The organism is Parabacteroides sp. ASF519 (assembly GCF_000364265.2).
In the GTDB taxonomy this organism is placed as follows: Bacteria; Bacteroidota; Bacteroidia; order Bacteroidales; family Tannerellaceae; genus Parabacteroides; species Parabacteroides goldsteinii.
Map to the genome: position 1 here is coordinate 1 of NZ_AQFV02000006.1, position 57,671 is coordinate 57,671.

Genomic DNA, 57,671 nt, shown 5'->3' on the forward strand with positions numbered 1-57,671 from the left:
TTCCCTGGATAACAGCGACGTTACTTTTCAATTCGCCGCGACGGGTATGTGTTCTATGAAATCCAGCACACGATGCTGTGCATATAAATGCTCTTTGCCTGATTGGGAATAACGGTCGTTGGCATATTCGTCCAACCACAAGGCTTCTTCCGTATTCATATGGGAAGAACCATGCATATAGGCTACGGCAAGCGACATATACAAACGTAAAGAATGTTTCGGGTCGGTAAAAGGTCCTGAACCCCATTGCATAGCATGCAACGTTCCGTAATCCCGCTTGCTATAAGCACGTGAAGCACCGCGCAATGAAGACAGGATAATTTCTTCAGGGCCGTACATCTGCTCGGCTCCCAACCAGTTATAGCCAGCCTGATACAAATAACGGAACACGTGGAAGGACTGTATGGCGCTGCTCTCTCCTTTTGAATAACGGAAATTCTCAACCAGCTTGCGGGCACCGTCGCCATATCCTTGACACCATACGGGTCATAATGGATAAAGGTTCCGTGGTCAGTTATAAATCGGGCGATGTTTAGCAAAAATACCGCCGTAAGGACGGTTCGGGCAGCCATATCCGAGAAGACTCCTTGATACAGGAAATGTTGCAGTAATAATAACCGCCGTCATTTTCGTGCGCCTGCTTTCCGCGGAACATCGGGAAGCCAATGTTTCCAAATCCGGATTGATACGTTTACCGGCAATGTACGGCCTTCTACCTGCCAGGCATAAGGAACCCGGAGCTTATTCAGCAAACCGGTATAATGACGGATAACTTCGGGACGGGCAACGCGGAAACCGCTCCACTGATAGGAAGGACGGAACTGATACCAGTTTCCGACCGCTGGGAGATATACCATTTAAAGAAATAATCATAGGCGCATATTCCTTATCTATATAAATTCTCATCCCCGAAGAAATGTAAACCTCATCCGGTTCCTTTTCTATTATCTGACGAATTGTTACTTCCGCTTTACGGCTTCCGTCATCAAAAATCATCGGAACGGCGGAAGCATAATTGCCGCACGAAACTCAATCACGTGCAAACCTGTTTCTTTTAATACCACTTCCTGAGACGCCGGGATAACAGAAGACGGAGCCTGTACCTTCAAACGGACATCCGGCTTATTCGTTTCTACCAGTACACCGAAAGCCGCTCCGGCAGAAACATATTCAGGCACGGAAACAATTTCAAAATCACGGGCACTCTCTTCGATAATCTCCAGCGAACGGAGTTCATAAGAATACGCTGCACGGTTATCCTCTTTGAGCAAAGTCAGTTTCAAATCGCCGTTACCCTGCACGGATGCAGGCAGAAGGATATAAAAGTCCGCTATATCAGAAGCTCTGTCGAAAATATTTCCTTCGTAAACAGTCGTACCGTTGAAATCCAGTTTCCAACGCGGCCAGCTGCGGGTAGAAAGGTTACAACCGGTCCAGTAGTTATAATCGTCTGTCTTATCGGCAAACTTAGCAAAAGGTATGGAGCAGACCTGTTTCTTGTTCTGCACCAATCTGGGTGCCTCCACCCAGCACTCGCCACTGAAATGAGTTCCCCCGATACGTAAAAAGGCACATGCGACGTTATCAGGAAGCACGAATGTTTGCGTTACTTGTTGATATTGCCGGAGCCTGCGGGTACCGGGAAATAAAGCAACGAATCCGGGCAGTCGTAAATATCGTCTTTATAGCGTCCGGGCTTTTTATAAAACAATTCTATCTGTACGCCAAAGTCACCACCCGCAGAAACGGACATGTCCTGACGTTTCACAACCGGCAAGGTCACCGTCAGTTCACCGGGTTTCAGCAAGTCACCCGAAATACGGTAATAGGCATGCCGCTCGAAGTTATTATCTTCTCCTTTAAAATACAAGGAATACTTATCTTTCTTCACATGGACGGAATCCAGATTGTCGTCGATATAAAATTCCGACCGCCTGAACATTTCCTCTCCCCTTTTTTCAAAAGGAGCCGGCATTTTTACTCCGCCGACAACACGAAGGAGTCTACGTACAGGATAGGCTTCCTGTTTAAACGAAACTGTTTCGGAAACACTGCTTCCGGGAGTTAACAAATGAACCTTTTCACCACCGGAAGGTGTGAAAATCACCGTTCTGTTCTCAGTCTGCACACCATCGGCAAAGAGATAGGAGACGGATAAAAGCTGGCAAATCAGAAGATAAAAGACTTTTTTCATAACTAATACTCAGAGATGTCTGTTAATAAATCAGGTCAAATGTACGACTAATTTCCATTGGTTTTATGTACTTTTGCCTTTTCATTGAATGAATAGAAAGAAAATGATCATTATCAGAGATACGGATTTATTAAAAGGGAAAAGACTGGTTGCTACCATCGGTTTCTTCGACGGAGTTCATCTGGGACATCGGTTCCTGATCAATGAACTGAAGGAAGTCGCGAAGACGAAAGGCCTGCCTTCGGCCGTTATTACCTTTCCGGAGCATCCGCGTGCCGTATTGCATTCGGATTATCAGCCCAAATTACTTAATTCATTTGAGGAAAAACTGGAACAACTGGCTACTACCGGCATAGATTACTGCATCGTTCTCGACTTCACGGTGGAGCTATCCCGCCTGACAGCACAGGAATTTATCAGTTCCATACTGGCGGAAAAATTACATGTAGCCGCTTTACTGATCGGTTACGACCATCGTTTCGGCCATGACCGGAAAGACGGTTTTGAGCAATATGTTGTTTATGGCGGAGCCTGCGGGATGGAAGTTATCAAAGCATCGCCTTACGACGAAGGACGTACGGCAGTAAGTTCTTCCGAGATCAGGAAATTATTGACAGACGGTGATGTGGAAGATGCCGCCCGGTTACTCACCTACCCTTATCAGCTACGGGGAACGATTGTAAACGGTTATAAAGTCGGCCGCAAACTGGGATTTCCAACAGCCAATATACAGGTGGACGAACCTTTTAAAATTGTACCGGGGATCGGGGTTTATGCAGTCTGGGTCTATCTGAAAGAAGAGAAATATAAAGGAATGCTCTACATCGGCGACCGTCCTACACTTCAGAATGGCGACAATATTACACTGGAAGTGAATATACTGGACTTCTCCGGAGATATCTATAATAATGAAATAACTGTTGCGTTTATATATTATGTACGGGGGGATGTCAAATTTAATTCCCTGGAAGAACTGATAGAACAACTCGGACATGACAGGGAGACGGTGGACAGGCTATTGACGGAATGTAACACACCCCCTGCCCCCTCTCAAGAGGGGAATTGAGATACAACCGGTAACAAAATTCAATAATCTGAATAGATGGAACTTTACTACGAAGCAATAGATACTTTGAAAGGGATGATCAGCCGTCCCTCTTTCAGCCGGGATGAAGCGGCTGTAGCCGACTTTTTACAACAGACATGGCAAGCTGCAGGACATACGGTACACCGTAAAGGGAATAATCTATGGATCGTTTCTCCCGGTTTCGACCTGAATAAACCAACACTGTTGCTGAACTCACATATCGACACCGTAAAACCGGCCTCCGGCTGGACGAAAGACCCTTTCAATCCCGAAGAGAGCGAAGATGAAAAGTTATACGGCCTGGGCAGCAATGACGCCGGAGCAAGCGTTGTTTCCCTGTATTCGGCTTTCACACTACTGACCGGTAAAGAACAGGCTTATAATCTGATTTTCCTGGCATCCTGCGAGGAAGAAGTATCAGGAAAGAACGGATTGGAAAGTACACTGGCAGACCTCCCGCCCATCGCTTTTGCCATCGTCGGCGAACCGACCGGCATGCAGCCAGCCGTTACCGAAAAAGGATTGATGGTTCTTGATTGCGTAGCAACCGGAAAAGCCGGTCATGCTGCCCGTAATGAAGGAATCAATGCTATCACATTGGCTATAAAAGATATTGAATGGTTCAACACCTACCAGTTTCCGGAGAAGAGTGATTTCCTCGGACCGGTAAAAATGAGCGTTACAATTATCCATGCCGGCACACAACACAACGTTGTTCCCGACCGCTGCGAATTCACGGTCGATATACGTACAAATGAATTTTACCCCAATGAAAAACTGTTCGAGCTGATCAAAGAGCAAGTGAATTGTGAAGTAAAAGCACGCAGTTTCCGTTTGAACTCGACGCGGACAGCACCGGATCACCCGTTTGTACAAAGAGCCATCATGCTGGGAAAAGAACCGTTCGGTTCGCCTACGCTCAGCGACCAGGCACTCATGCCGTTCCCTTCCGTCAAGATAGGCCCGGGAAACTCCGCCCGTTCGCATGCGGCAGACGAGTATATCGGCCTGATGGAGATCAGGGAGGCGATCGATACGTATGTCCGTTTACTGGATGGATTGAAATTATAATCGTATGTTGAAAAAAATACTGGGGACAATTGGAACACGCTATCTGATTGCCTTTCTTAATCTGATGCTCATTTTCATTAATGCCAAAGCATTGGGTGTGGAAGGGGTTGGCCTGGTGGGTATCATCCTGGCTTCAATAAATATAGCCGTTGTATTCAATGGGGTACTTTCAGGCAATACGATCGTATATTTTATGAACCGTTATTCCATACATACTATTTTGTTCCCGGCTTATGCATGGCCTCTGATAGGATCCGGATTAGCGTGCGCCGCCATGTTGCTGTTCGGACTATTTCCCAAAGAGTACCTGACAGACATATATGTGCTGTCATTGATCTCCTCTTTTATTACAACCAACGCCCGCTTTCTGCTGGGCAAAGACAGGATTACAGGATTTAATCTGACTTATATGCTGCAAGGCGGATTATTGTTCTTCATCCTTTTATACTTTTATTATATAGCAGGAAAACAAGAAGTTTCATCCTATATTTACGGATTATACATCACTTACGGCATTGCTTTCATCGGCAGTCTGATATTACTTTTTCCCTTTCTGACCAAAAGAGAAAATAAGCCTACAAACAAACCGTTTATCGCAATCCTAAAAGAAATGTTTACCTATGGACTTTGGGGTAGTGCCGACAATATAGCCGAAGTACTGACCACCCGGCTAAACTATTTCCTGATCCAGCGGTTTGCCGGACTGGGTAGTGTCGGATTACTCGATGCCGGGACAAAAATATCGGAAAGCGTCTGGCACATCAGTCGGAGTGTCAGCTTCATCGAATACAGCAGCGTAGCACAAACGACCAATGCAGGAGAACAAAAAAGGACTACATTAAAACTATTCAAACTTACCTTCTGTGCAATTACATCTACAACCATCTGTATTCTGTTTATACCGGAATGGGTTTACACCAATTACCTGTTCAGTCCCGAATTTATCGGCATGCGAAAAATTATATTCGGCTTGTCCATCGGAATTATTGCATTAGGGTGCAACAGCATACTCAGCCATTATTTCATTGGAAGCGGGAAAATACGTTATAGTGCAGTCAGTTCATGCGTCGGCCTTACAACTTTATTCATAGCAGGTCACATACTGATACCTGTTTACGGTGTCGTCGGCTCAGCCATCAGTACCAGTATTGCGTTCTGTGCCATGTTGATATTCTCAGTTACAGTATTCTGCCGCCAAAACCAAACCAGGCTAAGCGAATTCATTCCCGATAAAGAAGATTTTCGGGAACTGATAAAACGGATACGGGAAAAACTCGAAACAAAATAAAAAGGGCGGCATACAGATACTCTCTGCATACCACCCGCATTTCTATTATAATTCAATCTGTTTTCTTAATACCGGAAACTTCCTCCCCCCAGGAACTCGCGTAAAAGCGAAGTGCCGGGCAGGCCGACGTCCGGAATATAATTAAAGTAACGGAGGAAACGCAACAGACGGTAGGCTTCTGCGTTTTCTTCATCGCTCTCACGTACTTCGGCCAGGATCGGTTCGGCAAATTTGCGTAAAGCCGCCAACTCATACAGCATGGCGCTGTTGAACATAGCGTCCGCATTTTCCTGGTAAGGGAAAATCCATTTGTCCTCTCCCCGGCGCACACTCGGCCAGCGGGCAATCGTGTCTTTGGCCGAATAACCGCGGAAACGGTAATCACGGATGATACGACGCAACAGACGGTTATCGGTAGTCGGTATCCAGTTATGGTTATCCAAAGAGATGGATGTCAGAACGGAAACATACACCCGGTATTTATATTTATCCTCGATCATGGATGTCAGTTCCGGATTCAACGCATGGATACCTTCAATCACCAGGACTGAATTTTCACGCATCTTCAGTTTCTTACCTTTATAGATACGTTTACCCGAACCAAAATCAAAAGTAGGCACTTCTATTTCTTTCCCCGCCAACAAATCCTTCATCTCGCTGTTAAAATAAGGCAGATCGAGGGCATAAAGCGACTCGAAATCATAATCGCCCGTCTCGTCTTTCGGCGTATCTTCCCGGTTGAGGAAATAATCATCGAGCGAAATAGCCACAGGATGGATTAGATTCGTTATCAACTGGACTTCCAAACGCTTGCAGAAAGTTGTCTTTCCGGAAGACGAAGGTCCCGAGATCAGAACAATACGGACACCTTCTTCATATCTCTTCGCAATCTCTTCCGCAATCTTAGCAACCTGTTTTTCCTGCATTGCTTCCGAAACCATTATAATTTCGGAAGTATGCCCCTTCTCGATAGCCCGGTTCAGGTCGCCCACATTATTCAAATCCAATGTGCGCTGCAAAGTCAGATGCTCTTTATAAGCCTCGAACATCTTATCCTGCGTGATAGCCGGCTCCAGTTCCAGCGGATTACTTCTCTTCGGTATCTGAAGCAACACCCCGTCGAAATACGGAACGATATCGAACAACTGGATATAACCGGTGGAAGGCGTCAGACAGCCATAAAAGAAATTGATATAGCCATCCAGTTCATAATACGAAGTGTAAGGCATCCCGGCAGTCTCGATCAGACGCGCCTTGTCATTCATTCCCCGTTCACGGAAAAGGACAGCCGCATCCACCGTCCGGACTGTTTTATGCAGGAAAGGCATATCGGCATCAATAATTTCACGCATACGCTTCTTGATCTTGTCGATTGTTTCAAGATCGATCTTTTTGCCGTTATGGATTACACAGTAGTAACCTTTCGATATCGGATGTTCCAAATTTAATGTTGCGGAAGGCAACACATCATTGACCGCCTTTGAGAAAATATGACAAAGGGAACGGACATACGTACGCAACCCGGAAAGCTGAGTATAATCCACAAACTCAACATCTTTCGGATGCCAGCAATGGAAATTCAGGCCTTCCACCTTGTTATTCACTTTTGCATTCATCGGGCGGTAACGCAGAGGCGCCCCCATCATCGTATAAATATCCAATAAAGAGGAGCCGATTGGTACCTCTTTATAAGTATTGTTATTTTTGCAATAAATTGTGATTGTTTCAGACATATTATATCAGTTATTATTTGTAGTTTTGCTGCCTAAAGTTAGGAATATTAATCGGATATACTTCCAGGTATAACTATTTTTTGATGGATAATACAATTTTTACCGTACTTAAACTGCTCGGTTCGCTGGCTCTTTTGATGTATGGAATGAAAGTTATGAGTGAAGGTCTCCAGAAGTTAACAGGAGACCGTCTACGTAATATCCTGGGCGCCATGACTACAAACCGGTTTACCGGATTGCTCACGGGAGCATTCGTTACAGCCGCTGTCCAGTCATCCACCGCTACCACCGTTATGACCGTTAGTTTCGTAAACGCCGGTCTTCTTACCTTGACACAAGCTATATCCGTTATTATGGGAGCCAACATAGGGACGACAGTCACTGCGTGGATTATGTCTGTCTTCGGTTTCCAGTTTAATATGTCCAATGTCATTTATCCCCTGTTTGCATTATCCCTCCCCTTAATATTCTCTAAAAAAAGCGGACGCAAGTCATTCGGTGAATTCGTTTTCGGGTTCGCTTTTATGTTTTTAGGACTAACGACTTTGCGGGAGAATGCGATGCACATGGACCTGGAACACAACCAGGTACTCCTGTCTTTTATCGCATCCTGCAAGGAATGGGGAATGTTTTCCGTACTGTTGTTCCTGCTGATCGGAGGCATTATAACAATGGCGGTACAGTCATCAGCGGCCGTTATGGCTATTACATTAATATTATGTTCAAGCGGCGTATTAGACCTGTATCTGGGTATTGCGCTGGTGATGGGAGAGAACATCGGAACGACGGTAACCTCCAATATCGCGGCTCTCACCGGTAATGCACAAGCACGAAGGGCGGCATTTGCCCATTTCATATTCAACTTTTTCGGGATTATCTGGGTGCTCTGCATCTTCCACCCGTTTATCGACGCCGTAACGAATCTTGTCAATTACCTTGCCCCCAATACGCCCAAAGACATTGCAATCACCTATATGTTGTCGGCATTCCATACCGCATTTAACATTTGCAACGTACTGATATTAATATGGTTCATTAAACCGATTGAACGATTGGTTTGTTTAGTGATCAAATCAAAGCCGGAAGACGAAGAGTACCGCCTGCGTTACATCACAGGAGGTTTGCTTTCTACCGCTGAACTGTCTATTCTGCAAGCGAATAAGGAGATATCCCTTTTTGCCGAACGGACAACACGCATGTTCAGCATGGTAAAAGATGTGTTTTACGAGAAGGACGAGGACACCTTCATGAAAACGTATAACCGGATTGAAAAATACGAGAACATCAGCGACCATATGGAGATAGAGATAGCCAACTATCTTACCCTCGTTGCAGAAGGCCGCCTGAGTTCGGAAAGTAAAGAAGAAATCCGTATCATGCTACGTGCCGTATCGGAAATAGAAAGTATTGCCGACTCCTGTAACAATCTGGCTCGTACCATCAAACACAGGAATGAAGGGAAGTCTGTCTTTACCGACAAACAGAACCACAACATAGACAAGATTTTCGAACTGGTGACGAAATCGTTGTATCAGATGAACTCGATACTGAAAAAGCCGGAATTGTCGCACGACGACATCAACCCGTCTTACAATATCGAAAACGAAATAAACAATTATCGCAACCTGTTGAAACAACATAATGTAGAAGATATCAATAATAAGGAATACCAGTATCAGGACGGGGTATATTATATGGATATCGTCAGCGAAGCTGAAAAGCTGGGAGATTATGTCCTGAATGTTGTACAGGCTGTTATTGAGAAGAAAATATAAGTATGCATACATTCATTTTAATCGGATATTTATCCACTTAAATTTACATAAATGGACTATTCTTTTTTTGATTTTCTTACGCTTGTAGGAGCATTAGGTATGTTCCTATACGGAATGAAAGTAATGAGTGAAGGTCTGCAAAAAGTCGCAGGAGACAAGTTACGCAGCATTCTCTCGGTAATGACGACTAACCGATTTACAGGTGTTCTGACCGGGATTCTGATCACAGCACTCATTCAGTCATCAAGTGCCACTACCGTGATGGTTGTCAGTTTCGTTAATGCGGGACTTCTGACGCTAACCCAGTCAATCAGTGTCATCATGGGAGCCAACGTCGGTACGACGGTTACGGCATGGATCATCTCCCTCTTCGGATTTAAAGTCGACATCAGTGTCTTCTCCCTGCCGCTCATCGGATTATGTATTCCGCTGATATTTTCCGGCAAGAGTAAACGAAAATCATGGGGTGAATTTTTAATGGGTTTTGCTTTCCTTTTCATGGGGCTATCCTATCTGAAATCTTCAGTGCCCGACCTGCAAAGCAATCCTCAAATCCTTTCTTTCTTACAAGATTATACCTCTTTGGGATATCCTTCCCTCCTTATATTCCTCCTTTTAGGAACCATTCTTACAGTTATCGTTCAATCATCCAGTGCTACCGTTGCCATCACATTAATTATGTGTACGCAGGGATGGATTCCTTTCGAGATGGCGGCAGCCATGGTACTGGGAGAAAATATCGGAACAACCATTACAGCGAATATTGCGGCTATTTCGGCGAACGTTTCGGCCCGGCGTGCTGCAATCGCCCACCTGATGTTTAACGTATTCGGGGTATGTTGGGTGATGGCACTGTTCTATCCGTTCACCAGCATGATCACCTGGATCGTTACAAACTATGGCCCGGGCGACCCGAACGAGATGACACAGTTCCTGAGCACACTCGATCCGAAGACGATCTCCCTGATCACTTCCAGCGCGCAGATCACAGACCCGCACCTGCTCGCTTTGCAAAAGCAATTACTCACATTACAGGTATCCGTTTCCTACGGCCTTTCCCTGTTCCATACCGTATTCAATATAACAAACGTTTGTATCATGATCTGGTTCGTGAAGTTCTACGTATATGTTTGTTCAGCACTGATCAAACCGAAGAACGTAAGCGACGAAGAAGAGTTCCAGTTGAAATATATTCCTTCCGGCATGCTCTCCACTTCCGAGTTATCATTGATGCAGGCAAAGAAAGAGATTGCCGTATTCGGAGAACGTACACAACGTATGTTCGGCATGGTTAAAGACCTGTTCTATGAGAAGAACGAAGACAACTTCCTGAAGATATACAGTCGCATCGAAAAGTACGAGAACATCAGCGACCGTATGGAAATCGAGATTGCCAACTATCTGACATTCGTTGCTGAAGGACGCCTGAGTTCTGAAGGTAAGGAAGAAATCCGTATCATGTTGCGTACCGTTACGGAAATAGAAAGTATCGCCGACTCCTGCAACAACCTGGCACGTGGTATCAGACGCCGCAACGAAGGCAAATCCGAGTTTACCGACGAGCAGAACCACAACATCGACCAGATGTTCGCCCTGCTTGAAAAGGCCCTGACCCGGATGAATGAAATCCTCCACATGCAGGAAGTCGTTCACGACGATATCAACCAGTCTTACAACATTGAAAACGAGATCAACAATTATCGCAATCAGTTGAAGATACACAATATGGAAGATGTCAACAATAAGAAATACCAGTATCAGGACGGTGTTTATTATATGGACCTTGTCGGTGAATCCGAAAAGCTGGGCGACTATGTATTAAATGTAGTACAGGCCGTTATCGAAAAGAAAATATAACCATAAACTTTTATGGTTACCAAGTAAAAGCTCTTTCCGTTTATCCGGAAAGGGCTTTTTCATTATCCGATAGTCCCGGAGAGAAAACTACCTTATTCTTCATAGTATCATATATTATGATACAACATTCTCATAATATATGCGATTATAATATCATAATATATGATACTTCAAATTCCTTATAGAGTAATCCCATACAGGTCAGGAGAGAAGTAAACAGGGAGAGTGGCAAAGAGAAGGAAAGGTCTATAAACAATTAAAGCCTGTCTCACGACAAGCCCTAACCAACTTTGTTAACCTTAAATCTAATACTATTATGAAAAAACCACAATGCAAAGATAAGGCTGTAGCAAGCCTTTGTCAAGCCTTTTACAGACAATATATGTTAAGCTATCCGGGCATTGTAGCTAAAAATTGTTTTAGAACACAAAACTTTATACAATACAGACAAAAACTGCTAATTTTAACAGTTAAAAGGAGCGTTTTCCACCCTTTTAGCACCCTGCAAAACTTATAGCATATCTACTATCCGCCGCTGCTCTTCAAAAAAGACGATACGGTCTTTCTCTCCGCTACGGGAGATCAGGGTAGAAGTACGGATCAGGGATTGCATCCACTGCTTCATCCGTTGGAATATAGCTTCGTCAGGAGATGTCGCGTCGTTCAGTGTGAAAGATTTAAGCATCGTCAGATGGCAATGTTGCGTTTCCACATAACTGTAACTGGTTTCAAAGTTAACACTGCTGACAAAAAAGTGGATATTCTTGCCTTCCTTCCAGAAACCTCTGGCAGCCAAAGTCTCCAGATCATCAATAAAGATCATCAGTTCCTTCTTCAGGACATTTATTTCCTCCCGGGTAATCAGATAGATGCTGGCAAAATATTTAATATCATTCACCAGGTACAGGAATGTCATGCTATCCATTATATGGTACGCATTGGCAGCCTGGCAAACCTCCGTTACAATCTCGCTGTTAATCAGTTGCAGCCGGTCCGGTGGTTCAATCTGGCTGTACCGGGCAGGCATAACATTCCCACATTGATAAATCCATTTGAACAGGTAAAACCGATAAATATGTCTGTAGCCTAACACCAACGACTGAGGAAGAATATTCAACGCCCCGCCCACTTCTGAATTCGGATCATCCTTGAGATACCTCAACTCATTCACAAAGTTTTCGAGCATCTCATAATCCTCTTCGCTCGGATTCAGGAAATTTACCATTTTCATCTGGAACGGCCTGCTTTTACCCGAAGAACAGCCAATGATATGATCCAACGAAATATCCAGCTTGGCAGCAATGGTAGCAATTTCGAAGATGGTAAAAGGGACATCGCCTCTCAACCGACGATAAACGGCTTCCTTTTCCAGCATCAGAAGGTCGGCCAACTTATTTGTCAGCACGCCTCGTCCCGGAAACTTGTCTTTAATAGCCGTTACAAGATTTTCATATAACAGGTCATTTTTCATACATAATCGTTTTTCAAATTTGGTCTTAGTTCCCGGCGTCTGTCCTAAAAACACGTTCTGTTTCCGACAAATATATGCAAAAACTTTTGATTATGTAGCTCTTATACCTGTTTCCTTTCTCTGTTTTTTATTCACAAGGCAGTGTAAACCAGAACCTTGATCCCACACCAGGCGTTGAATCCACACCGATCTCACCGCGTAAGGCATTGACGATCGTTTTACAAATAGACAAGCCTAAACCAGTACCTTGCTTGAAAGAATCGACTTTGGTAAACCGTTCGAAAATCGTTTCGATATGCCTGGCTGAAATACCGATACCGGTGTCGCTGACTTCAAACAAGACATGATCCTCTTCCACACGATAGGAAAGGGTGATAGATCCTTGTTCGGTAAACTTGATGGCATTCGACAGTAAGTTGGAGACCACTTGTGTAACTCGCTTGGGGTCGGTATGGAGTATTTTGTCCGGCAAAGCATTCAGGTCGCACCGCATAGAGACGCCTTCCTGAACTTTCAGGGAATGTACTTTATATTGTTCTGCACATATTTCCTTTATATTGACATCTGCCAGCGAATAATCCATCATTCCCGATTCGATCTTTGAGAAATCGAGGATATCGGTGACCAGACGAAGAAGCAGGTCGCAATTTGTATTGATAATCTTCACATATTCATCCTTTCCCTCTTCATCATCCATTTCAGCAATGATACCGGAGAAACCGACAATGGCATTCAAAGGCGTACGGATCTCATGGCTCATATTGGCCAGAAACGTAGATTTCAGCATATCTGCCTCACGGGCCTTTTGCATTTCCAGTTCATTCTTACGCGATTCGTCACGGGCCTGCTGCAAATTCTCTTCCAGCAGTTTCTCTCCCGTTATGTCCGTTATATAACAAACGACTTTGCTGGGATGCCCGTCTTTATTGATTTTGTGTGCCTGGGCATTTATACGAATCCAGGTGGGAACCGTCCGGACAAACATTTTACATACAAAACTACAATTATCAGTCTCTCCGCGGATAACCTGCAAAAGAGGTCCCATATCATTCCCGGGGATAGAACTGAATTGCCCCAAATCCCACAACTCCTGAATAGACAGATAATTATGTGTCTTCAGATAATTGAACAAAGGATTTGAACTGGAATGGTCATTCAACACAGGGTCTATATACAGTTCATCCTCCTCCACGCTATACTCACCGACTATTGAACGGCCGGACAACAGAACGGCTTTCAAAATAGCCAGGTTGTTACGGGTCTGTTCCGCTTTAAGTTGCATATCCGTGTTATCTGAAATGATTAGCAGGTATCCGACCAGCCCGAACTCCGGATCATTCAGTCCTATTCCCTTTATCTGAAGATATTTGACCTGGTCTACGAAAGCCGATGGATAATAGCTGGTATTCTGTATGATACTAAAATCATAGACGAATGGAAAACTAAACGCCCGTCCGCTCTTTATCCCCTTCAGTATTTTCTCCGGAATAGCCGGGTTCCTGAAAAGATTAATGCCTAAAAGATCTTTGCGGGCAGAGCCGAAAATACGGGCATCAGCCTCATTGAGATCGATCAGGTAACCTTCGGAGTCATATAGTTCCACCCCGATAGGCAAATTATTGAAGAACTGTTTAAATTTGATGCTGAGTTCCGCCAAATGTTTCCTCGATTCTTCCAGGCTGGCTTGTGTCTCCCGACGTTCGATGATCAGGGAAAAGATACTTGCTATAATATGTAAGTCTTCGATTTCCGTAGCAGTCCAGAAACGTTGTACACGAACAGAGTCAAAACCAATAAACCCTTGTATTTTATTATGGAAAGAAAGCGGAATAATAAGCATGGATTTCAGGTGCTGCAACTCAAACAGTTTTTTATCCGTTTCCGCTTCCGGAGGCAGGTCGCTCATGCTGCACATGACGATATCACGTCCGTCCTTCACTGTTTCCATGATCCAGGGGATAGTCTCGTCCGTCAGTTCCGAATGGTTCTCTTTGGGGACTTCCACCCATTCGCTCATCACTTCGTAAGGGAAATAGGCTGTCCGCCCGTCTTTTTCAAAAATAGCTACATATCCCCAGTCTGCATTGAAAAAGTTCAGGAGCAAACTCATGGCCTTCTCTATCGGCTGGCGTTCTTCATTAAACAGCAATACAAGTACCTCGGAAATAATACGCTTGATATTGGAAGCTTCAGCAAAAGAACTGCCGGTATCGGCCTTCCGTTCATTGTCACGTGCTTCTAATAATAGTATCAGTTCCTCTTTGGATAATCGGTTATATTTGTTCTTTGTTAGTGTTGACATCATATGGTAATTCTTTATAAACGCAAAAATATTGAATAGTTTTGATTTTTAAGGCATTTCAAGGAACTAATTCACGTCGAGACATGTTAATATTCACCGGAAATCGCCCGGAAGGCCGTTTCTTTAGAACAATTATGCTTTTAATCATAAGCGTGTTCAGCGTAAAAAGTTATATTTGCATGTTCTAATGTAGACGATTTTAAATATGTTGAAGCAACAGTTACAACAAAAGTTACAGCAAAAGCTATCTCCGCAGCAGATCCAGTTAATACGGCTTCTGGAACTTCCCGCTATCGAGCTGGAAGAACGAATCAAGCACGAACTGGAGGATAATCCTGCCCTGGAGGAAGGAAAGGATATTGCGGACGACTTTGAACGGACTGACGACGAGGGTGTTGATGATATAACTACAAACGAAACAGATACAGACCTCTCACTCGGAGACTATATGAGTGAAGACGATATCCCGGACTACAAGCTCCGCGAGATAAGCGAGAAAACCGACCGCAAGGAAGATATTCCTTTTTCCGTAAGCCAGTCATTGAACGAATATCTGCTGCAACAGCTCGGATTGCGTGACCTGCCGGAAAAGGAAATGAAGATTGCCGAATATATTATCGGAAATATAGACGACGACGGTTACTTGCGCCGCGAACTCTCCGCCATTGCCGACGACCTGGTTTTCCAGGCCGGACAAGACGTTAACGAGAAAGAAATAGAAGAGGTGCTCACCATCATACAGGATTTCGACCCCGCCGGAGTCGGAGCCCGCAACCTACAGGAATGTTTATTGCTCCAACTCGACCGTAAAGAGTCGACGCCCGGAGTAAAGATGGCTATCCATATCCTCACGGAATATTTCGAGGAATTTACCCGCAAGCACTACGACAAGATCATGCGCGGCCTCAACATCAGCGAAGGCACGCTGAAAAAGGCTATTCACGAAATAATCGCCCTCGATCCTAAACCTTGCAGCAGCTGGGGTGGTTCTATGGAAGCAGCCATGAGCCAGGTCATTCCGGATTTCCTGGTCGAGGCGGTGAACGGCGAATTGATCCTGAGTATGAACAACCGGGATATTCCGGATCTGAAGATCAGCCGTGAATATGCGGAAATGTTTCAGGACTACACCGACAATAAGGCCAACCAGACTTCCAAAATGCGTGAAGCAGTGCAGTTCGTAAAACAAAAGCTGGATTCCGCACAATGGTTTATCGACGCTATCAAACAGCGCCAGGAAACATTACAGCGTACGATGGAAGCCATCATCCTCCTGCAACGGGACTTTTTCCTGACGGGAGACGATGCGACCCTGCGCCCGATGATACTGAAAGACGTGGCCGAACGTGCGGGATACGACATATCGACCATTTCGAGGGTTAGCAACAGTAAATACGTGCAAACCAATTTCGGCATCTACCCTCTGAAGTTCTTCTTCTCCGAATCGATGCAAACCGACAGCGGCGAGGAAATATCCACCCGTGAGGTGAAGAAGATAATGAAAGAACACATAGACAGCGAGGATAAACGCAAACCGCTCACAGATGAGGAACTCACCACGATCCTCAAAGAGAAAGGTTATGTGATCGCCCGCCGCACAGTGGCCAAATACCGGGAACAACTAGACATTCCGGTTGCAAGGCTCAGAAAAGAAATATAAATTTGAAGCGTTATGAGATTGTTTTCAAATATAATATCCGGCATGTTCCACCCGTTACTAATGATAACGTATGGAGTCATTCTGGCATTGTCATTCACATACCTGGCGATCTACCCGCCCACCATGAAGTTGTTTCTGGTTGGCGGAGCCTTCCTGTCGACAGCCGTCGTTCCGGGAATTTTCATCTTTCTGATGGTCAAGAACGGGGCCGCCGGCGACCTGGAACTGACAGACCGCAAAGAACGGGTAGTTCCCTACCTGATCATCATCACCTCCATCATGGTCTGTATATTTTATATGTACAAGATGATGATCCCGTTCTGGTTCCTCTCGTTGCTGATGGGGGCCTGCGTAGCATTGCTCTTTTCCCTGTGCATTAACTTCTTCTGGAAGATCAGTGCCCATGCGCTGGGCATCGGAGGACTTCTCGGAGGAATCATGGGTGTTGCGCGCATCCACCTGATAAATCCTTACTGGGGATTCATTATCATACTGCTGGCAGCCGGGCTGGTCGGTACTTCACGTATCTTTTTAAAACGGCATACTCCTATGCAGGTATATGCCGGCTTTTGTCTCGGTTTTATATGTACCTTTGTAGCCTCATTATTGAGTTATATCTATTTATTCATCTAATAAAAACACTAAAGTTATGAACTTTCCTGCTGATTTAAAGTACACAAAAGATCACGAATGGATTCGTGTAGACGGCGAAGTTGCCTATATCGGTATCACTGACTATGCTCAGAGCGAATTAGGCGAAATCGTTTTTGTAGACATCACCACTGAAGGCGAAGTCGTTGCCAAAGAAGAAGTTTTCGGTACAATCGAAGCTGTAAAAACTGTTTCCGACCTGTTCATGCCGGTTAGCGGAGAAGTGATCCAGGCAAACTCCGAACTGGAAGACAAACCTGAACTGGTAAACGAAGATGTTTACGGAAACGGATGGTTGATCAAGATTTCCATGTCTGACCCTTCTGAACTGGACGACCTGCTGTCGGCTGCCGAATACGAACAACTGATCGCAAAATAAATGACACCGGTAGTAAGTATTATCATGGGCAGCACTTCCGACCTGCCCGTAATGGAAAAAGCAGCCAAGTTGCTGGACGAAATGGAGATTCCTTTCGAAATGCACGCCTTGTCTGCCCACCGTACTCCGGCTGAAGTGGAAGCCTTTGCCAAAGGAGCCAAAGACCGTGGTATTAAAGTTATTATCGCCGCAGCCGGTATGGCTGCACACCTGTGTGGCGTGATTGCATCCATGACTACCGTTCCGGTAATCGGTGTGCCTATCAACTCTACACTCGACGGTATGGACGCCCTGCTGGCTATCGTACAGATGCCTCCGGGAATTCCTGTTGCCACTGTCGGTATCAACGGAGCATTAAACGCCGGAATCCTGGCAGTCCAGATGCTTGCCGTAGGAGACGAACAACTCCAGGGCAAGCTGGCCGATTACAAGGAAAATCTGAAGAAAAAGATCGTAAAAGCCAACGAAGAGTTAGCTCAGGTATCTTTTAAATACAAAACTAATTAATCAGATTGTTGGAACATAGCCTGTTTTTAGCGACTGAAAGGTAACTTTTCCCCTCTTGAGAGCGGGCAGGGGGTGTGTTAAAGCCAGTAAATAAGGCGAAAAGATAACACACCCCTTATCTCCTCTCAAGAGGGGAAACAGATACCACCGGACGCTCCGGCCATGTTCCCCAAAACAAACTAGTAAATGGATTATTTTAATTACAGTCGCCGTAAATCATCTGTTGTCAATATAGGAAACACCCCGTTGGGGGGCGAGAACCCGATACGTATCCAATCCATGGCCAATGTATCCACCATGGACACCGAAGCCTCTGTCCGCCAGGCCATCCGCATGATCGAAGCCGGAGCCGAATATGTGCGTTTCACCGCACAGGGAGAACGCGAAGCCCGCAACCTGGGAGAGATCCGGAAAGAACTGAATGCCCAGGGATATACCACCCCGCTCGTTGCCGACATACATTTCAACCCCAGAGCGGCCGATGCCGCCGCCGAAGTGGTAGAGAAAGTACGTATCAACCCCGGTAACTACGTTGACAAAGTAAAAACATTTGACCTTCTGGAATACACCGACGAAGAATATGCCGCCGAATTGCAGAAGATACGCGACCGTTTTGTCCCTTTCCTCGACATTTGTAAAAAACACGGAACCGCCATCCGCATTGGCGTAAATCATGGTTCACTGTCCGACCGTATCATGAGCCGGTATGGTGATACCCCTGAAGGAATGGTTGCCTCCTGCATGGAATTTCTGCGTATCTGCCGGGACGAGAATTTCCCGGACGTGGTAATCTCCATCAAAGCATCCAACACGGTTGTCATGGTCCGCACCGTACGTCTGCTCGTCCGTACCATGGAGGCAGAAGACATGCACTACCCGCTCCACCTGGGAGTGACCGAAGCCGGTGACGGTGAAGACGGCCGCATTAAAAGTGCTGTCGGTATCGGCGCCCTGCTGACCGACGGAATAGGCGATACCATCCGCGTATCCCTCAGCGAAGACCCGGAAGCAGAAATACCGGTTGCCCGCAAACTGGTAAACTACATACTGGAACTCCGGGAGCACAGGCCGATTACCGCCCAGGCAGTTCCCGGATACGACCCGGTAACAGCCACACGCCGCATCAGCCGGGTAACGGAAGGCATCGGAGGCAATTTCCCTCCCGTTGTCATCTCCGACCGTAGCAACGGCTACTTTGAATTCGACTATTCTTCCCTACCCGATTACATATACATCGGCAAAGAAGACCCGGACAATCTTCCCGACAACTTCCGCATGCTGGTAGATGCCCATTTCTGGAAAGAACGTCCGAATGCCTACCCTTACTTCATCGCTTCCGAAATAGAGGAGATGAAAGAATACAACTCTCCGCTGAAATTCATCCGCCTGACATACAATGACCTGACGGACAAGACGCTGGAGATACTGAAACAGGATAAAACAGCCGTGGCAGTCCTGAGCACCCACCACCGCAACGGTGTCGGATCGCAACGTGCAGCCATGCACAAATTACTGGCAGCGGGCTGCGATATCCCCGTCATCCTTCACCGCGACTATCACGAACCGGACAAGGAAGCCCTGCAACTCAAAGCGGCAGCCGACTTCGGGACCTTGCTGCTCGATGGTTTCGGCGACGGTATCATGCTACATAATAACGATGAATGCGAAGCCCTGGTCACCGACAGTTACATGTTCGGCATCCTCCAGGCAACCCGTTCGCGCATCAGCAAAACAGAATATATCTCCTGCCCGAGTTGCGGACGTACGCTCTATGACCTGCAAACGACGATTGCCCGCATCAAAGAAGCCACTTCCCACCTGAAAGGATTGAAGATCGGCATCATGGGCTGTATCGTAAACGGTCCCGGCGAAATGGCTGATGCCGACTACGGTTATGTAGGTGCGGGACGCGGGCAGATCAGCCTCTACAAAGGCAAAGAATGCGTACTGAAAAACATCCCCGAAGAAGATGCAGTAGAACGTTTAGTTCAGTTAATAAAAGAGAACGGTGACTGGCAGAACTGATATTTGTACTATCTTCGTCCCTCAAAATCAAGATATAATATGGAAGTAAAGATAATTAATAAATCACATCACCCGCTGCCTGCCTATGCAACAGAATTGTCGGCAGGTATGGATATCCGTGCAAACCTGACAGAACCCGTAGTGCTGAAACCATTGGAACGTAAGCTGATCCCGACCGGATTATATATTGCCCTGCCCGAAGGTTACGAAGCACAGATGCGCCCCCGCAGCGGCCTGGCACTGAAACACGGTATCACTCTATTGAATACGCCGGGAACGATCGATGCGGATTACCGGGGTGAGATCGGAATCATTCTAGTCAACCTTTCTTCCGAACCGTTCACCGTGAACGACGGGGAGCGTATCTGCCAGATGGTAATCGCCACCTACAGCCAGATCGACTGGAAGCCGGTAGAGGTACTGGACGATACGGAACGGGGAGCCGGAGGTTTCGGACATACGGGCAAGAAATAGCCCCTCCTTTTGACGGTGATCGTCAAAGGGCGTTGACGGAGGTCGTCACCCCTCGTTGACGGAAGCCGTCAGTTACCGTTGACGACTACCGTAACAAATCAGATTAAATAAGAACATAGAATAAGATATATGTTGAAACAACTAATATACGGGATACTTTTTTCACTCCTCCTGCTGACGGGAATCAACCCCTTGCATGCAGAAGAGACCCGGAAAGACACTCCCACCAAGGCAAAAGAATTAAGTGAAGCCGAACAACGGAAATTCGACTATTTCTTCTTCGAAGGGCTGAACCTGAAAACAGCCGGAAAGTTCGATGCCGCTTTCGACGCTTTCAACCATTGCATGGCCATCGACTCGACGGCATCTCCTGTACTGTATGAACTTTCATCGTTCTATGTGCAGATGAACCGGCCGGAAAAGGCGGTCGAGATGTTGCAGCGCGCCGTAGCCAACAGCACGAACAACTTCACCTACCGGATGGCACTGGCTACTATCAGCCGCAACCTGGGTATGTACGGAGAAGCAGCCGAGGAATATGAGAAACTGGTAAAAGCCTTTCCCGGAAAACCGGAACTGAACTATTACCTGGCAGAAGCACTGACACAGGAAGGCGAAACCGGCAAGGCAATCGATGCCTACAACGCCCTCGAATCGTCCATCGGCATGAACGAGGCGCTCTCCATGCAGAAATACAAGCTCTACAACCAGCTGGAACAATCGGATGCCGCTTTCAACGAAATAGAAAAGCTGGCTATCAAATATCCGATGGAAGCCCGCTACCAAATCATCCTGGGTGACCTTCACCTGGAAAAGAACGACACGATAAAGGCCCGCGCCTACTACCAGAAAGCCCATGAGATCGACCCGGGTAACCCTTACTACATCGTCTCTATGGCCAACTACTACGAAGCGACCGGCAACAAGGATGCCGCCGAAACGCAGATACGCAACGCCCTGATCAATGAAAAACTCGACGTAGACACCAAAGTCGCCATCCTCTCCCGTTATATCCTGAAGTTGCAACAGACGAAGAAAGGGACGGACAGCGCCAACGCTTTGTTCCAGACATTGCTCGAACAACATCCGGAAGACACCGACCTGAAACAGATGTACGGCAGCCTGCTGATCACGCAGGGGAAAACGGATGAAGCCCGTTTCCAGTTCCAGCTTATCACAGAGATGGAGCCCGAAAACGCCGCTGCCTGGCAACAACTGCTGAATATGTCGCTGAAAGCCGAAGATATTCCCGAAGTGATCCGTATCTGTACCAAATGCCAGGAACTGTTCCCGGATGCACCCGAATATTATTTCTATCTGGGTATCGCTTATTACCAGCAGGAGAAATACCAGGAAGCCCTGAACACCTACTATGCAGGTATCAACATCATCCCGACGGATAATCCCCGGCTTAAATCCGATTTCTACGGACAGATCGGCGACATCTACTATCAGATGAAACAAATGGACCAGACATACAAGGCTTACGACGAAGCACTGAAATACAACGACAACAACATCGTTGTCCTCAACAACTACGCGTATTTCCTTTCCCTGGATAAAAAAGACCTGAAAAAGGCGGAACGCATGAGCGCCCAGTGCATCAAGCTCGAACCGGACAATGCGACCTATCTGGATACATACGCATGGATATTCTTCGTACAGGGCAATTATACCCTGGCCAAGATCTACATCGAAAGCGCCCTGGAGAAAGACACGACGAAAAGTTCGGAACTGGTAGACCATTACGGCGACATCCTGTATATGATAGGAGACAAGGACAAAGCCATAGAACAATGGAAAAAGGCCCGCGAAATGGGTAAAGAAAGCGAAATACTCGACCGCAAGATCATAGAAGGCAAATATATCGAAGAGGAGGAAGCAAAATGAGAAGGATGACAACTCTTGTCCCCGCGATCCCGTGTCAGGCACGGGAATGGGTAAGTCTGGCTTTTATCTTATTGATCATCCTGTTCTTGTCCGGCTGTAAAACATCAAAGAAAGTCGGGACGGTAGCCTCCGGCAGTGCCAAGGCTCACGACGAGTTTTTCGAGGCCATGGAAGAACATTCTTTTCAGTTCAATACGATGACGGCACGCCTGAATGCAGAACTGAAAACGGCCAAAAACAACATGAGTTCGCGTGTCGACCTGAAGATGGTCAGGGACAGCGCCTTCCAGCTATCCGTACAGCCATTCCTGGGGATCGAAGTTTTCCGCGCCGAATTTACCGTCGACAGCATAAAGGTAGTAGACCGCATGAACAAACGGTATGTCGCCGAACGTTATGCCGACCTGAAAGGCCAGACACCGATCGAATTTAACTTTTATAACCTCCAGGCACTGTTCACCAACCATATCTTCCTGCCCGGCAAACAGGAGATAGACCCCAAACAGTACAAACGTTTCAAACTGAACCAGGAAGGTTCGACTGCCGAGATCAAGGTCAAAGACACGATGGGACTGCTTTACACCTTCTTTGCCGACGGCGAAGAGAAGTTGCTTTCCACCTATATCACCGACCCGTCCGAGCAATATGCCCTGCAATGGGACTATTCCGATTTCCGCGTGGCGGAAGGACAGCCTTTCCCGATGCTGATGGACGTACAGGTCCTGGCAAACGGTTCGTCGCAGGGAGGCATCGCTTTCCGTTTCTCCCGCATCCAAACGAATGTTCCGGTTAATCTGGACTTTTCCATTCCGGCTAAGTATAAACGTATTACCTTTGCACAAATCATAAAATCAATCAGTAACAGCCAGCAATAAAAATGAAGTACATTTGGTTTGTCATATTCACGTTATCTGCCCTGACCGCCTTCGGACAGAAGTCCGCCCGGGTGAGACAGCTTGAAGAACAGCGAAAGAAAGCGCTGGCCGAGGTCGAAATGACAAACCAATTACTGCAAGAGACGACGCAAACAGCCCAGAACACCCTCAACCGGCTGAATCTGCTCTCCCAGCAGATCCTTTCCCGTAAAAAGGTGATCAGCCTGCTCAACCAGGAACTAGGCGAACTGGATAACCAGATAACCGCTTCCCGCCGTGAGATCAATAAGCTGGAAAAAGAACTGGACGGTAAACGTGAGAACTACGGTAAATCTATGCAAAGCATGTACAAACGCCGCAGTTCGCAGGATAAACTGCTCTTTATCCTCTCCGCCGATAATTTCGCACAATCCATGCGCCGTATGCGTTACCTGCGTGAATATGCCGACTGGCAGAAGCTCCAGGCCACCGAGATCATCGACAAACAAACCGAGATCACCCTCAAACAAAAAGAACTGGAAAAGACACGTTCCGAAAAGAACGCATTGCTGGGAACCCGCGAACAGGAGAGCCAAAAGCTCCAGACCGAGGAAACCAGCCAGAAAGCCGAAGTACAGCAACTCAACAAAAAACAAAAGCAGCTGAAAGAAGAACTCCGGAAGAAGCAGCAGCAAGCCAATGCCCTGAACCGTCAGATCGAAAAGCAGATTGCCGAAGAGATAGCCCGTGCCGAAGCCGAAGCTAAGGCCGCCCGCGAACGTGAACGCCGTGCCCGCGAAAAGGCCAAAGCAGAAGGAAAAGAGCCGGTCAAAGAGCCCGTACAGGAAGAACGCGTAGCCGATACCAAAGGCGGTTATGCCATGACACGCGCCGAAAAGAAACTGTCCGACGACTTCGCCGGCAACCGTGGCCGCCTGCCCTTCCCGGTAGCCGGACGTTATACGATCGTCGGAACCTTCGGCGAACAACAGCATCAGGAACTGAAATACGTACGCACCAACAACAGCGGTATCGACATTCAGACAAATCCCGGAGCCGAAGCCCGTGCCGTCTTCAATGGCGAAGTAACCCGTGTATTCGTAGTGCCCGGCTACAATAATTCCGTCATCATACGTCATGGTAATTACCTGACCGTATACAGCAACCTGAGCCAGGTATATGTAAAGGCAGGCGATAAAGTCAGCACCCGTCAGACTATCGGAAAGATATTCACCGATACGGAGAGTGGCAATGCCACCATCCTTCATTTCCAGCTTTGGAAAGAAAAGACCAAGCTGAACCCTACTCCGTGGCTGGACTGAGCAGTTGACTAAAAAAAGTTTCCTACCTTTGCCACTGACTTTAAAAAAAAATGACAATGTATTTGACACTCTTTCTTACTTTCCTGAAAATTGGTGTGGGGACGATAGGCGGTGGCTATGCAATGCTACCCTTGATACAACGGGAGGTAGTAGACCGCGGCTGGCTGTCGAAAGAAGATTTCATCGACCTTTTCTCCGTTGCCCAGTCGTTACCGGGCATCTTCGCCGTAAACATCTCCATCTTTGTCGGTTACAAGTTGAAAAAAAGTATGGGAAGTGTAGTTTGCGCACTCGGGACAATCCTGCCGTCTTTCCTGATTATCCTGCTGATCGCCACGTTTTTCACCCGCGTACAGGACAATGAATGGATTGAAAAGATATTCAAAGGCTTACGTCCCGCCGTCGTGGCGCTGATCGCCGTGCCTTGTATCACTACGGCACGTTCCATCAAACTGAGTTATCTCACGATGCTTATCCCTGTTGCAGCCGCGTTGCTGATCTGGATAGGAGGCGTTTCGCCGGTATGGATCATCCTGGTTGCCATTGCAGGCGGGTTGGTATATGGTTTAAAGATAAAGAAAAATTGATATGATCTGGTTACAGTTACTTTACGTTTACCTGAAGATCGGGATCTTCGGTTTCGGTGGCGGATATGCCATGCTTTCACTGATACAGGCTGATGTAGTGGACCGCTACAAATGGATATCCTTGCAAGAATTCACGGACATTGTCGCAATCTCTCAGATGACACCCGGTCCGATCGGGATCAATAGTGCGACTTATATCGGCTATACGGCCATACATAATGCCGGATATTCGCCATTTATGGCTGTCCTCGGTTCCTGTCTGACCACATTTGCCGTATGTTTGCCGTCGTTCATACTGGTACTGGTCATCTCCTACTTTTTTGCCAAGTTCAAGAACAACAAATATGTCGTTGCCGCCTTTACGGGTTTGCGTCCGGCCACAGTCGGACTGATCGCCGCCGCCGCACTCATGTTGATGAACAAAGAGAACTTCATCGACTACAAAAGTTTCCTGATCTTCGGTGCCGCCTTCATCCTTACCTGGAAGTTCAAGGTCCATCCGATACTGATGATTGCATTGGCCGGGGTTGCGGGGTTGATATTGTATTGGTAATTATGAGAAGTCCAATTGCATGGCCGTATGCTTTAATTTATCGGAGATATCGAGCAATGCAGACTTTAGAATATTAATTTCTTCCGGCTTCAAACTAACCCTGCGCCCACGAACCTTGTTTTCGTGCAATCTCTGTGAGAGCCATCCACGCGACTTACCAAAATAAGTTTTAGATATCTCTGACAGGGAAATGAAAGGTGAAACATTTTGGACTTGTTTAAGAATAAAAAGTTCCTGCAATTCCTCTACTGTATTTTCACCTGCTTTAATTGCATCTTCAACACGTCGCTTATGGATATCTGCAGGTTCTTGCGCAAACTGTTCTTGCTTTTCAGCCATAAATTTATCCCGGTCTGCTTCATTTAATTTCTCATATGTCAGGAAATCTTCCTGCATCTCTTTGGTGGGAAATATTTTTTTGATCAAATCTTCATTCATATTATTATGATATTTACTCCGTAAAGGAGTGTCGTTTCACTTCTTTAAATTTCTCAGCCGGATTATTTCTTCCAGCAACATATCCAGTTTTATTTGTTGTTCTCTCTCCGAAAGTCCAAGGGACTTATAAGGTATCAACTCTTCATTTAGATACCGGATCTGTTCGTCAATTTCTTCATTTGTCATTGTATAATTTTTTATAGTTAATGTTTTGTTCTTTCAGACACTGCAAAGCTACATATACAATTGTATATACGCAAATACTTTAGAACTTTTCTTCAGTGATCCTCCACTGTTTCCCTATTTCATACGAAAGCCCCGACAGGAAATTCTGCCGGGGCTTTGTTTTTGTCTGTTTTCACTCTTCACAGAGGTAGAACAGAAGAACTTTATTTCATTACTTTAGTATTAATATGACCACTTGTTCGCCTGTCGCAGGTTAATTAATTCCATACGGAATCACGCAGTCAACTCTAATTTATTGATTATAAATAATTTCTTATTTTACGATAGCTTTAACTGTTGTTTCTCCTTCAACAGCTACTACAACTATACCTGCAGGAGCTTTGATAACAGCGTCATCAGAAGTGATAACAGTATTAGCAATTGTCTGACCCAGCAGATTGTTGATAGCTACTCTCTTGCCTGCTGCACCAACAATTGTGATCTGACCTTCGCCAGCAACAACCTTCACAGCAGAAGCATTGATTTCATCGTTAGCTGTAACAGTACCTTCCTTGCCAACTTCGATTTCGATTTCACCTACATTGTCACCAACGAACTGAGAAGTAGGAATGAATTCTTGTGCTAACAAAGTTTTACCATCAGCAAACAGACAAGGATGATAAGCTGTAACTGTTACATCATACAAGCTATTCGGCTTCATGTTCTTAACATTTACAGTTAAGTATTTGCCATCCTTCGTATAGTTAGCTTCGTTACCAGCATGAATTTTTACAGATTCCGCACCATCAACCAAGTTGAACTCTACGTTTTCAGGACCTTCCCACCAATAAGAAGCAATACCGTTGCCATCAACTAAAGAAGTATTGATAGTTTCCCAGTCAGTGATGTTGAATTCACCCTGGTTTTCAGGCATACCGTTATAAGCCTTACGTGCTAAGTGAGCACCAGCTTCACCGAATGTGAAGACGTCGATCTGATTTTCACCTTCCATCAGATATACATTATAACGATACTGATCGCTAATTGTGATGTTTACAAGGTTACCTGCGTTTTCATCTGTACCCTTCTTATCGCGGAATTCACTGATGATCACAGCACTGTTTGTCCAACCGCCTTGCAGATTGAATGTATTGATAGTTGTATTCTTGAAGTGACCATAATATACTTCTTCGTCACCAGCTTTATCTGTACGAACTACTTTCAGATAATAGTTAACAATCATTTTAGGATTGATTACTTTACCTGTACCGTTGAACAACTCTACAGACAAAATATCACTATTCTGGTTAGAACCTTTGCTCTTAGCCAATACTTCAGACATGAAGACATTCTTAGATGTATTCTTCGGAGCCAAGTGACCTACCTGTACTACATAATAGTCAGCACCCGGAATACCTTCCCATTTCAAGACAGCTGTTGCACCGTCGATATCACCGTGTACCATCGGTTGCAATACAGGAAGTTCATCTCCAACAGTCGGTTCTCCAGCAATTGCCAAATCATTCGTTAAGCAGTTAGCCTCTACGATCAATACATTTTCTTTTGCACAAGCAGTAGCAGCAGTCGGAGCATACTTAACAGTAGCTGTAGCAGTGAAAGAACCGTTCACATCAACTTTCACATTTGCCGGAGCTGTCAAAGTAAATGGGTTATCATAATTTACTGTACCCAAAGAAACCTTAATAGCTTCTGTTGCAGTCAGCGGGTTGAATTCTTTACCTTCGATAACAACATTCACATTAGCTTCTTCATCTACATTAGCAGTGATGTCTCCAGCAGGAGTGATTGTAATTTCCGGTTTGTAAATGAAACCATATACTCCACCTTCATTTACATAATGCATATAATTAAACTGTTCTAACGGATTCAATTCACCGTCTGTCCAAGTCATTACATTTTCGTTAGACTTAACAGTGAACAAATCTTCAGCTCTATGCATAGCTCCGTTTTTAGTTGCTTGATTGAATGTTACAACCACTAAACCTAACACTTCACCATATTGGTTCGGAGTCAGTTTATCAACAGCTGCACCACCATTCAACATATCCTTGATTACATAAGTAAATGCATTCGGATATGCGTTTACATTCGCTTTACGAGTTACATTAACTACTTGTTCCAAGTTGTAACCAGCTACGTAGAATGAGTCTACTGCCAATGGGTTTACGTAATCACATTCATCCTGATATACCTTACCAAAATACTTCTGGAATTCAGGATATACTAAGTTCGGTAAATTTGTTCCAAATGAAGGACGATAAGAATTGTGCATTTCTTCGATGAGGCTCAAGTTATTGATATTACTCCACAGATTAGCACGAGTATCACCATATAAACCAGCAACTACACCAACACCACATAACGGACAATTGCTTTCAGACTCAACACCTACAGCCCAAACTTGCAATTCATATGTATCAGGATTCCATTCTTTTACATTTGCTTTTTCAGGATCCAAGAAGCCATCCTTATTCGGAACGAACTGTACGTAAATAGGAAGACCTTCTTCACGGAACTGCTTCATCTTAGCATCGTCCAATGTATTGATGCTGATTTCCAATGTATCCGTATTGTTATTTACCCAAGCACCATCTTCGCTCAATTTGAAACGGAATTCCTGGTTATCTGTATCATTCTGGTTTGCATTTGCAATATTCTGTAAAGTTACACGAATTTTAGCGATACCGTCATTTCCTGTAGGTTTCAATTCGCTACCATGCAACACCAATTTCTTAACACGTGAAGCATAACGAGAGTTATCCAATGCATCTTTCTTATTATAAGGAGCAAAGAATACATTGTCGGCAGTATAACGACCTACTGTACCGTCAAAGTTTTCGCCTTCATAAGTCAACCACAATGCACCAACTCTAGCAGCAGCCAATGCCCAGCCGAATTTTCCATAAGCATCAAAACCTAACGGTTTGTAGTCTGCATTCACTGCGATTTTCCATGCTTCTTCACGAGTGATGTCGTTAGTCCATTCTCTCAACGCTAAAGTCAATTTAGAACCTTCTTCTATTACACCACATGAAGAATATTCAATACCGTCAGTTATTTTTACTTTGCCATATGCGCTCCACTGATCAGAAGTCATCTTTTCATATGCCAAGAAATCCATCGGGTATTTTGTCTGATCAGGAATATTCTTACCCACAACTTCTACTTCTTGTGTCTGGCAATTTTCATTGAAAAAGATATGATCTTTAGCGAAAGCTAATTCAGGAACAGAGTTTGCTGTAATTGTTCCTGTTTCAGCAGACAAACGGATAGGATTCAATACATCACCTTCAAATACCTTAGCAACATATTTTCCAGAGAAAGTATTAATTGATTCAGGTTGGAAGTCATATTTTACTTCATCTTCCCATTCTGTACCCGTCAAAACTTTTCTGAAATTTTCACGAACAACATTTTTGTTATCAGCTGTAACATTTGTCCAAGCAAAAGTTTCAGCAGTAGTATTAGGAAGTAATTTGATATTTTCTGCACTAACCTTCAAAGTACCATATGTACAGCTCTTTAATCCTAAACCAGCTTCAAAAGATGTCACATCAGCAGTCAAAGCTAAAGTCGGTTCGTTGAAATTCATAGCAAAACCGCTAACAACCAATGCCGGAGCAAAGTGGCTCATAGTTGAACCTACTTCCTGAATTGCAACAAAATCAGACCACAAGGTCACCTGGATCAACTTATTATCCAAAGAACCTTCAATAAACATTCTTGCATCAGTAATCGGATCAGTTACAACATCGAACAAATTGATTACTTTATCTTCTACATCAGCAGCTCCTGTTTTAAAGATTGCACCGTCAGATTTAAATTCAGCATTAGCAGAAGCAGAACCATTTTTCAATATTTCACTTCTCTTTACTGGATTACCTTCCAAATCAAATACAGCAATTTTAATATGCCAATCAGCAGAAGAAGTTGCAGCCAAACCGAAGTTCTCAGCACTTAACTTAACTTTCAGTTCACGTACATTTGTCATGTACTTAGTTGACAAATCGAACATCAACTCACCACTCTGCCTGTCACCCAAAAAGATACCTAAAGAGTCAGCACTCTGCCATACTGTAGTAGCAGTATAATTGTTTGTCGGCTTTTCGGTAATAGAAGGATAATATACAGTGTTTACATCCTCGCTAAAAGCACGGAAATAAACACCATTACCCCAAACTTTCTTTCCATCTACAGTTTTTAAAGCCTTACCAGGGAAACCCGGCAGAACATCATTACCTTCAGCTTCATACAAAATAGGTTTTTGAGCAGCAGTCAAACCTAGATATTCGGGGGCACCCCATGCAGGAGCATCTTTTACCTGTCCAAATACCGATGCTGAGCCCAAAACCAACATAGCGCTAAGAGTTAGCACTTTTGTTTTAGTAAAGTTTCGCATACGAAAAAATTTAAAATTAATACTTTATTTATATGTCTCAAATTTGATTGATTCTATAAGAATGACTAGAGAAAACGTTCCTTTTTTCTCGCCATTGTTTTTCGCTTCTTTTATCTTTGTGTTCAAAAGAGCGATTTTCGTACTCACTTTGCTATTCTGTTGATAAGAAAGGATATAGGAAAGAAAAAAATATTTTGAAAATGATTGGAGGATTAAAAGAATGTGGTAACTTTGCTGGCGAGAAAAAAGGAACGTTTTTTTTAGTCATTCAATTTTCCACATATACTTTATATTTCAAAGCATACATAAATTTCACCTTTCAGGAATATCCTATCCGGTGCCTACCCATCAGAAATGGCTGCCTATTCGTCAGAACCCCGATGCCTACTCGTTTTCAGGCCAGTTACTACCCGTTGGGAGAAAAGGGGGTTTTGGGAAAGTGATTGTTAACTACAGTTAATTGCGTCAAAAGCCTCAAAAATTCCCTAAGGTATTATCGGTACGGTAATCTCCCGGCCTTTGGTCGTTTTATGAAAATAACCGGCTCCTAATGAAATGATTAACCCGTTTTTCTCAGCCGAAGTCAATAAGCGGTCGACCGAAGATTTGCTAAGAAGGAGGACATGTCCCGCGTCACGAATCTCCGCACGCTTGAATTTTAGCGGCATCTCGGCAAAGATTTTCTGCGAAGTGAATGGCATTTTATAACGCAACTCCTTTTTATTCCTCTTCAGGGAAGTACTCACCACATAGGTGTGTTGTAAACAGATCGTACCGATATGGAAAGCCACTTCGAAATCATCGTCACGGATCACCCAATCTTTTTCCTCACTCAGTGCCTCCCCTTTGCGAATCGCCGTGAGCACCATACCAATACGAAAGATAGCCAGCCGGTAACGCAACACGGCGGAAGCCACATCTTCATGCCCGAACACACGTACGTTATTATATTCTTGTTTGAAATAACGGTTCAGCCGTTTACGCTGCGTATCACTGAAATGAACCCAGGTAGGATGCTTGTCCAGATGCACGCCGATATCCAGTACCCGCTCCGCCAGGCTATCGAAATAATGGGCTGCCGCCGGAGTGTCATCTTCCGATGTAAGCGGACGGTATTCACCGTGCCCGGCAATCTTATAGACCATCAAACGGCTGAACAAACCGCTTTCCGCCGAAGGGACCAGACGACGGAACATCTCCGGCGTACCCGTCAGCAACATGCTCAGCAACGGATAAGAAGCCAGCAGGGAACCGTTCGTCTTGGTGGAATTGCCGATCCGTTCGTGATGGGCCGCCTGGTTCAGCAGATAACCATAGTTGCCATACTCCTGAAACAATGTGTTGGTCACCGCCTCCATCTCGGTTTCAAACAGGCAGGAAGCATAATGGCTGTTCGTTTCCAGTTGCTCGATCATCCGCGCCAGCGAGGTATAACCGGAGATATTCAGGTTCATCTGTTTTATCGGTTCCGGATTTTCGGGAGCCAGTCCGGCCGGTTTCTTTCCTCCCGAACGCAACAGTAACTTCTGATACAATTCATACTCTTCCTTTTTCTTCAAATATTCCTTCACCTCGCAACGTGAATTGTCGTACACATAGCGTTGCCACGAAGCGATCAGCTTAAAAAGGGAGGCGACACAGCCCTTCCCGCTTCCGGATTCGCCGATCACTACTCCGTAAAAAGGAGCCTGATACTCTTTCCGCGCAAAGGAACCCTGCACATGGGGCGTTACGCTGCTCAACATGGCCAGCGACGACAACAAAAGGACGCTTCGCTCGGTATCATCGCGGGCATACGTCAGAATGTCCCGGATAAGGGACGGCAACGACTGGAAAAACTCTTCCCGGAAAGGAGGAAGAAGGATTTCATCCGGTTCTATATCAACGCCTTCGTTCTCAAATTCGTCCGTTTCTTCGCTATCGGGACGATCAGGTAAACTTTTGGGGCTTTTGAGTTTTTGATGCGGTTTCCGGTGCTCGGGAGGGCAATAAGGGTTGCTTCCGTGGGACGAACGATAACGGGTATAGATATCCGAAACGATACCGGCAACCTCTTTTTCCGTAAAACCCGGTTCCACGTAGCGGCTCAGGCATTCTCTTTTCACTTCGGACTCTTCGAATCCGGCAGCGTTCAAGGCCCCCGAAAGTTTCATGACAAACGTATGGCGATTGCCGGAAGAGAAAGAATTGTCGGTCTCAAACTTATCCATGTAATTGCCCAGCGCTCCGTCGGAAGACGGGATGGCTGAAGCCGTAACATGTTTCTGCGGTGCCGGCGGAGCTTCCACCTTGACAGGAACGACTTCGGACTTTTCCTTATAAAAAGCAGTTGGGTCATAGCTGACAAAGCATCCCCTGTTAGGATCTTTCCCGCAGTAATCGACCATGATGCCGGGCAAGTCGTTTTCCAACTTGCGACAGACGGCTTCGAAAGCCGGCAAATGAAGATCGAGGTCACTGTCTACCAATACGAAAAGTTTATCGCCTTTGCCCGAAGCACTGATATGCCCGGCTTTAACATAAGGCAACCCCTCTGCCCGGCGGAGAATATCTTCTGCCGAAGTCGGCACGCCGTCGATATCGACAATGATGCAATGGCTGTAGTGTACCAGGTGTTCGCGTTTTCGTCCCCCTTTCATGATTCCTCCGGCAACAAGCAGCGGTAGTTTCTTTTTACGCTTATCCCCTTCTTCCGTATGCCCGGCAAGATATTCGGCACGGAGGCGAGTGATAGCGGAGGCATACTTTTTACTTCTGATCTGGTCGATGTACTGGTCTAAAGTTGTTATTTGCAGATCGTTGACGTTGAATGCAGAAGCAAAGAAAGTACATTCAACGGTTTGGTTTAATTCCATGTTCATAATACTAAGTGTTTAGGGCGGACAGAATGCCGCGATGATTATTGGCAACAGATCGTAAAAGGTCTGTGCATTAAGGCTCTCCCAGATGGTCGATCAATACCGCCACTTGCTTGGGTGTGTAAAGTTTCTGGAATTTCACCCATCCGGCAGCTTCCAGTTTCGCTTTCAGCCCGCGCGAAGTGCGTATCCATTCCCACATACGTTGATAGGCAACCATCGGTGTACGACCCGGAAAATACAATTGGGCGAATTCGGTCACTCCATACGCTCTTTTGTAATTTGTTTTTTCGCAATACATTTCTTTCATAAGTCTTAAATTTTAAGCGTTGTTCAATGGTATAAATATAGTAAATAATACAATAAGACGCAAGAAAAAAGAGATATTTATCACCACCGATTAAACCTTTTTTTATTCCGTTTGTCTATATCTCGATTGAGTTGTGTATATTTACATGCCTATTGATAAGTTTTAAAGTAGATACCATTGAAAATATGACGAAGAGAGTGAAGTGGGGCGTTACCGCCGCAATCTTCCTGATGATTGCAGGAATGATTGTTTATCCACAGGTTAAGAACCAGTTGACAGCATCAGGCAAGGATTCCGTTGTAGTTCCCGCACCAGGTACAGGCGTACGGAAGCAAGTGCTGAACATTAACGCCGAAGTGTTGAAATTCCAATCACTGACCGACAAAGTAATCAGTACTGGCAGTATCATTCCCGACGAAGAAGTAGACTTATCCTTCGAATCGTCCGGAAAAGTGGTGAATATCTATTTCAGCGAAGGAACGCATGTGAAAGCCGGCGACCTGCTGGCCAAGATCAACGATAAACCCTTACAGGCACAGCTCAGGAAGCTGGAAGCCCAGATCCCGCTGGCAAAAGACAGGGTATACCGCCAGCGCACCTTGCTGGAAAAAGATGCGGTCAGCCAGGAGGCCTACGAACAGGTAACGACTGAGTATGAAAAGCTGATGGCCGACATCGACCTGGTAAAAGCCAATATCCTGCAAACCGAACTGCGCGCTCCCTTCGACGGGATCATCGGTCTGCGCTCGGTCAGCGAAGGGGCCTATGTCTCTCCGACGACCGTCATTACCAAGCTGACTAAAATATCTCCGTTAAAGATTGAATTTTCCATTCCCGAAAGATATGCAAACGATGTGAAGAACGGAACGATGATCGTCTTCCGCCTGGAAGATTCGAACGGTATCATGCGCGACTACAACGCGAAAGTATATGCCGTCGAAAGTAAAATGGATATGACGACCCGTACCCTGAAGGTGCGCGCCACGTATCCCAATACAAACGAAAGCATTTTCCCCGGCCGTTACACTTCCGTAGAGATCACCAAGCGTGAGATCAAGGATGCGCTGGCTATCCCGAGCGAAGCGCTGATTCCGGAAATGGGCAAGAACGTTGTTTACCTGTATAAAGACGGAGTAGCCGAACCCGCAGAAATAGAGATCGGCCTGCGTACGGAAAGCCAGGTACAGGTACTTAAAGGCATACAGCCGGGCGATACCCTGATCACTTCGGGCGTGATGCAGCTACGCACCGGCATGCAAGTAACAATTGATAATCTGTATTAAATTCCCCTATGGCAAATATATCGGAAACCAGTATAAACAGGCCGGTACTTTCGACGGTAATGATGCTTGTCATCCTGCTGTTCGGTATGATCGGCTACAAGTTCCTGGGGGTTCGCGAGTTCCCCAGTGTGGACCAGCCCATTATCTCGGTCAACGTATCCTATCCGGGAGCGAATGCCGAGGTTATCATGAACCAGATCACGGAGCCGTTGGAGCAAAATATCAACGGTATACCGGGTATCCGTTCGTTGAGCAGTGTCAGTAGCCAGGGTAGCAGCCGTATCACCGTCGAATTTGAACTGTCGGTGGATATGGAAACGGCTGCCAACGACGTGCGCGACAAGGTGTCGCGTGCACAACGCTATCTGCCGCGCGACTGCGACCCTCCTACCGTATCGAAGGCCGACGCCGATGCTACCCCTATCATGCAGATCGGCGTACAGAGCAACAGGCGTTCGCTGATGGAACTGAGCGAAATCGCCGAACTGACGGTAAAAGAACGTTTGCAGACGATCTCCAATGTGAGTGGTGTGGATATCTGGGGACAAAAACGTTACTCCATGCGCCTGTGGCTCGACCCGATCAAGATGGCGGGTTACGGGGTCACTCCTTTGGACGTGAAAAACGCGGTAGATGCGGAAAACGTGGAGTTGCCCTCCGGTAGTATCGAAGGAAATACGATCGACCTGTCTATCCGTACACTGGGACTGATGCATACGGCAAAAGAGTTTGACGACTTGATTGTCAAGGAAGACGGAAACAATATCGTCCGCTTTAAAGATGTCGGGCGGGCGGAATTGGCACCGGAAGACTTACGCAGTATCCTGCGTAAGAACGGCGAACCGATGGTTATCTGCGTAATCGTTCCCCAGCCGGGAGCGAATCATATCGAGATAGCCGACGAGGCCTACAACCGTATCGAACAGTTAAAGAAAGACCTTCCCGAAGATGTGTCGATAGAAATGATCTACGACAATACCCGTTTTATCCGTGCCTCCATCTACGAGGTGGAAGAGACGATTTATGTGGCGCTGGCGCTGGTTGTGTTGATCATCTTCCTGTTCCTGCGCGACTGGCGTGTTACGCTGGTGCCCTGCGTGGTGATCCCGGTATCCTTGGTCGGCGCCTTCTTCGTGATGTATATCTCCGGTTTCTCCATCAACGTATTGACCATGTTGGCAGTCGTGCTCTCGGTCGGTCTGGTGGTAGACGACGCGATCGTGGTGGCCGAGAATATATATGTCCGTATCGAACAAGGGATGAATCCGAAAGAGGCGGGTATCGAAGGTTCGAAGGAAATCTTTTTTGCGGTAATCTCAACGACCGTTACGCTGGTATCGGTATTCCTTCCGATCGTATTTATGGAGGGGATGACCGGCCGGTTGTTCAAGGAGTTCAGTATTGTGATCGCCGGTTCTGTGACGATCTCTTCGTTTGTCGCCCTGACCTTCACGCCGATGCTTGCCACCAAATTACTGCGCAAGCGGGAAAAGAAAAACTGGCTGTATGTAAAGACCGAACCTTTCTTTGAAGGGTTGAATACTATTTATTCCCGGTCGCTCAATTATTTCCTGAGCCATAAATGGTGGGCTATCCCGATCGTGGTTGTCATGTTCGGTTCGATCGGATATTTCTGGAAAACGATCCGTTCCGAATTGTCACCGCTGGAAGACCGTTCTTCCATCTCCATCAATATGCGTGCCCAGGAGGGGGCCACCTTCGAGTTCATCCGCGATTATTCCGACCGGATAGCCGAACTGGCCGATTCCATAGCACCCGAACGCAAGTTCCTGACGAACCGTGCTTCCAGCAGCAATGCCAATATCAGTGTGATTCTGCCGGACATCAAAGAACGCGAACGCTCACAGATGGAAATAGCCGAAAAACTATCGGCTGCCGTGAGAAAAGAGACTCAGGCACGCGCATTCGTTCAACAGCAGTCCACCTTCGGGGGACGCCGCGGAGGTATGCCGGTACAGTATGTACTACAAGCTCCCAGCCTGGAAAAACTGGCGGAACACCTGCCGACCTTCATGCAAAAGGTCAACGAAAGCCCTATATTCCAGATGGCGGACGTGAACCTGAAATTCACCAAGCCGGAAACGCGCATCGAGATCGACCGCGACAAGGCTTCTTCGCTGGGCGTCAGTACCCGCAACATAGCCCAGACATTGCAGTATGCACTGAGCGGGCAGCGCATGGGGTATTTCTATATGAACGGTAAACAATATCAGATATTAGGCGAAATCAACCGCCAGCAGCGTAACACGCCGCTCGACCTGAAGTCGATTTACGTACGCAGCGACAACGGTTCGATGATCCAGCTGGACAATATGGTGTCATTGCTTGAAGACGTGGCACCGCCCCAGCTATACCGTTATAACCGTTTCGTTTCGGCGACGGTATCCAGCGGTCTGAACAAAGGCTATACCATAGGCGACGGCCTGGACGAAATGGACCGTATTGCGGCTGAGACGCTCGACGGCAGTTTCCGTACCGCCCTTTCCGGCGAGTCGAAGGAATTCCGTGAGAGTTCTTCTAGTCTGATGTTCGCCATGATCCTGGCGTTGCTGATGATCTATCTGGTACTCGCCGCCCAGTTCGAGAGTTTCAAAGACCCGCTGGTGGTGATGTTCACCGTGCCGTTGGCTATTGCGGGTGCTTTGATGTTTATGAGTTATTCGGGTATCACGATGAATATATTCAGTCAGATCGGTATAATCATGCTGATCGGTCTGGTGGCGAAGAACGGTATCCTGATCGTGGAGTTTGCCAACCAGCGCCAGGAGGCGGGATTGAGTATGGCCGAAGCGATCCGTTCGGCATCCACACAACGTCTGCGTCCGATCCTGATGACCAGTGTGTCTACGATCCTCGGATTAGTTCCGCTGGTATATGCCAGTGGCGAAGGGGCGCAGGGACGTATTGCGATGGGTGTTGCCGTTGTCGGCGGTATGTTGGTTTCAACCTTCCTGACCTTGTTCATCGTCCCCGCCATGTATAGTTTTATATCAACAGACAGAGCAAAAAAGATATGAGAAGAATCCTGATAACGATACTGGCTGTTTCTGCGGCTTTAGGTGCAAAAGCGCAGGAGGTGTACAGCCTGAAACAATGCATCGAAACCGGATTGGAACGGAATTATTCCATCCGTATCATACGTAACGAGCAACTGATCAGCGATAATAACGCCACACAAGGCAACGCCGGTTATCTGCCTACAATAGATTTAAGCGGCGGATTCAGTGGTACGGTCAACAATAACCGTAACAAACTATCTGACGGTACGACCGAAAGGGAAAACGGTGTGAACAGTGAAACGGGGAATATCGGATTGAACGTAAACTGGACGGTATTCGACGGTTTCGGCATCCAGGCCGAATACGCCCGCCTGAAAGAACTGAAAAAAATGGGTGAACTGGATACCCGCCTGACGATAGAAGATTTTGTCGCTACGCTTTCCGGCGAATATTATAATATGATCCGCCAGTATATCCGTCTGCGCAACCTGCGTTCTTCCCTGGACCTTTCCCGTGAACGTGTCCGCATCGCAGAAGAACGCTATCATATCGGTTCAGGTTCGCGAATGGACCTGCAACAGGCGCAGGTCGACTTCAACGCCGACAGTTCAAACGTGCTGAACCAGTTGAAGGTCGTCCACACTTCCCGTATCCGGCTGAACGAGCTGATGGCATTGGATAATATCGACGAACAGATCGCCTTAAAAGATTCGGTGATACGCCCGAACATATTCCTGGACGAAGTAGATCTCTGGCAAAGCACGCTGGCTTCGAACGCCTCCCTGCTGATCGCCCAGAAGAATCAGACACTCTCCGAGCTGGATTACAAGAAAGTAAAAAGCCGCGATTACCCGTATGTGAAGCTGAATGCCGGCTATGGCTACACAGCCAACTGGTACGAAGTGGGAGCAACCGACCTGCAACAGCGCTTAGGATTAAATTACGGACTGACTGTCGGATTAAACCTGTTCGACGGTTTCAACCGCCGCCGCGAACGGCGCAACGCCCGCATCCAGATAGAAAACAGCCAGCTGAAAAAGCAGGAACTGGAACTGGGCCTCCGTGCCGACATGAGTAATCTGTGGATGGCTTACCGGAACAACCTCGACCTGTGGAGCCTGGAAAAGGAAAACGTAATTGTCGCTCTCGAAAACCATCGCATCGCAATAGACCGTTACAAACTGGGTGAATTATCCGGCATCGAATTGCGTGAAGCCCAGATCAGCTTGCTGGAAGCCGAAGAACGGCAATCCATCGCCGAATATTCGACCAAACTCTGCGAAATCTCCCTCCTCCAACTGAGCGGCCAGATATTAACGTATGTGGCACCGGAGCCGGAGAAAGCGAGTTTCTAAAAACACCCGGATATGATCAAGATACTCCTGTTAACCGATTTTTCAAGTGGATACGGTAGGTCGCTACTCGAAAATGTTGTCAGATACGCAAGGGAAGTCGGCCCTTGGGCCTTTTACCGCATGCCTTTGTATTTCCGGGAGCTTTACGGTGACGAAGGTGTCGTTGAATGGGCAAAGAAATGGGGAGCAGATGCTATCATCGCGCAGTTTACGGATATCGACTTGTCTGTCCTGAATCAATTGAACATACCTATTATTGTCCAAAATTATAAAGAACGAAGTCCGGGCATATCCAACCTGACCGGAGACTATTTCGGCACAGGAGTTATGGCAGCTAATTTTTTCCTGCACAAAGGGTACAAATCATTTGCCTACTATGGCCTGATGGATACAGTTTGGGGACGTGAGCGGGGAGAAGGATTTAAGAAAGCCGTAACCGGCAAGGGCTATCAGGTATACGACTTCGATAACAGGAAACAGATTCAAAGTGAAAAGTGGAATTTCGATGTCGAGCAGGTAAGCAAATGGTTGCTGAGCCTTCCTAAGCCGATCGCCCTCTTTGCCTGTGACGATCATTACGCCTTGCAGATCACTGAGGTATGTAAGATGTATGATATTAACATCCCGGAAGACATAGCCGTACTGGGAGTAGACAACGACAAACTGCTATGCAATATCTCGGCCCACAACTATCATCTATTGAACTGGATATTGAGAATGGAGGATATGAGGCTGGCAAACTACTCCACCAGTTCATTGAGAAAAAGATCGTTTCGCCCGTCGATATTATCATCAAACCTGTACGAATTGTTCCCCGTGCCTCAACCGAACGTTTTGCCGTATCCGATAAATACATCGGACAGATACTGCACTATATCGACAATAACTACCAAAATTCCTTGTCAATAGACGATCTCATTCAAATGGTTCCTTTCTCAAGGCGTGTTCTGGAGAAAAAATTTAAAAAAGAGACCGGTACCTCTATATACCAGTATCTCCAGGAACTCCGCATAGAGAAATTTGCCGATTTATTAATTACAACCGACCTTCCGCTGGTAGAAGCGGCAGCTAAATCAGGTTTCACAGACTACAAGAATATTTCCCGGATTTTTATTAAGACAAAAGAAATGACTCCCTTCCAATACAGGAAACACTTTACCCCTAAAAATAAATGAAATCAAATGAGCCCCATCCGGGATTGTTCGTTTTTTGAGGATTTTATTTCGCAATCAACCACATAATAGAAGATTCTTTATACTTACTTTGTATTGTTTGAACATTAAACTTGTATTATTATGGGAACAATATCAGTATCACACGAAAACGAGGTAACACGTAAAATCATAACCAATGGGAAATTAATCCTACCGGACAGCATCCTGGAAGACGGTTATATCATCATTGAAAACGGGAAAATAGCCGCAATCGATAAAGGTCTCCCTACTCTAAACGATTCAGATGAGATCATTGATGCCGCACACCAATACATTTCACCCGGATTCATTGATTTACATACGCACGGAGCCGGAGGAGCCGATTTTATGGACGGTACGGTTAAAGCCTACCTAACTGTCGCCAAAACACATGCCCGCTATGGAACCACGGCTTTACTACCTACAACATTGACTTGTCCAGATGAAGAACTTTTCAATACTTTTGAAATTTACCGACAAGCAAAAAAACAAAATACAACTGGTGCAAAATTTCTGGGCCTTCATCTGGAAGGTCCCTACTTCTCCTACAACCAACGCGGAGCCCAGGACCCTACCAACCTAAAAGTTCCGATACCGGAACATTACACTAAGATACTGAGTGCCACAGATGATATCATCCGTTGGAGTATCGCACCAGAACTCGAAGGAGCTCTTGAACTGGGTAAACTATTGAGTAAAAAACAGATAATCCCTTCCGTCGGCCACACCGACGCTATCTGTGAAGATATTATAGAAGCCCATAAAGCTGGGTACAGCCTGATGACACATCTTTATTCGGGAATGCAAACCGTTACCCGCCGTAATACCCTTCGCTATGCAGGTGCCGTAGAAGCTGCATTCCTGATAGATAAGATGGATGTCGAAATCATCGCAGACGGCATTCACCTGCCCAAATATTTACTGCAACTCATCCACAAATTCAAAGGCCCGGATAGGATAGCCCTGATTACCGATTCTATGCGTGGTGCAGGAATGCCTGAAGGCGAATACAAATTAGGAAGCTTGAGAGAAGGTCAGACCGTTATAGTAGAAGAAGGCGTAGCCAAACTGCTTGACAGAAGTGCTTTTGCGGGTAGTGTCGCCACAGCAGACCGGTTGGTCCGGACAATGGTCCAACTAGCAGAAATCCCCCTGACAGATGCAGTAAAAATGATAACCGCAACACCAGCCCGGATCCTTCGTATGGAAGATACTATCGGTTCTTTAGAAGTAGGTAAAACCGCTGATATTCTTTTATTCAACGATCAGATCAGAATCTCACGAACTATTATAAACGGACAGACGGTTTACCGGATTTAGCCTATCGGATAGCGTCATTCAATCGACGTATATTTTGACGCATTTTGAAGATTCTATTTCGCAATATGGAGAAAAATGCACTATTTATATATCTACATTTGCCTAATCAGATTTCATAAAATAATTATTACCATGATAACAAGACGTAGTTTTTTGAAAAAAACAATTGCAAGCACGACAATGCTTTCTTTAGGAGGAATACTACCAGGATTCACTCCAAAAAGTTATGCTAATATTATCGGAGCAAACGACCGGATCACAGTGGGAATGGTCGGAGTAAACTCTCGCGGTTTGGCTTTATCCAAAAATTTCGCAAAACAGACTAATTGTAACGTAAGTCATATTTGCGATGTCGACTCAAGAGCACTTAATAAATGTATCTACGAAGTAGAACAGATAACCGGCTCAAAACCCAAAGGAGACAAAGATTTACGCATCATGCTTGAAAATAAAGGATTAGATGCTATTGTCATAGCAACTCCCGATCATTGGCATGCACCTGCTGCTTTACTAGCAATAAAAGCCGGCAAACATGTTTATTTAGAAAAACCTTGTAGTTATGCTCCCGAAGAAGGAGAGATATTGATACAAGCTGTACAAAAATATAATAAAGTGGTTCAAATGGGAAACCAGCGACGGTCGTGGCCTAATGTAGTAGAAGCCATTGAAGAGATAAAAGCCGGAACAATAGGAAATGTTCATTTCGGAAGAGCTTGGTATTCGACAAACCGTGCACCGATAGGAACAGGAAAAGAATGCGCTGTTCCCGAGTGGCTGGATTGGGACTTATGGCAGGGACCTGCCCCTCGTTCTGCCTACAAGGATAATATTGTACACTATAACTGGCACTGGATTTGGAAATGGGGTACCGGAGAAGCATTGAATAACGGTACCCATATGGTCGACCTTTTACGGTGGGGTATGGAGGTCGATTATCCGACAGCTGTACAATCGACAGGTGGTCGGTATTATTACCGAGATGATTGGGAAACACCCGACACCCAGGTTATCAATTTTGATTTCGATGGTAAAAAGTCCATGATGTGGGAAGGGCACAGTTGTAACTCTTATGCCCTTGAAGGATGCCCGGTTGGAGCCATTTTTTACGGAGATAAGACTAATTTATTTATTGACGGAGGCAATTCCTACAAAATTATGGATTTGAAGAATAAAATAATCAAAGAAGTAAACAGTAAAAACACAGTCAATCCCCTCAACCGTATGAATCCTGGAGAACAATTGGATGCTATTCATATTCAAAATTTCTTTAATGGTATCACCAAAGGAGAAAAACTGAATTCGGATATAGTATCAGGACATAAAAGTACTCTTTTAGTTCAATTGGGAAACATTGCCCAACGATCAGCAAGCCGGCTGGAAACTTCACTAGAAAACGGTCATATACAAGATCGACAAATCGCTTATAAATATTGGGGCAGAACATATGAGAAAGGATGGAAAATGGAACTGTGAATTTCAATACAAAGAAAAAATATAACATTTGATTCTAATATTAAACAGATAGCAATATGTCAAATCACAATCAGTTAACCGAAAAAAAGCAAGTTTTCCTGGGAATAGCCATCATCGGAGTCGTATTTTTTATCATCGGTTTCGTATCATGGGTAAACTCAATTCTGATACCTTATTTTAAGATCGCATGCGAACTTACAAATTTTCAGTCTTATTTTGTCACTTTTGCCTTTTATATAGCTTATCTGGTAATGTCGATCCCTGTCGCTTACCTCTTAAAAAGTACCGGCTATAAAAGAGGGATGATGTTCGGTTTTATCTGTTTGTCATGTGGGGCCTTTTTGTTTGTGCCTGCCGCACTAGGACGGATATATGGCATTTTCCTGACAGGACTTTTTATCATGGGAACCGGACTTTCGATTTTACAGGCTGCAGCAAATCCGTATATTACAATAATAGGACCAATAGAGAGTGCCGCCCGCAGAATCAGTGTTATGGGTATTTGTAATAAGTTTGCCGGAATCATTTCTCCTCTCATTTTTGCCGCTGTTGTCCTTCATTCCAGTCAGGAAATAATCCGTTCATTAGAAGAAGGACTGGTTTCGGAAGATGCCAAAGAAATGGTACTAAATGAATTAATACGTGGAGTTATATGGCCATATACCATACTGGGTATTATTCTTTTGGGAATAGGTATATTTATTAATTATTCCTCATTACCGGATATCAATCCTGAACAGGAAAACGAACGGATAGAAAATCTGAACCAAAATAAAACATCGATTTTCCAATTTCCTTATTTAATATTAGGAGTGATAGCATTATTTCTGCATGTGGGTACGCAAGTGATTGCAATCGATACAATTATCCCTTATGCAGGTTCAATGGGAGTCAGTTTACTGGATGCTAAATTTTTTCCGTCTTATACATTAGGTACAACAATTATAGGATACGTTTTCGGCATACTTTTCATTCCTAAAATAGTTTCACAAAAAAATGCGCTCATATTTTGTACGGTATCAGGGTTGATTCTTTCTTTCGGAGTGCTCTGGACCGATCAAATAGTAAGCCTATTCGGACATAAGGCAAATCTGTCTATCTGGTTCTTAGCCTCTTTAGGGCTTCCAAACTCATTGATCTATGCAGGGATTTGGCCACATGCAATCCGTGATTTGGGGCGCTTCACAAAGATGGGAGCATCTCTACTCGTTATGGCTCTATGCGGAAATGCTATACTTCCCCTCATCTATGGGAAATTAGCAGATATCACCTCTTTGCAAAAAGGGTACTGGGTTTTAATTCCATGTTTTATTTACTTGATTTGGTATGCTACGACCGGTTATAAAATTACTGACTGGAAATCCGTATGTAAAATCTATATAAAGAATAAAGGTTAACAATCATGTTTAAATTCAAAGAAAACAAGTTAGATGTTCTGAGTTTCTCAGACAGGCAATCTATGGGAATCAGGGTTGCAACTGATGTAACAGCACGAATAAAGGAATTGTTACAAATCAAACCTGAAATCAATATGTTATTCGCAGCCGCTCCTTCACAGAATGATTTTTTATTAGCCTTAACGGCCGATAAAACAATCCCTTGGGAGCAAATCAACGCTTTCCAAATGGATGAATATATAGGTCTACCGGAAAATGCGCCGCAAAAATTCGGTAATTATCTAAAACAACACCTTTTTGGGAAAGTCTCGTTTAAACATGTATATTATATTCCAGAAGGAGAAAATACACAACTCGACAAATATGAGGAATACGTGAATCTTCTGGGCAAACATCCGATTGACATTGTTTGTCTGGGAATAGGAGAAAATGGACATATAGCCTTTAATGATCCTCACGTTGCTGATTTTAATGATAAGCAGCAAATTAAAATTGTAGAACTGGACTTCAAATGCAGGCAACAGCAAGTGCACGACGGCTGTTTTGACTCTATCGAAGAAGTTCCGACTCATGCGGTAACTCTTACTATTCCGATTTTAATGTCTGCCCAATATTTGTTTTGCATTGTTCCGGGAAAGACAAAATCTCAGGCAATTTATGATACCTTATATAATCCTGTCAATGAAAAATGTCCGGCAACGATTCTTCGTACTAAAGAAAATGTCCGGTTGTATATAGATAAAGATAGTGCATGCTTATTAAAAACGGAATTTGAAAACGAATGTTTAATCTAAAAAATCATTGTTATGAAACACTACTTTTTATTATTTATTCTAATTCAATTGATTGTAACATTACCTGTCCGGTCACAATACACTATCCGATTAGGGATAATAGGACTCGACACTTCTCACTCTACTGCATTCGTGGAATTAATCAATGGAAAGAATCCTCAACCAGAATTTGAAGGTTTTAAAGTCGTTGCAGCATTTCCCTATGGCTCCAGGAACATAGAATCAAGTGCAAAACGTATTCCTGAATATACGGAAACAGTAAAAAAATATGGAGTAAAGATAAGTTCATCCATCGCAAACATGCTTAAGGAAGTGGATTGTGTCTTTCTGGAAACGAATGATGGTACATTACATCTGGAACAGGCAACAGAAGTTATAAAAAGCGGAAAAACTCTATTTATTGACAAACCGATAGCAGCAACACTTCCTGATGTATTAACAATCTACCAATTGGCAGAAAAATATAATGTACCAATCTATTCCTCTTCAGCACTACGTTTTTCCCCAAAAAACCAGGAACTGAGAGCCGGAGTGGGAACCGAAGGAAAAGTCATAGGAGCAGATTGCTATTCGATCTGTAAAAACGAAGCCAATCACGCAGGATTCTATTGGTACGGTATTCACGGAGTAGAAATCCTTTTCACCATCATGAAACAAGGATGCACTTCTGTATCCTGTATCTCAACCGAAAGTACGGATGTAGCAGTCGGGGTATGGAAAGACGGACGTATCGGAACCTACAGAGGAATAAGGGAAGGTGTACAAACTTATGGCGGAACTGCCATCTGCGAAAAGCAAGTTGTTGCAGCCGGAGGATACACCGGATACACAGATTTGCTTAAATCGATACTAACTTTCTTCAAGACCAAAGTCCCCCCTGTCGACAAAGCTGAAACAATTGAAATATACACTTTCATGGAAGCTGCGAACGAGAGTATACGACAAAGAGGAAAGCCCGTAAGCATGGAAGAGACATACACAAAAGCTTTAAAAGCTGTAAAGAAATAATACAAATATGCACCTAAAAAATAATACTATGAACCGAATTTTAATCTTCTTAGGGTTGTTGTTGTGCACATTAGCCAGCAACGCTCAAAACATTCAGCAAGTAACAGGAAAAGTCACGGATAAGATCGGACCTCTTGCCGGAGTGAACATCTTGAATAAAAAGAGAGCCGGTCATGGAACCATGACTGATAGTGAAGGAAATTATTCTATACGAGCTGCAAAGGGAGACATTCTACAGTTTTCATTCGTAGGAATGGAAACAAAAGAAATAGTCGTTGACAAAACAGTTATAAATGTCTTATTATCCGAAAACACTCTACTTTTAGACGAAGTGGTTGCTATCGGTTACGGCACATCTACTAAAAAGGACCTGACAGGAGCTGTTGCTTCTATCAAGTTGGAAGATTCTCCTTCCGCTTCTTTACCAACAGTAAACCTACTCGAATCATTGAAAGGAAGTTTACCAGGTGTCGATATCGGAATGACATCATCAGCCGGTGGTGATCCTTCTCTAAATATACGTGGACAAAATTCTATCTCAGCTTCAAATACCCCTTTATTGGTTGTAGACGGAATTATTGGAGGTAGTTTTTCACAACTGAACCCACAGGACATAGCGACTATCGATGTCCTGAAAGACGCCAGTTCCGCAGCAGTATATGGTTCACGTGCCGCAAACGGAGTTATTATTGTAACAACGAAACGTGGAAAAACTGATAAACCTCATTTAAACCTGAACGCATATTATGGCATCCAGTCATGGACACGCAAACCTAAAATGATGAATGGAGAAAAATATAATCAGTTCAGAAAAGATCAGGCAATTGCCAGCGGGGCATCAGGTGTCGATTTAGGACTCGAATATATATTATTACCGAAAGAATACGAAGCCTATCAGGCAGGATCCGAAATCGACTGGTTTGACGAAGTAACACAATATGCACCGACTCAGAACTATCAGTTAAGCGTTTCCGGGGCGAATGACAAAATTAATTATTATGTATCTGCCAATTATTTAGATCAAAAAGGAATAATTGTTGGCGATAAATATAATAAAGCCTCTTTTCTGGCTAAAATGGATGTCAATGTATTCAAATGGGCTAAAATAGGAATAAATCTTTCCGGCAATATACAGGACTATTCCGGTATGAATGCCAGCGCTTACACTGCGACTTTCATCAGTCCGTGGGGATTCATGAACTCTACTTTTGCCGGGCATGAAGACTGGCTGGAAGTATTTCCCGGCGGTAACACATCCTGGGGTAATCCGTTAATGGATACACACAATATAGACGATATGGACAAACGGAATAACTTCGACGGCAAAGCCTATCTGGAGATTCGGCTACCTTGGATCGAAGGACTAAGCTGGCGTATCAACGGAAGCTATAATCTGAGCCAAAAAAAGGAAGGTCGTTTCTATCATGAAAACTATTACGTGCAAACTATCAAGGAATCGGAAATCCTGAACCCTTCCCAGTTTCTGAAAGATGCTAACGGATATAAAAAAGACACGAACGGCAACAGTTGGCTATTGAATCAGATCCTAAACTATAATCACACATTTGGAGAACACCGGATCGACCTGACATTCATGTCCGAACGACAACGGTCGCACGAAGATGGTGTCCACGCTACGGCACGTGACTTTTCGGAAGCAGGAACGACTGTACTAGGCTATAATTCGTTGGAATTGGGGGCTGCCGATAAAAGAGCAATCGATACTTGGAAAACGCAATCGTCCTCACTGGCCTATCTGGGGCGTATCAATTATGTCTGGCGCAACAGATACCATGTTTCTGCTAGTTTCCGTCGAGATGGTTTCTCCGCTTTTGCAGAAGGACATAAATACGGAAATTTCAAATCAGCAGCCTTAGCATGGACTCTTTCGGAAGAAGAATTCCTTCAAAATAGTATTCTGAGTTACCTGAAGCTCCGTCTGTCATATGGAGAAAACGGAAATCCGTCCATCAAGAATTATGAAACTTTCCCCAAAGTGGGCATTGGTGCTTATATCTTTGGTACTGAGTATGTCAAAAGCCAATATCAAAGTTCGTTGGCCAACAAGACATTGGGATGGGAAAAAACAAATGCGTTTAATGTCGGTACCGACTTCGGCTTATTTAATGACAGGTTGACCGGTAACATAGAATACTACAATTCTAATACGACTAACCTGCTGGTTAAGCGCCGTCTGCCCTCCACCAGCGGATACACTTCCATTTTCGACAATCTGGGAAAAGTAGCAAATTGGGGACTGGAAATAGGTTTACATTCCGTGAACATCGAGACAAAGGACTTTCAATGGAATACATCTGTTTCATTCTGGCTTAACCGTAATAAGATTAAATCGCTTTACGGAATTGATTCGAACAAAGATGGCAAAGAGGACGACGATATCGAGAACAGCTGGTTTATTGGGAAGTCGTTGGGAGCCGTATATGACTATACTTTCGATGGTATCGTACAAACAGACGATATAGAATATCAGGAAAAATATAATATGAAACCCGGTGACGTGAAGTTCAAGGATTTGAATGAGGACGGTAAGATCGACGCAGAGGATAAATCCATCATTGGTTATACAAAGCCCAACTTCACGGTAAACCTAAAGAATACGTTAACATATAAGAACTTCCAACTGTTTTTTGCTATCGACTGGATTGCCGGAGGCGGAAAAAATAATTATTACATACAGAATAACGCAGTTACTTTTGTCCCCAATACAACAGGAACCAGCTGTAATTGGCTGGATAAAGAATACTGGACTCCTGAGACTCCGTCAAATACTGTTCCCCGGGTAAACTATCTTCAACAAAATTATAAATACGGGTTTTATCAGTCAAGAGCTTTTGTACGTTTGCAAGACATATCTTTAAGTTACACATTCAATCCGAGAATACTGGAGAAAACACATGTTTTCACTGACGCTAAAATATTTGTCAGTGGCAAGAACCTGTTAACTTTCACAGGTTGGACAGGGATGGACCCGGAAACCGGTCAACGTATCGGAGGAGGAAACCCCAGCTTTAAAACCGTTAGCTTTGGATTAAACGTTTCATTTTAATTAAAAGGACAACATTATGAAAAAAATAGTAACAATAATATCAATCCTTTTTTCTTTAGGAGCATGTAACGATAGTGCTTTTTTAAGAGAAGAGCCGGAAGACTTTCTGACAATAGACAATGCCTTTTTAAATTACGAACAATTTAAAACAGGAATAAATCAAATGTATGCTCAGGTCAGAGTTTTTTACAATAGTGCGGATACAGATGCGGATTGGGCTATGATGGGAGTCGGAACAGACGCGTTCATGTTACCCGGTGGAAACGGTTCTGATCTGGCATTCAACGATTGGTTAAAAATAGATCCTAATATCAATTACGTAAGCGATTGGTGGAACCGTTGTTTTGCTATAGTCAAAAATTGCAACGAGTTGCTACATCAGTCTGAGAATGAAAGAGTGAGCTGGAATAAGGAAGGGCAAAAAGAAGAAATCCAAGCAGAGATCCGCTTTTTCAGGGCATATGCCTATCGTTGCCTTGCTCATCTTTTTGGAGATGTCCCAATCCTAACAGAGCCGGTCACTGCTCCCAAACTCGATTTTAGGAGAAATAGCCGGACCGATGTTTACAAGTTTTGTATAGAAGATCTGGTATTTGCCACGAAATATCTACCGATCACAACAAGTTCTAAAGGACAAATCGTCCGGGCAGTAGCAGATCATCTTTTAACTGAGATTTACATTGCTTTCGCTGATAATGGAGGAGACTCCAGCTTCTATAACAGCGCAATCGAGGCGGCTACACGTGTATTGGACGGAACAGATGGGAATTACCAACTTATGAAGTCCCGCTTCGGTTCCCGTGCCACCGAACCCGATAAAGACGTATACTGGGATCTTTTCAGAATGGGAAATCAAAATTATCAGGATGGTAATTTGGAATGCCTTTGGGCGATTCAATTCGAATACAATACTCCGGGAGGAACGAACATTTATGACAGGCCGTTACTGGAAAGAGCTTTTTGGCCAAATTTCTGGGCAACTACAAAATTCGGCTACGACGGAGTTGCACGTGACTGGACCGGACGAGGCATCGCCAGAATACGCCCTACCAACTATGCCATTTATACAATATGGCAAAATGCAGAAAATGATATCCGAAATTCAGAGGCTAATATAAATCGGCATTATTATGCCCCCAAACCGATTATAGGAGGAATAGAGATTGATTATGACACAGTCTATTCAACACCGGTAATATTACATGACGGAACGGAACTCATAGTCAAACTCAAACCAGGAGAAGAAATTCAGAAGGAATGGATGACAACACGCGAAGATACGATGAGCCGCTATTTTCCCCGATTCTTCAAATTCGGAACTGATAAACATATCAATGGAAAACCAGATAATGGATATGTCCGTGATATTTATGTTTTCCGTTTAGCAGAAACTTATCTTTTACGTGCGGAAGCTTATCTAAAAAAAGGAGAGAAAGATAAAGCCGCTGCAGATATAAATGAGGTACGAAAACGTTCTAATGCAACTCCGGTCAAAGTCTCACAAGTCGATATCGACTATTTGCTGGATGAACGCGCCAGAGAATTACTAGGAGAAGAATACCGGACAATGACACTTTGCCGCATGCACCTCCTTTATGATCGGACTAAACGGTTCGGTTTTGAGAACTCTGCAGCCACTGTCAGAGAAGTGAATAATCTTTTCCCCATTCCACAATCAGTAATCGATGCTAATTTGGATGCGGAGTTAACACAAAATCCAGGTTATTAAATATCTATAATTATGGAACCAGAAGAGAAACTGACCAGACGCAACTTTTTATCCGGCGTAGCCACTATCGGGTTAAGTAGTACGCTCGGTTCCGGTCTGTTATTTACCTCTTGCTCAGAAAAGGGAAAACAGGAGCCGTTACACCCTGTCGAAGAACTTTATATACCCGAACTACCGGACAAAGCGATCGACGGGAAACCGATCAAGGCCGCTTTGATCGGGTGCGGCGGAAGAGGTATAGGAGCAGCTTTCAACTTTCTCGATGCAGGAAACGACCTGTCTATCGTTGCACTGGCCGATCTCTTCCCGGACAAACTGGAAGCCGGGAAACAACGGCTGAAGGACGGGAAAAACGTCCATATCCCGGACGAAATGTGCTTTACCGGTTTCGACGCCTATCGAAAAGTTTGTGAACTACCGATCGACCTTGTGCTGATCGCATCTCCCAACTGCTTTCATCCCGAGCACATGAAATATGCGATTGAAAAGGGAAAACATGTATTCGTTGAAAAACCGGCAGCCATCGATCCGGCAGGTTACCGTACGTTCGTAGCTGCGGCAAGACAAGCGGTGAATACAGGTATCAACGTCCTGCCCGGTACGCAATATCACTTCGACCGGCCGTTTGTCACCTCTTACCGCAAGGTACAGGAAGGACTTATCGGTTCTATTATATCGGGATATGCCTATTATCATACAGGACGTGACCAATATATCGTTCGTCGTCCGGAATGGAGCGATATGGAATATATGATCCGCGGACATTTCAACTGGAACTGGGTGAACGGCGACCAGATCAGTAACATGCTGATCCACTGGATAGATGTTTTCAACTGGTTCACGCAACTCAAACCGGTTAATGTCATTGCCTATGGTTCCAGGATTCGTAAGAATATAGGTAATGTATACGACAATTTCAGCATGCACTTCGAATATGAAAACGGAGTAATGCTGGAAGGAATGGTCCGAAGGATAGACGGTTGTGACAATGGTGCCGGGATTGTCATTCAGGGGGAAAAAGGCTCGTGGCATAGCAGTGACTTTTCCATCCGTAACAGGAACGGGGAAACAATCTGGCAATACGATCCGGAAGCAGCCAAGTCGAAATTCAAAGTACACGACATGTATACCCTTGAACACATCATGCTGGTCGATCATATCCGGAAAGGGACAGTGCTGGATATAGCCGAAACGGCTGCCACATCTGCCTTAACCGCCGTCATGGCACGGGAATCAGCCTATATAGGAAAAAGATACACATGGCAGCAAATTTCATCGTCTCCCCTGAACATGTTACCGGAACAAATGGCATTGGTCAACGTAGATTTGAAACAATTCGGCGTACCTCTCCCCGGCACCGCGTTCATTGCGGATGACTGACTGGTCATCATAAGCATAGAACACCTGACATACTCTTGTCTGGTTGCCGGGAAAAGTTTTTGCCGACACTGTCGGCAAAATTATCGACAGCGTCGGCAAAGCTTTCGACAGTGTCAGCAATATTGCCGACACTGTCGATAACAAATTACCTGCCTGAAAAAACAAAGAAACTATTAATACTCTCCAGCCTTCCGCCTTTACTCAGCACAATGTTTCTCGCTACATACGACTCGTTCCCAGCCGTATCCGTGCAATACACCATATAAACCTAAATCCGGTGACGGATATATAGATATTTTGTTTCTGACATGAATCTGTAGATACTAATTATTGCCAATAAATAAGAATATCTTACTTTTGTGTGACAAATACGAAAAAAGAAATGCAGATCATACCCAAAGCTAATACCTTACGAAAAAGTGTACTTTTATACCGGGGCATCCGTTACCGCCGCGGTTACGGAGTACATTCGCCTTTCGTCTTCAACCTGATAACAAAGGTAATAGAAGAACGCTGTTCCTATTATAGCTTTTATGATATAGAACTGATCCGGAAACAACTGCTTTTCCGCGACAATATCATCACCTATCCGGACAGGCAGCAGAAAGGGATACTCCGCCGCCGTACGATCGGAGAGATTGTGGAGCGCGAAGCGATCAAGCCCAAGCACGGAGCCTTGCTTTTCCGCCTGGCGAACTATTTCAAGTCGCAAAATATACTTCAACTGGGACCGTCGATGGGGTTATCCACCCTTTATCTGACCTCCTACGCCCCCGGACTGAAATGTATTGCCCTTGAGAATATCCCGGAGTTCGCCTCCATCGCCCGGATCGCTTTCGATAAAGCGGCACGCAACCCGGTGGACCTGCGCACGGGAACGTATAAAGAGTTGCTTCCCCAGGCATTGGAAGACATGGGAAAAGTCGATTTTGTATTTTTTAATACATTATATGAACAACATAACAACGTTTGGTTGTTTAATGAATGTACAAAGCATATCCATAACGATACGATCTTTGTTTTTGAAGGAATCAAGGCAAGCCGTAAAATGAGGAAGTTCTGGAAAGAAGTGTGCGCCCATCCCGAGGTAACGGTGACTATCGACCTCTATTCGATGGGGATCGTATTCTTCAACAAGAAATTACATAAACGCGACTATATAGTCTACTTCTAACGGCAGAGAGCAGATAATAAGAGTGTTGAAAATTAAAAAAAGAAGTATATGAAGAAAAGCCTTATTTATACCGGTGGCGGCGACAAAGGAAAAACCTCCCTTGTAGGAGGCCAGCGGGTATCGAAAGCGCACCAGCGCATAGAAAGTTACGGAACCATCGATGAACTGAATTCATTCATCGGACTGCTTATCACAGCCCTGGACGATCAGGCCGACATCGATTTCCTCTCTTTCATACAGCATAAACTGTTCACCATCGGTTCTTACCTGGCAACCGACCAGGAAACAACCGAACTGAAGATCGAGAGCAAGGTAACCCCCGAAAGCATCGAACGTATCGAACGGGAGATCGACCGCCTGGACAGCGAACTGCCGCAGATGAAAAACTTCATCCTGCCCGGAGGAAGCCGTTCCGCTTCGCTGGCACATGTCTGCCGTACCGTCTGCCGCCGTGCAGAACGCCAGATATACCGTTTGGCCGAAACAAATCCCGTCGAAGAGCCTGTACTTATTTTCGTCAACAGATTGTCTGATTATCTGTTTGTTTTGGCCCGTAAGGAGTGTATTAGGAATAATGGTAAAGAAATTATTTGGGATTATACTTGCATCTAAGAAATATTGTTTTATTTTTGCGGGAAATTTGAGAACCTGACTGTCTTCGGGCAGTTGTTAATACTAGATAACTATGTATTGGACATTAGAGTTAGCTTCGAAGTTGGAAGACGCGCCCTGGCCTGCAACCAAGGATGAATTGATTGACTATGCACAACGTTCTGGTGCGCCGTTAGAAGTAATAGAGAATTTGCAGGAAATGGAAGATGAAGGTGAGATTTATGAATGCATGGAAGATATCTGGCCTGACTATCCAAGTAAAGAAGACTTCTTCTTCAATGAAGAGGAATATTGATGTGCTTTAAAATAAAGTATTGAAATAAAGGCGAGGTAGCGGGCTTGCAGAAGTCCCCTGCCTCGTTTGTTTTTTGCGGTCCATACAATTTATACCTGTTTGCCGCGTTATTGTAGGGGGTGAAACATCTTTCACCCCGTTAGTTATAGTTTAGATGAAGAGAGTCTTCCTGTTTATTATCGCATTGATTACCTGCACGATGAGCGTGCGGGGTCAGATTGATATGCAGTTAAGCCAATACTTCCTGGGACTGGGATATTACAACCCCGCCTATGCCGGAACGACGGGAGATCTGAATATGCTCGGATTGTTCCGCCAACAGTGGATCGGCATGCCCGGAGCCAGTACCTCTTTCTTTGTTATCGCCGATATGCCCTTCAAATTAGGCAGTACGAACAATGGAGTCGGACTGGTTGTAAACACGGAAAGTATCGGATTATTCCAGTATACAAAAGTAGGGGCCCAGTATGCCTATAAGCAGAAATTATTCGGAGGAACTTTAAGTATCGGGTTGCAGGCAGGCATATTCAATGTCGGCTTTGACGGGACAAAGATATATATCCCGGCAGATAATGACTATCACACTCCTGTAGATTCAGACCCCGCTTTGCCCTCAACAGCTGTGCAGGCAATGGCGATCGACCTGAATGCCGGTATTTATTATTCCCACAAACATTTCTATGCCGGTTTCGGAGCCACTCACCTGACAGCGCCCGAAATGGCATTGGGTGAAACGACTAATTATTATATCCCTATGGGATTAAATTTAGTAGGCGGATACAATATTCAGCTCAGGAACCCGTTGTATGAATTACAGCCCTCTGTATTCCTGAAAACAGACATGCAGAGTTTACAGGCGGACATTACCGCCCGAATGGTATATAATAAAATGTTTAACGGAGGTCTTTCCTGGCGTATAAACGAGTCGGTAGTAGTATTATTGGGAGCCACATTCGGCAGATTTCAGGTTGGATATGCTTACGATTTCCCTACCACGGCCATGTTAAAAGGGAGTTCCGGTAGCCACGAAGTGTTGGTGCGCTACCAGTTGAAGTTGAAGAAGACAAAAACAGGAAAGAACAGACACAAAAGTGTACGTATATTATAGTATATGAAAAAAGTATTATTAGTACTTATGGCAGTAGCCTTGCTTACCTCATGTGGTAAATCCCTTTCCGGAGCGGGAGGAGAAGTTACCGGGGTAAGATCTGTGGCTTTTAACGAACCTTCGCCCTACGGCATGGTTCTGATCAAAAGAGGTTCGTTCGAAATGGGACCGGCAGACAAAGACTCCTTATGGGGAATTAACCCTGAAACAAAGGGAGTTTCGTTTGACGCGTTCTGGATGGACGAAACGGAAATAACCAACGCCAAATACCGCCAGTTCGTCTACTGGGTGCGCGACTCCATTATCCGCGAACGCCTGGCCGACCCGGCTTACGGTGGCAACGACCTGTTTAAGATCACGGAAGACCGTTACGGCGAACCCGTCACCCCGCATCTGGACTGGAGCCGTCCGATCCCCTGGAAACGGGCGAACGAAGATGAGCTACGTGCCATCGAAAGCGTTTACTATGTACACCCCATCACCGGCGAAAAACGTCTGGACGAAAAGCAGATGGTCTACAAATACGAATGGTATGACTACACCGGTGCCGCCCTGCGCAAAAACCGCCTGGATCCGGGCGAACGCGTACGTAACACCGATATACAGGTCGATATGAACGAGGTCGTTATGATCTCCAAGGATACCGCCTATATCGACGATGACGGCAACATCATCAACGAAACCCTTACCCGCCCGCTCAGCGGTCCGTGGGATTTCCTTCATACCCGCATCGTAAACGTTTATCCGGATGAAACCTGTTGGGTGAACGACTTCAATAATGCTTACAACGAGCCATACATGCGCATGTACTTCCAGCATCCGGGATATGACGATTATCCTGTCGTAGGTGTCTCCTGGGAACAGGCTACCGCATTCTGCGTATGGCGTACCGATATGTTCAAACAATCGTTGAACTTCCCGGCCGGACAAGCCATCGAGCCGTTCCGCCTGCCGACAGAAGGCGAATGGGAATATGCCGCCCGCTCCGGAAAGAACGAAAACAAATACCCCTGGTCGTCCGACGAACTTCAGAACGCCAAAGGTTGCTTCATGGCAAACTTCAAACCCGGAAAAGGGAACTATACCGAAGACGGTCACCTGATTCCATCCCGCGTAGGCTCTTTCGCCCCGAACCAGTTCGGTTTATATGACATGGCGGGTAACGTGGCAGAATGGACTTCTACCATGTATTCCGAATCGGGTCCGAGCCAGATGAGCGATATGAACCCCGACCTGCGCTACAATGCAGCCAAGGAAGACCCGTATGCGATGAAGAAGAAAGTCGTACGCGGCGGTTCATGGAAAGACGTGGCACAATTTATCCGTTCGGATATGCGCACCTTCGAATACCAGAACGAAACCCGTTCCTATATCGGTTTCCGTTGCGCACGTACACAGATCGGTTTCTCCCGTTCAAAAGGTAAAAAATAATATAAGAAACATACAACATTATGGGAAAATATAGAAGATATAAAAACAGAATTGAAATGTTCCTTTCCAGCGACATGGGAAAGAGAGTACTGAACTTCTGTTACAGCTGGGGAGCATCTATCGTAATCATAGGTGCCATGTTCAAGTTGCTTCACCTGCCG

At 45.1% G+C, this 57,671-nt stretch carries 46 protein-coding genes and 1 pseudogene (1 of these 47 running past the window's edge); 35 read left to right on the forward strand and 12 right to left on the reverse strand.

Translation table 11 applies throughout. The features are described from left to right. Positions 1-27: 27 nt before the first annotated feature. From C825_RS00420 to C825_RS00435, 4 genes are all read right to left on the reverse strand, one after another. Entirely contained in the window at positions 28-390 is a 363-nt protein-coding gene (locus C825_RS00420) for a hypothetical protein (RefSeq protein ID WP_250690549.1), read from the reverse strand. Between the two features lie 233 nt (positions 391-623). Continuing rightward, positions 624-857, reverse strand: a complete 234-nt coding sequence (locus tag C825_RS00425; protein ID WP_250690550.1) for a hypothetical protein — start codon at positions 855-857, stop codon at positions 624-626. 135 nt (positions 858-992) lie between these two features. Beyond that, complete coding sequence (locus tag C825_RS00430; RefSeq protein WP_250690551.1) at positions 993-1,595, reverse strand: hypothetical protein; 603 nt, start codon at positions 1,593-1,595, stop codon at positions 993-995. A gap of 11 nt (positions 1,596-1,606) precedes the next feature. Next, positions 1,607-2,194 (reverse strand): hypothetical protein, encoded by a 588-nt coding sequence (locus C825_RS00435; protein WP_250690552.1) that lies wholly within the window; start codon positions 2,192-2,194, stop codon positions 1,607-1,609. Between the two features lie 103 nt (positions 2,195-2,297). On the opposite strand from C825_RS00435, the gene ribF reads away from it, so the two are divergent. From ribF to C825_RS00450, 3 genes are read left to right on the forward strand one after another with little or no spacing between them, the layout of a single operon-like run. Next, the gene (gene ribF, locus C825_RS00440; protein ID WP_010800960.1) at positions 2,298-3,260 is read left to right on the forward strand and encodes a riboflavin biosynthesis protein RibF; all 963 of its coding nucleotides are present in this window, start codon (positions 2,298-2,300) and stop codon (positions 3,258-3,260) included. A gap of 36 nt (positions 3,261-3,296) precedes the next feature. Then, complete coding sequence (locus C825_RS00445) at positions 3,297-4,352, forward strand: M20 family metallo-hydrolase (RefSeq protein WP_010800961.1); 1,056 nt, start codon at positions 3,297-3,299, stop codon at positions 4,350-4,352. A gap of 4 nt (positions 4,353-4,356) precedes the next feature. Continuing rightward, entirely contained in the window at positions 4,357-5,640 is a 1,284-nt protein-coding gene (locus tag C825_RS00450) for a lipopolysaccharide biosynthesis protein (RefSeq protein ID WP_009860123.1), read from the forward strand. Between the two features lie 65 nt (positions 5,641-5,705). Here the strand turns inward: C825_RS00450 and C825_RS00455 are convergent, their stop codons facing one another. Next, positions 5,706-7,373: a nucleoside kinase gene (locus tag C825_RS00455; RefSeq protein WP_010800962.1), complete on the reverse strand. Its 1,668-nt coding sequence runs from the start codon at positions 7,371-7,373 to the stop codon at positions 5,706-5,708. A gap of 83 nt (positions 7,374-7,456) precedes the next feature. Here C825_RS00455 and C825_RS00460 point away from each other — a divergent pair, with 83 nt between their 5' ends. Further along, the gene (locus C825_RS00460; RefSeq protein ID WP_010800963.1) at positions 7,457-9,148 is read left to right on the forward strand and encodes a Na/Pi cotransporter family protein; all 1,692 of its coding nucleotides are present in this window, start codon (positions 7,457-7,459) and stop codon (positions 9,146-9,148) included. A gap of 51 nt (positions 9,149-9,199) precedes the next feature. Next, positions 9,200-11,005: a Na/Pi cotransporter family protein gene (locus C825_RS00465; RefSeq protein ID WP_009860126.1), complete on the forward strand. Its 1,806-nt coding sequence runs from the start codon at positions 9,200-9,202 to the stop codon at positions 11,003-11,005. Between the two features lie 511 nt (positions 11,006-11,516). On the opposite strand, the gene C825_RS00470 is transcribed toward C825_RS00465, so the two are convergent. Then, positions 11,517-12,476: a helix-turn-helix domain-containing protein gene (locus tag C825_RS00470; RefSeq protein WP_009860128.1), complete on the reverse strand. Its 960-nt coding sequence runs from the start codon at positions 12,474-12,476 to the stop codon at positions 11,517-11,519. A gap of 127 nt (positions 12,477-12,603) precedes the next feature. Next, a complete protein-coding gene (locus C825_RS00475) occupies positions 12,604-14,781 on the reverse strand; it encodes a sensor histidine kinase (RefSeq protein ID WP_010800964.1) in 2,178 nt (725 codons plus the stop codon). A 202-nt stretch (positions 14,782-14,983) separates the two neighbouring features. Here C825_RS00475 and rpoN point away from each other — a divergent pair, with 202 nt between their 5' ends. The 11 genes from rpoN (at position 14,984) to C825_RS00530 (ending at position 25,680) form a co-directional block, all read left to right on the forward strand. Beyond that, positions 14,984-16,438, forward strand: a complete 1,455-nt coding sequence (gene rpoN, locus C825_RS00480) for an RNA polymerase factor sigma-54 (protein ID WP_010800965.1) — start codon at positions 14,984-14,986, stop codon at positions 16,436-16,438. Positions 16,439-16,450: 12 nt separating this feature from the next. Then, the gene (locus tag C825_RS00485) at positions 16,451-17,071 is read left to right on the forward strand and encodes a phosphatase PAP2 family protein (protein WP_009860131.1); all 621 of its coding nucleotides are present in this window, start codon (positions 16,451-16,453) and stop codon (positions 17,069-17,071) included. A gap of 16 nt (positions 17,072-17,087) precedes the next feature. Next, positions 17,088-17,468, forward strand: a complete 381-nt coding sequence (gene gcvH, locus C825_RS00490; protein ID WP_009860132.1) for a glycine cleavage system protein GcvH — start codon at positions 17,088-17,090, stop codon at positions 17,466-17,468. Next, a complete protein-coding gene (gene purE / locus C825_RS00495; protein WP_009860133.1) occupies positions 17,469-17,975 on the forward strand; it encodes a 5-(carboxyamino)imidazole ribonucleotide mutase in 507 nt (168 codons plus the stop codon). It begins immediately after the preceding gene. A 186-nt stretch (positions 17,976-18,161) separates the two neighbouring features. Continuing rightward, complete coding sequence (locus C825_RS00500) at positions 18,162-20,000, forward strand: 4-hydroxy-3-methylbut-2-en-1-yl diphosphate synthase (protein ID WP_010800966.1); 1,839 nt, start codon at positions 18,162-18,164, stop codon at positions 19,998-20,000. A 39-nt stretch (positions 20,001-20,039) separates the two neighbouring features. After that, a complete protein-coding gene (gene dut, locus C825_RS00505; protein ID WP_009860135.1) occupies positions 20,040-20,474 on the forward strand; it encodes a dUTP diphosphatase in 435 nt (144 codons plus the stop codon). A gap of 129 nt (positions 20,475-20,603) precedes the next feature. Beyond that, positions 20,604-22,364 (forward strand): tetratricopeptide repeat protein, encoded by a 1,761-nt coding sequence (locus C825_RS00510; protein WP_010800967.1) that lies wholly within the window; start codon positions 20,604-20,606, stop codon positions 22,362-22,364. Beyond that, entirely contained in the window at positions 22,361-23,239 is an 879-nt protein-coding gene (lolB1, locus tag C825_RS00515; protein ID WP_016213058.1) for a lipoprotein insertase outer membrane protein LolB1, read from the forward strand. The genes C825_RS00510 and lolB1 overlap by 4 nt, the downstream gene beginning before the upstream one ends. 2 nt (positions 23,240-23,241) lie before the next feature. Beyond that, positions 23,242-24,540 carry a murein hydrolase activator EnvC family protein gene (locus C825_RS00520; protein ID WP_010800969.1) on the forward strand — a complete coding sequence of 433 codons (1,299 nt, stop codon included), beginning with the start codon at positions 23,242-23,244 and terminating at the stop codon, positions 24,538-24,540. Between the two features lie 56 nt (positions 24,541-24,596). Beyond that, positions 24,597-25,127 (forward strand): chromate transporter, encoded by a 531-nt coding sequence (locus C825_RS00525; protein ID WP_009860139.1) that lies wholly within the window; start codon positions 24,597-24,599, stop codon positions 25,125-25,127. A 1-nt stretch (position 25,128) separates the two neighbouring features. Beyond that, entirely contained in the window at positions 25,129-25,680 is a 552-nt protein-coding gene (locus C825_RS00530) for a chromate transporter (RefSeq protein WP_009860140.1), read from the forward strand. Here the strand turns inward: C825_RS00530 and C825_RS00535 are convergent, their stop codons facing one another. The 5 genes from C825_RS00535 to C825_RS00555 all read right to left on the reverse strand — a co-directional run bounded on the left by C825_RS00535 (position 25,681) and on the right by C825_RS00555 (position 33,871). Further along, positions 25,681-26,118, reverse strand: a complete 438-nt coding sequence (locus tag C825_RS00535) for a DUF5053 domain-containing protein (RefSeq protein WP_009860141.1) — start codon at positions 26,116-26,118, stop codon at positions 25,681-25,683. A gap of 36 nt (positions 26,119-26,154) precedes the next feature. Then, entirely contained in the window at positions 26,155-26,304 is a 150-nt protein-coding gene (locus C825_RS00540) for a hypothetical protein (RefSeq protein ID WP_010800970.1), read from the reverse strand. Between the two features lie 313 nt (positions 26,305-26,617). Next, positions 26,618-30,703 (reverse strand): DUF6383 domain-containing protein, encoded by a 4,086-nt coding sequence (locus C825_RS00545; RefSeq protein ID WP_010800971.1) that lies wholly within the window; start codon positions 30,701-30,703, stop codon positions 26,618-26,620. Positions 30,704-31,188: 485 nt separating this feature from the next. Beyond that, positions 31,189-33,564: a DUF3987 domain-containing protein gene (locus C825_RS00550; protein WP_010800973.1), complete on the reverse strand. Its 2,376-nt coding sequence runs from the start codon at positions 33,562-33,564 to the stop codon at positions 31,189-31,191. 70 nt (positions 33,565-33,634) lie between these two features. Continuing rightward, positions 33,635-33,871 carry a DUF4248 domain-containing protein gene (locus C825_RS00555; protein WP_009860145.1) on the reverse strand — a complete coding sequence of 79 codons (237 nt, stop codon included), beginning with the start codon at positions 33,869-33,871 and terminating at the stop codon, positions 33,635-33,637. A 185-nt stretch (positions 33,872-34,056) separates the two neighbouring features. Here C825_RS00555 and C825_RS00560 point away from each other — a divergent pair, with 185 nt between their 5' ends. From C825_RS00560 to porL, 19 genes and pseudogenes are all read left to right on the forward strand, one after another. Beyond that, the gene (locus C825_RS00560) at positions 34,057-35,154 is read left to right on the forward strand and encodes an efflux RND transporter periplasmic adaptor subunit (RefSeq protein ID WP_010800974.1); all 1,098 of its coding nucleotides are present in this window, start codon (positions 34,057-34,059) and stop codon (positions 35,152-35,154) included. An 8-nt stretch (positions 35,155-35,162) separates the two neighbouring features. Continuing rightward, a complete protein-coding gene (locus C825_RS00565; protein WP_010800975.1) occupies positions 35,163-38,192 on the forward strand; it encodes an efflux RND transporter permease subunit in 3,030 nt (1,009 codons plus the stop codon). Next, a complete protein-coding gene (locus tag C825_RS00570; protein WP_010800976.1) occupies positions 38,189-39,529 on the forward strand; it encodes a TolC family protein in 1,341 nt (446 codons plus the stop codon). The genes C825_RS00565 and C825_RS00570 overlap by 4 nt, the downstream gene beginning before the upstream one ends. A 384-nt stretch (positions 39,530-39,913) precedes the next feature. Continuing rightward, positions 39,914-40,296 (forward strand): annotated as a pseudogene (locus tag C825_RS27805) (substrate-binding domain-containing protein); the annotation flags it as partial. Between the two features lie 156 nt (positions 40,297-40,452). Beyond that, positions 40,453-40,704, forward strand: coding sequence for a helix-turn-helix domain-containing protein (locus tag C825_RS00580; protein WP_250690630.1), 252 nt, complete (start codon positions 40,453-40,455; stop codon positions 40,702-40,704). Between the two features lie 120 nt (positions 40,705-40,824). After that, a complete protein-coding gene (gene nagA / locus C825_RS00585) occupies positions 40,825-42,042 on the forward strand; it encodes an N-acetylglucosamine-6-phosphate deacetylase (protein ID WP_010800978.1) in 1,218 nt (405 codons plus the stop codon). 132 nt (positions 42,043-42,174) lie between these two features. Next, complete coding sequence (locus C825_RS00590; protein ID WP_010800979.1) at positions 42,175-43,515, forward strand: Gfo/Idh/MocA family protein; 1,341 nt, start codon at positions 42,175-42,177, stop codon at positions 43,513-43,515. 56 nt (positions 43,516-43,571) lie between these two features. Beyond that, entirely contained in the window at positions 43,572-44,912 is a 1,341-nt protein-coding gene (locus tag C825_RS00595; RefSeq protein ID WP_010800980.1) for a sugar MFS transporter, read from the forward strand. A 5-nt stretch (positions 44,913-44,917) separates the two neighbouring features. Beyond that, on the forward strand, positions 44,918-45,706 hold the full coding sequence (locus tag C825_RS00600) for a 6-phosphogluconolactonase (RefSeq protein WP_010800981.1): 789 nt from the start codon (positions 44,918-44,920) through the stop codon (positions 45,704-45,706). Between the two features lie 12 nt (positions 45,707-45,718). Further along, on the forward strand, positions 45,719-46,714 hold the full coding sequence (locus C825_RS00605; RefSeq protein WP_010800982.1) for a Gfo/Idh/MocA family protein: 996 nt from the start codon (positions 45,719-45,721) through the stop codon (positions 46,712-46,714). Positions 46,715-46,742: 28 nt separating this feature from the next. Beyond that, entirely contained in the window at positions 46,743-49,781 is a 3,039-nt protein-coding gene (locus C825_RS00610; protein WP_052334427.1) for a SusC/RagA family TonB-linked outer membrane protein, read from the forward strand. A 16-nt stretch (positions 49,782-49,797) separates the two neighbouring features. Next, entirely contained in the window at positions 49,798-51,510 is a 1,713-nt protein-coding gene (locus C825_RS00615; protein ID WP_010800984.1) for a RagB/SusD family nutrient uptake outer membrane protein, read from the forward strand. A gap of 12 nt (positions 51,511-51,522) precedes the next feature. Continuing rightward, positions 51,523-52,890, forward strand: a complete 1,368-nt coding sequence (locus tag C825_RS00620) for a Gfo/Idh/MocA family protein (RefSeq protein ID WP_010800985.1) — start codon at positions 51,523-51,525, stop codon at positions 52,888-52,890. Between the two features lie 382 nt (positions 52,891-53,272). After that, the gene (locus C825_RS00625) at positions 53,273-54,064 is read left to right on the forward strand and encodes an O-methyltransferase (protein WP_010800986.1); all 792 of its coding nucleotides are present in this window, start codon (positions 53,273-53,275) and stop codon (positions 54,062-54,064) included. 48 nt (positions 54,065-54,112) lie between these two features. Then, positions 54,113-54,676, forward strand: coding sequence for a cob(I)yrinic acid a,c-diamide adenosyltransferase (locus C825_RS00630; RefSeq protein WP_009860151.1), 564 nt, complete (start codon positions 54,113-54,115; stop codon positions 54,674-54,676). A gap of 73 nt (positions 54,677-54,749) precedes the next feature. Further along, entirely contained in the window at positions 54,750-54,971 is a 222-nt protein-coding gene (locus C825_RS00635; RefSeq protein WP_005633363.1) for a DUF2795 domain-containing protein, read from the forward strand. A gap of 154 nt (positions 54,972-55,125) precedes the next feature. Further along, entirely contained in the window at positions 55,126-56,079 is a 954-nt protein-coding gene (locus C825_RS00640; protein WP_044215075.1) for a PorP/SprF family type IX secretion system membrane protein, read from the forward strand. Positions 56,080-56,082: 3 nt separating this feature from the next. Next, on the forward strand, positions 56,083-57,510 hold the full coding sequence (porK, locus tag C825_RS00645) for a T9SS ring complex lipoprotein PorK/GldK (RefSeq protein WP_044215073.1): 1,428 nt from the start codon (positions 56,083-56,085) through the stop codon (positions 57,508-57,510). A 20-nt stretch (positions 57,511-57,530) separates the two neighbouring features. After that, positions 57,531-57,671, forward strand: partial view of a type IX secretion system motor protein PorL/GldL gene (gene porL / locus C825_RS00650; RefSeq protein WP_224264082.1) — the beginning only. Its footprint extends 966 nt past the window's final position; the window shows 141 of its 1,107 coding nt (coding positions 1-141); the start codon lies at positions 57,531-57,533; its stop codon lies off the right edge, out of view.

Bases quoted from the DNA above. Each gene is read 5' to 3' on its own strand.
- gcvH (WP_009860132.1), top strand. From the start codon at position 17,088: ATGAACTTTCCTGCTGATTTAAAGTACACAAAAGATCACGAATGGATT.
- ribF (WP_010800960.1), top strand. From the start codon at position 2,298: ATGATCATTATCAGAGATACGGATTTATTAAAAGGGAAAAGACTGGTT.
- C825_RS00425 (WP_250690550.1), bottom strand. From the start codon at position 857: ATGGTATATCTCCCAGCGGTCGGAAACTGGTATCAGTTCCGTCCTTCC.
- C825_RS00455 (WP_010800962.1), bottom strand. From the start codon at position 7,373: ATGTCTGAAACAATCACAATTTATTGCAAAAATAACAATACTTATAAA.
- C825_RS00475 (WP_010800964.1), bottom strand. From the start codon at position 14,781: ATGATGTCAACACTAACAAAGAACAAATATAACCGATTATCCAAAGAG.
- C825_RS00535 (WP_009860141.1), bottom strand. From the start codon at position 26,118: ATGAATGAAGATTTGATCAAAAAAATATTTCCCACCAAAGAGATGCAG.
- C825_RS00605 (WP_010800982.1), top strand. From the start codon at position 45,719: ATGAAACACTACTTTTTATTATTTATTCTAATTCAATTGATTGTAACA.
- C825_RS00565 (WP_010800975.1), top strand. From the start codon at position 35,163: ATGGCAAATATATCGGAAACCAGTATAAACAGGCCGGTACTTTCGACG.
- C825_RS00580 (WP_250690630.1), top strand. From the start codon at position 40,453: ATGGTTCCTTTCTCAAGGCGTGTTCTGGAGAAAAAATTTAAAAAAGAG.
- porK (WP_044215073.1), top strand. From the start codon at position 56,083: ATGAAAAAAGTATTATTAGTACTTATGGCAGTAGCCTTGCTTACCTCA.
- C825_RS00445 (WP_010800961.1), top strand. From the start codon at position 3,297: ATGGAACTTTACTACGAAGCAATAGATACTTTGAAAGGGATGATCAGC.
- C825_RS00510 (WP_010800967.1), top strand. From the start codon at position 20,604: ATGTTGAAACAACTAATATACGGGATACTTTTTTCACTCCTCCTGCTG.
- C825_RS00620 (WP_010800985.1), top strand. From the start codon at position 51,523: ATGGAACCAGAAGAGAAACTGACCAGACGCAACTTTTTATCCGGCGTA.
- C825_RS00435 (WP_250690552.1), bottom strand. From the start codon at position 2,194: ATGAAAAAAGTCTTTTATCTTCTGATTTGCCAGCTTTTATCCGTCTCC.
- C825_RS00600 (WP_010800981.1), top strand. From the start codon at position 44,918: ATGTTTAAATTCAAAGAAAACAAGTTAGATGTTCTGAGTTTCTCAGAC.
- C825_RS00500 (WP_010800966.1), top strand. From the start codon at position 18,162: ATGGATTATTTTAATTACAGTCGCCGTAAATCATCTGTTGTCAATATA.
- dut (WP_009860135.1), top strand. From the start codon at position 20,040: ATGGAAGTAAAGATAATTAATAAATCACATCACCCGCTGCCTGCCTAT.
- rpoN (WP_010800965.1), top strand. From the start codon at position 14,984: ATGTTGAAGCAACAGTTACAACAAAAGTTACAGCAAAAGCTATCTCCG.
- C825_RS00635 (WP_005633363.1), top strand. From the start codon at position 54,750: ATGTATTGGACATTAGAGTTAGCTTCGAAGTTGGAAGACGCGCCCTGG.
- C825_RS00460 (WP_010800963.1), top strand. From the start codon at position 7,457: ATGGATAATACAATTTTTACCGTACTTAAACTGCTCGGTTCGCTGGCT.
- C825_RS00630 (WP_009860151.1), top strand. From the start codon at position 54,113: ATGAAGAAAAGCCTTATTTATACCGGTGGCGGCGACAAAGGAAAAACC.
- C825_RS00465 (WP_009860126.1), top strand. From the start codon at position 9,200: ATGGACTATTCTTTTTTTGATTTTCTTACGCTTGTAGGAGCATTAGGT.
- purE (WP_009860133.1), top strand. From the start codon at position 17,469: ATGACACCGGTAGTAAGTATTATCATGGGCAGCACTTCCGACCTGCCC.
- C825_RS00595 (WP_010800980.1), top strand. From the start codon at position 43,572: ATGTCAAATCACAATCAGTTAACCGAAAAAAAGCAAGTTTTCCTGGGA.
- C825_RS00590 (WP_010800979.1), top strand. From the start codon at position 42,175: ATGATAACAAGACGTAGTTTTTTGAAAAAAACAATTGCAAGCACGACA.
- C825_RS00540 (WP_010800970.1), bottom strand. From the start codon at position 26,304: ATGACAAATGAAGAAATTGACGAACAGATCCGGTATCTAAATGAAGAG.
- C825_RS00570 (WP_010800976.1), top strand. From the start codon at position 38,189: ATGAGAAGAATCCTGATAACGATACTGGCTGTTTCTGCGGCTTTAGGT.
- C825_RS00555 (WP_009860145.1), bottom strand. From the start codon at position 33,871: ATGAAAGAAATGTATTGCGAAAAAACAAATTACAAAAGAGCGTATGGA.
- C825_RS00545 (WP_010800971.1), bottom strand. From the start codon at position 30,703: ATGCGAAACTTTACTAAAACAAAAGTGCTAACTCTTAGCGCTATGTTG.
- C825_RS00550 (WP_010800973.1), bottom strand. From the start codon at position 33,564: ATGAACATGGAATTAAACCAAACCGTTGAATGTACTTTCTTTGCTTCT.
- C825_RS00485 (WP_009860131.1), top strand. From the start codon at position 16,451: ATGAGATTGTTTTCAAATATAATATCCGGCATGTTCCACCCGTTACTA.
- C825_RS00525 (WP_009860139.1), top strand. From the start codon at position 24,597: ATGTATTTGACACTCTTTCTTACTTTCCTGAAAATTGGTGTGGGGACG.
- C825_RS00625 (WP_010800986.1), top strand. From the start codon at position 53,273: ATGCAGATCATACCCAAAGCTAATACCTTACGAAAAAGTGTACTTTTA.
- C825_RS00470 (WP_009860128.1), bottom strand. From the start codon at position 12,476: ATGAAAAATGACCTGTTATATGAAAATCTTGTAACGGCTATTAAAGAC.
- C825_RS00610 (WP_052334427.1), top strand. From the start codon at position 46,743: ATGAACCGAATTTTAATCTTCTTAGGGTTGTTGTTGTGCACATTAGCC.
- C825_RS00530 (WP_009860140.1), top strand. From the start codon at position 25,129: ATGATCTGGTTACAGTTACTTTACGTTTACCTGAAGATCGGGATCTTC.
- C825_RS00615 (WP_010800984.1), top strand. From the start codon at position 49,798: ATGAAAAAAATAGTAACAATAATATCAATCCTTTTTTCTTTAGGAGCA.
- C825_RS00450 (WP_009860123.1), top strand. From the start codon at position 4,357: ATGTTGAAAAAAATACTGGGGACAATTGGAACACGCTATCTGATTGCC.
- C825_RS00640 (WP_044215075.1), top strand. From the start codon at position 55,126: ATGAAGAGAGTCTTCCTGTTTATTATCGCATTGATTACCTGCACGATG.
- C825_RS00560 (WP_010800974.1), top strand. From the start codon at position 34,057: ATGACGAAGAGAGTGAAGTGGGGCGTTACCGCCGCAATCTTCCTGATG.
- lolB1 (WP_016213058.1), top strand. From the start codon at position 22,361: ATGAGAAGGATGACAACTCTTGTCCCCGCGATCCCGTGTCAGGCACGG.
- C825_RS00520 (WP_010800969.1), top strand. From the start codon at position 23,242: ATGAAGTACATTTGGTTTGTCATATTCACGTTATCTGCCCTGACCGCC.
- nagA (WP_010800978.1), top strand. From the start codon at position 40,825: ATGGGAACAATATCAGTATCACACGAAAACGAGGTAACACGTAAAATC.